Here is a 55239-nt window from a genome sequence, read left to right as displayed (position 1 = left end):
TCGAGGAGGGCCAGGAAGTCGAGGAAGGCGACCTGATCGTCGTCCTGGAAGCCATGAAGATGGAACAGCCCCTCAACGCCCACCGCTCCGGCACCATCAAGGGCCTCGCCGCCGAAGTCGGCGCCTCCATCACCTCCGGCGCCCCCATCTGCGAGATCAAGGACTGACCGGATGGAAACGGTGCACCGCGGGATGCGCGGCGAGGCGCCCGGCCGGCTGCGCGGGTGTGGGCGATGAGTGCCCCGGCGCTGTCGGTGCTGCTGTGCCTGGTGTCGGCGCTCTGCCATGCCGTGGCGGCGTTGCTCCAGGAGCGGGCCGCCGTCGGGGCTCCGCAGCCGGCCGTACGCACGGCTCTGCCCTCCGGGCTCTGCCGGGCGGCGCTCCCCCTGAACGGCGCCGGTGGACTCCTCCACGTGCTCGCCCCTCGCTGGGGCCCGCTGAACCTCGTACAGCCGCTGGGCGCTCTCACCATCGTGTTCGCCCTGCCCCTGGCCCCGCCGGGCCGGGGCCGCGGGGCCGGCCGGGCGGGGCGGGCCTCGTGGGCCGGGGCGGGGCTCGTGGCCGGCTCGCTGGCCGTGCCGACCGTGCTGGTCGACACCGGCCCCAGCGTCCCGCTGTCCGTCCGGGACCAGTCGCTGATCGCGGCCGGGGGCGCCGGCGTCGTCGCCCTGCTGGCCGGCGCCGGCCGGGGTGCGGTGGCCGGCGGGACGCGCCGCGGTGCTCGCCACGGCGGCCGGTGCGGCGTTCGGTGCGGCGTCGGTCCACGTCGAGGTGGTGATGGACGGCTGGCGAGTGTCGGCCGTGAGCACCCAGGCGGTGGGCCTGTGCCTGACGGCGGTCATGGCCGTGACGGGGCCGGCCGCGTCGCAGGCGTCGTACCGAGGTGCCGGTCCGGCGGTGCCGCTGGTGTCCATGACCCTGGTCAATCCGGTCGTCGCGTCCCTGATCGGGGTCGCCGTCATGGACGACGGCTTCCGCTACGGCGCGGCCGGCAGTCCGCCGGCTCTGGCCGGCCGGCGGACGGACCCCGCGGGCGCCGCTTCGAGGGCCGGCGCCCCCGACCCGATGCCGGCGGCGAAGGCGCCGCGCCGCGGGGCCTCCCGCGTGTCACGCGCTTCCCCCGGACGGCGCGTGTCGTGCCCGTCGCTTCATGGAAGAGAGACTCCCGATGTCACGAGAGGCCAGTCATGCCGGAAGAGCCCCTGCATCTCGCAGTGATCACCAGCAGTCCGCCGGAGAGCGGTTCCGGTCCCGTCGTCGCCCGATGGCTGACGGGACAGGCCGAACAGTTCGGTGTGTTCACCGTCGACGTGATCGACGCCGTCGAGGCCGATCTGCCGATGGTGGTCTCCCCGGCCCGCGCCGCGCAGGCGCGGGACCGGCTCGATGAGGTGGCCACCCGCATCGAGGCGGCGGACGCCTATGTGGTCGTCACCGCCGAGTACAACCACGGCTGCCCCGCCGCCCTGAAGAGCGTCATCGACTGGCACCCCACCCAGTGGCGCGGCAAGCCCGTCTCCTTCGTCTCCTACGGCGGCCGGTCCCGGGGGCTGCGGGCGGTGGAGCAGTTGCGGCAGATCTTCTCCGAACTCCACGTGGCGACCCTGCGGGACGGTGTCAGCTTCGCGGACGCGCGCAGCCACTTCGACGAGGACGGCAACCCGAGGGACGCCCCGGGCCTCGACGCGGCGGTGAAGACCATGCTCGGCCAGCTGGTGTGGTGGGCCGCCGCGCTCCAACAGGCACGCGGGCGACGCCCGTACACGCTGTGAGCGCGAAGGAGACGGTCATGGGACGTCGGGAGAGCCCGATCACGGAACGGGCGCAGGCCACGAGGACGTCCGGGGTCACGGACATCACCCTCGACGCGGGTGGCATCACCCTGTCGGGACTGCACATCGAGCCGCCCGGCCCGTCGCCGCGGGCGGTCGTGGTCGCCGTGCACGGCGGCGGCATGACGGCCGGCTACTTCGACGGGCAGGCGCATCCGAGCGTGTCGCTGCTGGGGCTGGGGGCGAGCCTCGGCTTCGCCGTGCTGAGCCTGGACCGTCCCGGTTACGGCGAGTCGGCCCGCGAGGTGCCGCACGGGCAGAGCCTCACCGAGCAGTCGGCCACCCTGCACGCGGCGCTCGACGACTACGCGCGGCGTTTCCCGACGGGGGCGGGATTCCTGCTGGTCGCGCACTCCTTCGGCGGCAAAGTGGCGTTGACGGCGGCCGCCGACGACGAGCGCAGCCGGATCATCGGCCTCGACATCTCGGGCTGCGGGCACCGCTACGCCACCGACTTCGGCCGGCCGCCCGGCATCCTGGCCCGCGAGTCCTGGAAGTGGCACTGGGGACCGCTGCGGCTCTACCCGCCCAACAGCTTCCGCTTCAGCCGGACTCTGCTGGCGCCCATGCCGCCGGTGGAGGAGCAGGAGCTGCGGCAGTGGTCGGAGTCCTTCCCGGGGGTCGCGGCACGGGTCCGGGCGCCGGTCCGGCTCACCTTCGCGGAGTACGAGAACTGGTGGCTGCACGACGCCGACGCACTGGCGGAGATGACCGCTCATCTGCGCGCCACCAGCGTCACGGTGCATCGCCAGCCGGACGCGGGCCACAACATCAGCCTCGGCTGGGCGGCCCGCTCCTACCACCTGCGCGTCCTGGCCTTCCTGGAGGAACTGCTGACGCGGCGCGGGCAGGCCGACGTATGAGACACCAGGAGACGGCCCGGCGGCCCGCCGGGCCGCTCCCCCGGTTCAAAGCCGTCGGCCGGTCCCTGTCGGTACGCAACTTCAGGCTCTACTTCACCGGCCAGCTCGTGTCGGTCATGGGCACCTGGATGATGATCGTCAGCCAGGACTGGCTGGTCCTCTCCCTGACCGACGACTCGGCCACGGCCCTCGGTCTCGTCACGGCCCTGCAGTTCGCACCCATGCTTCTCCTCTCCCTCTACGGCGGCCGGCTCGCCGACCGCCACGACAAACGCGTGCTTCTCGTCGCCGCCAACCTGGTCTCGGGGGCCCTGTCGTTGGCGCTGGCTCCCCTGGTGTTCACGGGCGCCGTGCGGGTATGGCACGTGTGCGCCCTGGCCTTCTGCCTCGGTGTCGTGGGCGCGATCGAGACGCCGGCCCGGATGTCCTTCGTGCAGGAGATGGTCGGCGCCGAGCTCCTCCCCAACGCCTCGGCGATGAGCGCCGCCTACTTCAATCTGGCGCGCGTCGTCGGTCCGGCGCTGGGCGGTCTCGCCATCACCTGGCTCGGCATCGGACCCGTGTCGGTGATCAACGCGTTCAGCTACCTGGCCACCGTGGCCGCACTGATGCTGATGCGCCCCTCGGAACTGCGGCGGGTCAGGAGCACCGCGCGCGACGGGCGTGCCGTCGACGCCCTGCGGTACGTGGGTTCGCGCCCCGACCTGCTGCTGCCGCTCCTCCTGGTCGCTCTGGTCTCCCTGTTCGGCCTGAACTTCCAGCTGACGCTGCCGCTGCTCGCCAAGACCGTCTTCCACGCCGACGCCGGGTCGTTCGGACTGTTCACCTCCGCCGTCGCCGCCGGATCGCTCCTCGGCGCCCTGGCCGGCTCGGGGCGTACCGCGCGTCCGCCGGCCCTTCTGGTGGCGGGCGCGGCCGTCGCCTTCGGTACGGCGGAGGCGCTGACCGGGCTCGCTCCCGGGCAGGGAACCGCCCTGGTGCTGCTGGCCGTCACCGGCTTCACCGCCCTGTACTTCACCCAGGCCGTCAACCACCGCCTCCAGCTCGGCTCGGATCCCGCCTACCGCGGCCGCATCCTGGCGCTCTACACCCTGCTGCTCCAGGGATCGACGCCCTTCGGCGCTCTCCTGACCGGCTGGGCCGCCGCCCGCCACGGCACGCGCGCGGCGCTCGTCGGCGGCGGTCTGATCTCCCTGGCCACCGGCCTAGCGGCCCTGGCCTTCCTCACCCTCCGCGCCTCCCGGCCGGCCGCCTCCATGTCTCCGGGTGGCCGGAAATGACCGGCCGCCGGAAGCGGAGCCCCGCCCTCCCGCGGGTGACGGCCGGGCTTCGCTCCGGTCACTCGGCCGCCGCGGGGAGCTGCGGTGCCGTCCCGGACATCCATATCGGCCGGACGGAGGTGCGGGAGAGTCGCCAGCCGTCGGCCGTGCGGCGCAGGTCCACGTCCCAGACACCGCCCACGGTGAACAGCGGGTCGAGGCCCTCACCGAGTCGGCTGAGTGTGGCCTGGTGGTGGATGTGTGTCATCAGGGAGTTCCACGAGGCCGTGGCGGTGTCGGCGTCGGCGTCGTCGCCCTCGATGAGGATGTCCGTGTTCATGTACTGGACGACGGCCCAGTCCTCCACGGCCTGCTGGGACTGGCGCACGGCGTCGGCGCCGACCGCGGTTCCGTGCGGGCTCTCCGCCTTCACGTCGTCGGTGAAGTATTCCTTGGACCAATCCCCTTCGAAACGGCGCTCATTGAGCGTGCGGAAAAACCGGCCGATGAGTACAGTGATGGCGAAATCATCAAGTTGAGTGGTCATGCCGTGCACACTGCCACTCCCGTCCGATACGCCGTCAAGTAGGTATTTGGTCAGCCAAATATCCAGGAGCGCTCGGAATCGGTAAGTCCGGCAAAGTAGTCTGTCGGTGTCGACCGACGACAAACGGAAGATGGACCGTCAGATCCGGGTGGGCGCAAGGTACTTGACCGGCACACTTACCGGCTCACCGACCGGTTTCTGGCGAGCGGACCGACAGCCGGGCCGTCCGGCCGGAAAAAGACGAACAGACAGCGAAGTGAAGGGAATTCATCATGCAGGTGCAGCACACCGACCGTATGTCGACCGCCGTGCGGGCGGCACGCGAACTCGCCGCCTCCCAGGGCAGTCCCGAATTGTTCACCATCCATCTGCTCACCGTGCTCAGCGCGCAGAACGATTCCACGTTCTCGGCCCTGCTGGTGGCGAACGACGTCGATCTGAAGGCGTTCCACGAATTCTCCGCCAACCGCAGCCGGCAGATGATTCCGCCGACGTCGCGGAAGTCCGCGGACGCCATCCGGCCGAGCCAGGAGCACGCGTCGCTGCTCGAGGACGCGGCCGCCGAGATGGCGGAGGCGGGCGACAGCCGCCTCGGCACCGAGCACCTGTTGCTGGCGGCGCTCAAGTACCGGCCCGGCAAGGGCGCCTGGGCCGTTTTCGGCCTCTCCTATCCTCCGGTCCGCAAGAGCCTGGACGCCATCAGGAAGAACACGGCGGCGTGACCTCGGGCATGTAGGGCGACGTGACCGTTGGTTTTCCGCCGGACGGAAGTCCTCTTGCCGGGGCGAAGGCCACCTCGTCAAGGTGTGTGGCGACACGTCGTCGACGAAGACGGGACCGGCCGATGCCTCATATGACTGCCTTCGCCAGGAACCACTGGTACGTCGCCGCCTACAGCCACGAGGTCGGGCGTGCGGAGCTGCTCGGGCGCACGGTTCTCGGGGAGCCGCTCGTCCTGTACCGGACGGAGGAGGACGGGACGCCCGTCGCACTGCACGACCGCTGTGTGCACCGCCGTTTCCCGCTGTCCGAGAGCCGCCTGGACGGGGACCGGATCGTATGCGGTTACCACGGCTTCACCTACGACACGACCGGCACCTGCGTGTATGTGCCGGGGCAGAAACGCGTCCCGCGCACCGCCCGCGTCGCCTCCTACCCGGTCGTCGAGCAGGACTCCCTGGTGTGGGTGTGGATCGGCGACCCGGCGCTCGCCGACCCGCAGGCCATTCCGCGGGCCCGGCACCTGGACTCCCCCGGCTGGACCACCGTCCGCGGCATGGAACCGATCGACGCCGACTACGGGCTGCTGGTCGACAATCTGCTGGACCTGTCCCATGAGACGTATCTGCACGGCGGTTACATCGGCACTCCCGAGGTCGCGGAGACACCGATCACCACCGAGGTGGACGAGGGCGCGGGCATCGTGCGGGTGAGCCGTCACATGGACGACGCCGAGTGCCCGCCGTTCTACGCCCGTTCGACCGGTATCGAGGGCCGCATCACCCGCTGGCAGGACATCGAGTACCACGCGCCCTGTCTGTATCTGCTGCACAGCCGCATCGCGCCCGTCGGTGTCCTGCCGGAGGCCGACGGAACCGACCCGAACGGCTTCCACACCGAGATCACCTACGCCATCACGCCGTCCTCGGACGGCAAGGTGTACGACTTCTGGATGGTCTCGCGGGACTGGGCGACGGACGACGACGAGGTCACCGAGTTCCTGCGGGGCAACAACCACACGGTCGTCATGCAGGACGTCGACGCGCTCAACCTCCTTCAGCGCACGCTCGGTTCGGAGCGATCGGGCTACCAGGAGCTGAGCATCAACATCGACACCGGCGGGCTCGCCGCCCGCCGGATCCTCGCCCGGCTGGTCGAGGAGGGCGCCAAGCCGGAGGAGCGGGTCAGGTGAGCAGCCCGACCGGCGAGGTCTACCGCATCGACTGGCTGCCGGGCACGGACGTCCTGCACGGCACCTGCCACTGCGGGGCCGAGCACGCCGCCCAGGACCCGGTGGAGATGTGGGAGTGGATGCTCGGCCACCCGGAGGGCCACCGGCCACCGGGCCGCGACGGAAACGCCGGAAACGCCGGAAACGGCGCAGGCAACGCAGGCAATGGAAACAACGGAAGCGCCGTATGACCACGGTCCACGAAACACACCTCGTCGTCGACGGTATGCGGTCCGTGGCCGACGGTGTACGGGCTCTCACCCTGCGCCACCCGCTGGGCGATCCCCTGCCCGCCTGGGAACCCGGCGCCCACGTCGACCTCCTCCTCGGCCCGGGGCTGGAGCGGCAGTACTCGCTGTGCGGTGACCCGGCGGACCGTTCCCTCTGGCGGGTCGCGGTGCTGCGGGAGCCGGGGGGCCGCGGTGGATCGGCCCATGTGCACGAGAAGTTGAGGGCGGGCGACACGGTGCGGGTGCGCGGCCCGCGCAACCACTTCGCGCTGCGGCCGGCCCCCCGCTACCGCTTCGTCGCGGGCGGCATCGGCATCACCCCCATCCTCCCGATGCTCGCGGCGGCCGAGGCGGCGGGCGCCGAATGGAGCCTCCTCTACGGCGGCCGTTCCCGTGCCTCGATGGCGTTCACCGAGGAACTGGCGCGGTACGGCGACCGGGTCACCCTCGCCCCGCAGGACGAGGCCGGGCTGCTCGACCTCGGCTCCGTGCTGGACGCGCTGCCCGAGGGGGCCCTGGTGTACTGCTGCGGTCCCGGTCCGCTGCTCGACGCGGTCGAGGCCCGCTGTCCGTCCGGTGCGCTGCACGTCGAGCGGTTCCAGGCGAAGGAGCAACAGGCGGGCGAGGACACCGAGTTCGAGGTCGAGCTGGCGCGCAGCAGCCGTACGCTGACCGTCACGCCGGGCGTGTCCGTGCTGGACACCGTGCGCGCCGCCGGGGTCGAGGTGCTGTACTCCTGCACCGAGGGGACCTGCGGCACCTGTGAGACCGACGTCCTCGACGGCGCCCCGGACCACCGGGACTCCGTGCTCACCGACGAGGAGCGGGAGGCCGGGGAGACGATGATGATCTGCGTGTCCCGCTGCCGGGGGAAGCGGCTCGTGCTGGACCTGTGAGCTGCGGAGCCGCGCGCAGATCCGCCTCGATCCGGGCCACCGCCGTGAGCAGGTGCGGCAGCAGGTCGCGGCGGACGGCGGCGAGGGTGGTGCGGCCGGCGTGGACGGCGATGTTCACGCCGGCCACCACCGCGCCGTCCCGGTCCCGCACCGGGGCGCCCACCGAGCGCAGTCCCTCCTCCAACTCCTGGTCCACCAGGGCGTATCCCTGGCGCCGTACCCGTCCCAGTTCCGCCCGCAGGGCCTCCGGTGTCACGAGGGTGCGGGCGGTCAGGGGGCACGGTTCCGTCCGGGCCAGCCGGGCGTCGAGCTCCTCCTCGGACAGGTGGGCGAGCATCACCCGGCCCACGGAGGTGACGTGTGCCGGAAAGCGGGTGCCGACCGTGATCGTCGCGGACATGATGCGGCGGGTCGGCACCCTGGCGACGTACACGATGTCGTCGCCGTCGAGGACGCACAGCGACGACGACTCCCCCGTCTCCGCGACGAGTTGCTCCAGGCGCGGCAGCGCGAGCTGAGGGAGTGTCAGTCCGGCGAGGTAGGCGTAGCCGAGTTCCAGGACGCGTGGGGTGAGCCGGAACAGGCGGCCGTCGCCTTGGACGTAACCGAGGTCGGCGAGGGTGAGCAGCAGCCGGCGGGCGGCGGCGCGGGTCAGGTCGCAGGCGCGGGCGACCTCGCTGAGGGTGCGCACCGGATGGTCGGCGTCGAAGGAGCGGATGACCGCGAGGCCCCGCTCGAAGGACCTCACGAAATGTGGTGCGCGGGCTTCGGCGGACATCACCAACCCCTAACTGTCAACAATTTCGTCAGCCAGAACGACCGGGCCCATTGACCGGGTCGATCGCGCGGCTCTACGTTCCCTGCACGCCAGTTGAGCACTACTGTGCGGTGTGCGCACAGCCTGTCGGAACCGTTTCACTCTGCACAGGGGGAGCCATGCGTCGTCTGCTCGCCGGTCTCGCGGCCGGAACCTTCCTGCTCGCCACGGCGGCCTGTGGCTCGTCCGACGACTCCGGTTCCCCGGGTTCCTCGGACAAGGGCACGTCGTCCGGAGGCACCACCACCGTCGAACTCGGGCTGATTCCCATCGTGGACGTCGCCCCCGTCTACCTCGGTGTCGAAAAGGGTTTCTACGCCAAGCACGGGCTGGAACTCTCGATCACGACCGCCCAGGGCGGTGCGGCGATCGTGCCGGGTGTCGTCAGCGGTCAGTTCCAGTTCGGCTTCAGCAACATGACCTCGCTGATGGTCGCCCAGTCCAACAACGTTCCCGTGAAGGCCGTTTCGAACGGCATCGCGTCGACGGGCGTGGCCGGCAAGGACTTCGGGGCCATCACGGTGAAGAAGGGCAGTGCGCTCAAGTCCGCGAAGGACCTCGAGGGCAAGAAGGTCGCCATCAACACCCTGAAGAACATCAACGAGACCGCGGTGCGCGCCTCCGTGCGCGAGGCGGGCGGCGACCCGGACAAGGTGACGTTCGTCGAGCTGCCCTTCGACCAGATGCCGGCCGCCCTCGACGGCGGGCGGATCGACGCCGCGATGGTGGTCGAACCCGCACTGGCCACCGTCAAGAGCCAGGGCGGGCAGGAGATCGTCTCGCCCTTCATCGACATCGCCCCGAACCTCACCATCGCCATGTACTTCACCTCCACTCGGTACGCGCAGCAGCACCCGGACGTGGTGAAGAAGTTCCAGCAGGCCACCGCCGAGTCCCTCGCCTACGCCGACGCGCACCCCGACGAGGTCCGTCAGATCGTCACCACGTACACCAAGATCCCGGCGGCGGTGCTGGAGCAGGTGACGCTGCCCAAGTGGCCGTCCGAGGCGAACCGCTCCTCCATCGAGGCACTGCGTCGACTCGGCTCGGACGACGGCCTGTTCAAGTCGGAGCCCGACCTGGACAAGCTGCTGCCGTGAGGGGCGAGAACGCCGTGCTCGGTGCGGCCGGGCTCGCGGCCTTCCTCGCCCTGGGCGAGGCGGCGCCGCGGCTCGGCCTGGTCAAGGAGGCCTACTTCCCGCCGACGAGCCGCATCGCCGACGCCCTCGCGGACGAGCTGTCCGACGGCGCGTTCTGGAGCGCGCTCGGCGACACACTGACCGGCTGGGCGCTGGGCCTGGCCATCGCGGTCGGCGCGGGCATCGTGGCCGGGGTGGCGCTCTCCGTCGTCCCGCATCTGCGCGAGGCGACGGCGTCCACGATCGAGTTCCTGCGCCCCATCCCCTCCGTCGCCCTGATCCCCCTGGCGGTCCTGCTGTACGGCACCGAACTGCGCTCGGTCCTGCTGCTGGTCGTCTACGCCTCCTTCTGGCAGGTGCTGATCCAGGTCCTGTACGGCGTGCAGGACGTCGACCCGGTCGCGGAGGAGACCGCCCGCTCCTACGGCCTCGGCCCCTGGGCGCGGGTGCGGCACGTGCTGTGGCCGACCGCGCTGCCGTACGTCATGACGGGGGTGCGGCTCGCGGCGGCGGTCGCGCTGATCCTGGCCGTCACCGCCGAACTCGTCATCGGTGCCCCGGGGCTGGGCTCGCGGATCGCCGTCGCGCAGACCTCGCAGGCGGTGCCCGAGATGTACGCGCTGATCGTGGTCGCGGGGCTGCTCGGCCTGCTGATCAACGTCGGCGCCCGGACGGTGGAGCGGCGGGCGCTGGCCTGGCACCAGTCGGTGCGCGGGGAGGTGGCGGTGTGAGGCGCCTGCTGCTGCGGCTGGGACACACGGTGGCGCTGCCGGCCGTACTGGTCGCCGTGTGGTGGCTGGCGTCCGACGACAGCACCGACGTGTACTGGCCTCCCCTGCGGACCATCCTGGAGACGTTCCCCGACGTGTGGACGGGCGACCGGCTGCGCGCGGACGTGCTGCCGAGCGTGCTGCGGCTCACCGGCGGCTATGCGCTGGCCGCCGTCGCCGGGATCGCGCTGGGCACGCTCATCGGCTCCTACCGGCGGGTGCGGGCGGTGTGCGAGCCGGTCCTGGAGTTCCTGCGGGCGGTGCCACCACCCGTGCTGGTGCCGGTGATCATGCTGTTCGCGGGCATCGGCGACACCATGAAGATCGTCGTCATCGCGGCGGGCTGCGTCTGGCCGGTGCTGCTCAACACGGTCGAGGGCGTACGGGCGGTGGACCCGGTGATGGCGGAGACGGCCCGCTCCTACGGCGTCGCGGGCGTCGCCCGGCTCCGGTACCTGGTGCTGCCCTCGGCGAGTCCGCAGATCTTCGCGGGCCTGCGCCAGGCGCTGTCCGTCGGGATCATCCTGATGGTCATCAGCGAGATGTTCGCCGCCAGCAACGGACTGGGCTTCACCATCGTCCAGTTCCAGCGCGGCTTCGCCATCCCCGACATGTGGACCGGGATCCTCGTGCTCGGCCTGCTGGGCTTCTTCCTGTCGGTCCTCTTCCAGCTTCTCGAGCGGCGGGTGCTCGGCTGGTACCACGGTCTGCGCGCCTCCACCCGGCGGTCCCGGTGACGGCCTCGAGAACGGCGAAAGGGCGGGACATGCTCGACGTACGCGGCCTGAACAAGGTCTACGAGGGGTCCGGGCGGCGGGTGGAGGCGGTACGCGACCTCACCTTCACCGTCGACGCCGGTGAACTGGTCTGTCTCGTCGGCCCGTCGGGCTGCGGCAAGACGACCCTGCTGAAGTGCATGGGCGGACTGCTGGCGCCGACGGCCGGTGAAGTCCTGCTGGAGGGACGGAAGGTGACCGGGCCGCCGCCCGGCATGGCGTTCGTGTTCCAGGAGTACGGGCGCAGCCTCTTCCCCTGGATGCGGGTCGGCGAGAACGTCGAACTTCCTCTGAAGCAGAAGGGGTCGAGCAGGGTGCGGCGGCGGGAGCTGGTTGCCGACGCGCTGGAGTCGGTCGGCCTCGCGGACGCCACGGGGGCGTACCCGTGGCAGCTCTCCGGCGGTATGCAGCAGCGGGTGGCCATCGCGCGCGCCCTCGCCTACGAGCCCAGGGTGCTGCTCATGGACGAGCCGTTCGCGGCGGTGGACGCGCAGACCCGCGCCGACCTGGAGGACCTGGTGCGGGGGCTGTGGCAGGAGCGCGGGATCACGATCCTGTTCGTCACGCACGACATCGACGAGGCCGTGTACCTCGGCGAGCGGGTGATCGTCCTGTCCGCGTCCCCGACGGTCGTACGGGAGCAGCTGACGGTCGATCTGCCGTCCGGGCGCGACCAGTTGCACACCCGGGTCGCCCCGCGCTTCGCCGAACTGCGCACCCACGTGTACGAGCAGATCCAGGCGGCCAAGCGCGGCGTCCCGGCGCGGGACGCGCCGGTGCAGCGGGACGCTCTCGTGCAGGCGGACGCTCCGGTGCATCCGGATGCTCTGGTGAAGGCGGACGCTCCAGGGGAGCCGGACGCGAGGGCGGACCCGCCGTCGTCCCGCTGACCCGGGCGCCGTCGGCGACCTGAACGCCGACGGTGCCCGGTCAGTCCTCGGGAGCGGGGACCACGCTGAGGTGTCCCGCGGTGCGGCGCGGACGCCGTACCCGGCGGGGCGCCGGTGCGGGCGCCTCGCGCAGCACCATCGTCAGCCGCGTGTACCCCATCTCACGCAGGGTCCGCGGGGTCTCGCAGACGATACGGCACTCGATGGCGGCCCGGCGCGGGTCGGGGTGGAGCAGGGTGCGGACGGCCCCGTCGTGCTCGACGGCGTCCTCACCCATGGCGCGGACCCAGTGCGGCAGGCCCTGCCGGTACGCAGCCTCCATGAGGGGGTCCTGGGCGATCTCGCGGCGGATCGTCTGCAGGACGGGGTCGTGACCGTGCCGTTCGAGGGTCTCGGCGAACCGGGCGAGCATCGGCAGGCACCAGCCGGCCTCGTGGTCGCCGAGGACCGAGGCCGCGTCCGGGTGGAACAGGACGAACCGCAGGAAGTTGTCGTCCGGCAGCGCCGTCGGATGCGGGCCGACGTCCCGGAAAAGTGACGCGAAAGCGGCGTTGGTGAGGACGACGTCCCAGCGGTGGTCGAGCACGACCGAAGGGAACGGCACGGCCTCCAGGTACGTGGCGTAGTCCCGTAGATAGGACCGGGCCTCGGGACTCTCGGGGACGGGCCGCGGTGCCGGCCGCTGCCCACCTGCCTGATATGCCATCGGGAGGTCACCCCTCTTGCCTCTGCGGCCTTCACACGGCGTGCCGATCCTCATGCCCGGCGCGCGGTGTGTCAACTATCGTGGCATTCGACGCTCGTTGACGGCTGAAATTGGCCACAGTTGTGGCGAGACCTGGATGTGAGTTCGAAAGACCGGTTACTCTCCGGGCAGTTCACGGCGATCGCGTGTGCCCGTGAGAGGCTCGTGAGAGACGTAGGAGACCTGTCGGTGACGGATGGCTTCGAGGTTCCGGGCGCCACGGCGACGGTGCTGCTGTCGGCCGTCGTCGCCCGTGTCACCGCTCTCGCCGACCGGCTCGGCGTGCCGCCTGCGGAGGTCTTCGGCACCGGACGGCTGTCCGTCGCCTCCGGTGTCCCCGAGTCCGTGGTCAAGGCCCTCCTGAGCGGCCGTCCGGCGGGCGAGCCCGATGTGCAGGCCCGGTTCCTGCAACGCCTGGATCTGCTGCGCCGCACCCGGCTCAAGCCCAACGGCCGCAAGTACACCCAGCAGGAGATCGCCGACGGCGCCGGCATGTCGCGCCAGCAGGCGGGCGCCCTCATCAACGGCGACCGCCGCCCCACCATGGAGCACTGCGACGCCCTCCAGCGCTTCTTCCGCGTGCACGCCGGTTTCCTCACTGCCGAGGACCCCGAGGCACTGGCGGGCGCCCTCCAGCACATCGAGCAGGAGCTGCTCCAGAAGCTCGCCGCCCGGGAGGCCGCCGCGGCGGCCGCGGATCCGCTGGAGCGCCTGCTCCAGGACCACGGAGTGCGCGGGATCGCCTGGCGGGCCGCCCAGCTTCCCACCGATCAGCACCGCGACAAGGTCGCCGAGTGGCTGGACATGCTCCTGGAGAGCGTGAAGCGGCCCGAGTCGTGAGCCGGGGGAGAACCAGGAGAACCGTGGGCATCGCCAAGGACATGCGCCGTCTGTGCGGCGAACTGGTCGGGGAACTGACCCTGCCCGCCCCCGCCGCCCCGGCCGACCTGTACGCGGCCCTGTGCGACGGCATGAGCCGCCGCCGCGGCCGCCCGGTCACCTTCCGTACTGCCGCGTTCCCGCCCGGCACCGCCAGCGGTCTGTGGCTCGACATGGCCGACCAGGACCTTGTCGTGATCGAGGAACGCACCGCGCCCGACCACCAGTTGGTGATCCTCGGCCACGAGCTGTGGCACATGAAGGCGGGGCACTGCGGCCACCATGTGGAGGGCGCCGCCGTCGCGGCCCGGCTGCTCCACGACGAAGCGGACCTCCGGGCGACGGTCCGCAAGGTCGCCGCGCGCACCCGGTTCGACCAGGCCGACGAGCGGGACGCGGAGAGCTTCGGCCTGCTCCTGGCCAGCAAGTGCCGCACCTGGCTGGCCGGTTCGTCGCGCGGACGCGGACAGCGCGATCACCTGGCGGGCCGGATCGAGGCGGCACTGGGATACCTGGGCCCGCAGGACCGGGCCGGCGGCTGAGCGGGCCGCGCCGATCGCTGCGAAGACCTTCAGGTCGCGCTGCGCTCGCCGGCCTTCTTCAGATCGCCTTCCCCGGCGGCGGGTGACACGCCCGCGCCGGGCCGGCCGTCGCGCAGGAGGCCACGCCAGCGGTCGCGGCTCCAGTCGGCGGGGGCCGTCGTGCGGGTGAACTCCTCGACCAGGGCACGGAATCGGGCCGGGTCGGTGTGGAACGGGAAGTGCCCCGCGCCCTCGAAGATCTCCAGCCGGCTGCCGGGCATCGCCTCGTGCGCCGCGTACGCGTGCCGGACCGGCACCACGCTGTCCCGGTCGCCCCACAGCAGCATGGTCGGCATGCCCTCGGTCAGATAGCAGCGGTCGAGCATGGTGACGACCTGGCCGCGCCAGTCGACGACCGCGCGCAGGGTGCGGACGAAGGCGTTGCGCGAGGTCTCGTCCGGCAGGGCGTCGACAAGGGTGAGCAACTCGGGGGCGTCCTGCCCCAGATCGGTGTCCAGGAGCTTCATCAGCCGGACCGCGAGGCCGACTTGGAGGCGCATGCCGGGCAACCGCAAGGCGGAGAGCGCCAGATGCGCGCCGGGCAGCGACACCAGCCGCAGCCCGGGATTGACCTCACGGCCGACACCGCCCGCGCTGACGAGGATGAGGCGCTCGGTGCGCTCGGGGAACTGGTAGGCGAACTGCATGGCCACTCCCCCGCCCAGGGAGTGACCGACCAGGGTCGCCGACTCGACGCCGAGCGTGCTGAGCAGGTCCCGCAACCCGTTGGCGTAGGCGGCCACCGAGTAGTCGGCGCGCGGCTTGTCGGAGGCGCCGTGGCCGAGGAGGTCGGGGGCGATCACGGTGTGCGTGCGGGCGAGGTCGGGGATCAGCTCGGCCCAGGTGGCGGAGGAGTCCCCGATGCCGTGGACGAGGACCAGCGCGGGTCCCTCCCCGGCCATCCGGAAGGCGCGCCGGTAGCCGTGCAGGACATGGTGGCGCACCTGGAGTTCGCCGTCGCCGACCCGGCGCAGCCGTGCGGCCCGCGCGGGGCGGTGCTGCGGGGCGTCGACCACCCGTTCGCCTCCCGTCATCTTGGCCTCCGGCGGTCGGCCGAAAGCCCTTCCTTCCAGCGTAGGGACGCTTTGCCCCAGGGGGTTTCGGCGAGGTTTCGCCTCCGCTAAGCGGGCGAACCGCTGCCGGGGAAGGCCGGATTGTCAGTGGTGGACGGCAAGCTGGGAGGTGCGCCGCCGTACGGGGGCGTACGCGCCGCGGGGCGCGTGGGAGACGACGCCGACACGGGGAGAGCCGACCGATGCCCACTGCCGTACTGACCGACCGCGAGCGCACCGCCGTGCAGGCCTACCTGCGGCTGCTGCACACCGTCCGGGCGGCGTTCGGGGACGACGCCGACGGCCCGCCGTACGGCCGTCGGCCGCCCGTGGTTCCGCCCGCCGTCCTCGCCGAGGCGGAACGGGCCCTGGCGGACGCGGGACTCGCGGGCAACGAGGAGGAGTTCTTCCGCCTGCTGCACAGCTGGTTCCCGGACCGGTGACGGCCGGGCCGGGGCGGTGACGGGTCGGGCCGGGGCGGTGACGAGTCGGACCGGGGCGGTGACGAGTCGGACCGGGGCGGTGACGAGTCGGACCGTTGACGGCGGGGAGGGACCGATGACGGGGGGGCCGGCATCCGGAACGGCGGGCGACTGGGACGGTCGCGACCGGAGGGGAACAGTCCGGCACGGCGAAGACCGGCGCGGCGGCAAGGGCGGCAGCGACCGGGCTGTGACGACCGGCGCGGTGCCGACCACGCGGTGGGGAGCGGCGGGGTTCAGCCGTGCGGGACCGTGATCGCCGTCGCCACCAGTCCCCGCGCCACGGTCCAGCTGCCCTCGAAGTGCCCGAGGCGGCAGCCGTCGACCACCGGTCCCGGGACGAGGAGGCGGGCCCGCAGGGTGCCCCGGGTGGCGCCCGCGGGCCCGGCGTCGATCTCGATGTCGGCCTCGCTGAAGTCCAGCCACTTCCGGGTGAGGGGGAACCACGCCTTGTAGACGGACTCCTTGGCGCTGAACAGCAGCCGGTCCCAGTGCACCTCGGGCCGGTCCGCGGCCAGCCGGCGCAGCCGTTCCTGTTCCGCGGGCAGCGCGATGGCGGACAGGACGCCGTCCGGGAGCGGCTGGTGCGGTTCGGCGTCGATGCCGAGCGAGGCCAGGTCGGCGGCCCGGACCAGGGCGGCCGCGGCGTAGCCGTCGCAGTGGGTCATGCTGCCGGCCAGCCCGGCCGGCCACGTCGGGGCGCCGCGTTCGCCGGGCAGCACGGCCTGCGGGGGCACGCCGAGCTTCTCCATGGCGCGTCGGGCGCAGGAGCGCACGAGGGTGAACTCGCGGCGTCGTTTGGCGACGGCCCGCGCCACCAGCGCCTCCTCCTCCGGGTACAGCGGACCGTCGCCGAACTCGCGGACGCCGTCCTCGCCGTGCGCCTCGACGGCGACCACCGTCTCCGGCAGCAGCTCCTCGATCACGCGCTCTCGCCCTCCCAGGGCAGGATGCGGCGCAGCCGGCCCGGCGGCTGCGGGCGCTTGCGCCACTCGCGGGGATAGCCCACCGACACCTCCTCGAAACGGACGCCCTCGTGCCAGGTGGTCCGGGGGATGTGCAGATGGCCGTAGACCATGGCGGCGACGCGGAAGCGGCGGTGCCAGTCGGCGGTCAGCCGGGTGCCGCACCACATGGCGAACTCGGGGTACCACAGGACGTCGGTGGGGTGCCGGTCCAGCGGATAGTGGTTGACGAGGACGGTGGGCAGGTCCTCCGGGAGGGCGGCGAGCCGGCGCTCGGTCTCGGCGACGCGGGCCCGGCACCAGTCCTCGCGGGTCGGGTAGGGGTCGGGGTGCAGCAGGTACTCGTCGCTGCACACGACGCCCGTCCCGTGCGCGTACTCCAGGCCCTCCTGCTTGGTGGCACAGCCGGCCGGGAGGAACGAGTAGTCGTACAGAAGGAACAGCGGGGCGATCGCGACGGGGCCGCCGGGGCCCTCCCAGACCGGGTAGGGGTCCTCGGGGGTGATCACGTCCAGCTCGCGGCACATCTCGACGAGGTGCTCGTAGCGGGCGACGCCGCGCAGGGTGACGGTGTCCTTGGGGTGGGTCCACAGTTCGTGGTTGCCGGGGGTCCAGACGACCTTGCGGAAACGGCTTGCGAGGGTTTTCAGGGTCCAGTGGATGTCGGCCACGGTCTCCGAGACGTCACCGGCGACCAGCAGCCAGTCCTCGTCGGTCTCCGGGGCCATGTTCTCGACCAGGGCCCGGTTCTCTGGATGGCCGATGTGCAGATCACTGATGGCCAGCAGCTGCCCGGCACCACCGGCCGTCGACGTCACCCTGTGCTCCCGTTCCCCGACTCTCACCCGTCACCGCGCACGCGGGATCGACACCGCGGCCCTCCCATCCTTACCGCGCTCGCGCCCCATACGAACATGATCGGAAAATCCGTAACACACGCGTTGCACGCGGCACCTTCGGGACCCCGTATGATCGCCCCAACACCACCGCCCCGACCTCCCGTCGCGCAGGGCGGTTTGGTGTCCCTCCACTCCCCCTGCCCGGGCCGGGCCTGCTTCGCCCTGCCCGCGAACCGTGAAAGGTGGCCTGCATGGTCTCTCGCGTACGCGTCTGGCTCAACCGCACGTACGCGGAGAACGTGTTCTTCATGGATCAGCTGCGGCGAAATCCGAGCGACCGGGCCGTGGACATCCATGCCACGCACGGTGACGCCGATTCCCCCGTCCTGGCCGCCGCCGACACCGCCGAACTCGAGCCGGAGGGCCTGTCCCCCGCCGGGTACGTCGAGTACGCCCTCGACCAGTGCCGCCGCCGCGGCATCGACGTGTTCGTGCCCCGGCTGCACCAGGCGGCGATCGTGGCGCACCGCGCCGACTTCGCCGCGGCCGGTACGGCGCTGCTGGCACCGCCGCCCGAGGCCGTCGCCGTCTTCCACGACAAGGTGATCGCCTACGAGGCCGTGCAGGCGATCGGCGTGCCGGTGCCGCCGTGGCGGCGGGTGCGGACGGCGGACGAACTCGTCGCGGCCGTCGACGAGTTGGAGGCCGACGGCCACAGGGCGTGCTTCAAGCCGGCGTCCGGCGCGGGCGGGGTGGGCTTCCGGATGATCACCCGCGCGCCCTTCTCGCTGTCGCAGCTCAGCGGCTTCCCGACGCCGTACGTCCAGCTGGACATGGTCGTCGAGGCGCTGGAGCAGGCCGGGGAACAGGTGGACTGGCTGGTGATGCCGCGGCTGGAGCAGCCGGAGGTGTCGGTGGACTGCCTGACCGGCCCCGACAACCGGATCCGGCTGTCCATCGGCCGGACCAAGAACGGCCGCCGCCGGGGTTTCACCCTCCAGGAGCAGTGGCTGGAGCCGGCCCGGCGGATCGCCGAGGGCTTCGGGCTGCACTACCTGTCCAACATCCAGTTCCGGATGTTCGGTGACGTGCCGGTCCTGATGGACGTCAACACGCGTCCGGCCGGCGGGCTGCACCAGCTGTCCCTGTGCGGGGTCAACGCCCCTTGGGCCGCGGTGCAGTTGGCGCTGGGCGAGGACCCCGGTGAGATCGTTCCGCCGTTCCTGGGGCAGGACTACGCGATCGTGTCGGGGCCGCGGCAACTGCGCGCGGTGTCGCTTCCGCAGCAGCGGGTGGAGGAGACGGAGCCCTTGCCGGCGGCCGTGCCCGCGCCGGTCGACTCCGTCGAGGTGAGCCAGGCGGCACAGGCGCTGCCGCTGTAAGCCTCCGCAGGCCTCTGGGCCTCACCGGTATGGACCGGTTCGGCGGATCGCCTTGACAGCCGGATTGGTCCATACCGACTTGGGTTGCGCGCCCCAGCGCCTCTCTGCACTCCCGAACACCCCCATTCCTTCGGGGAAATCGCGTGCGCACCCCTTCCTCAGACGTTCCCCACGTCGCCTCCTCGCCCTGCTCGGCGCCGCCGCCCTCGCCCTCTCCGGGGCGGTGGCACTGCCCGGCACCGCTCAGGCGGCCGACATCCTCGGCAACCCCGGCTTCGAATCCGGCGGCCTCTCCCCATGGACCTGCTCCGGCGACCTCGGCTCGGTCGTCTCCTCACCCGTGCACAGCGGCACCAAGGCCCTTTCCGGCGCCGTCAGTTCGAGTGACAACGCCCGGTGCGCCCCGGACCGTCGCGGTACAGCCCGGCACCGCGTACACCCTGAGCGGCTGGGTGATCCGCGACTGGGCCAACAGCCGGTACATCGCCCGGCTCGCCTACTGGTCCGTCAACCGCGACCGTCCGTGCCCGGGTGGCGGAGTGACCAGCGACTGCTCCGTAATCAGCCAGACGACCTGGCAGTTCACCTCCATCACGGCCGACTTCACCGGCTGAACCGGCCGCCGCGAGAGATCCGAAGTCCCCCGGACGAGAAGTCCGGGGGACTTTTTCTCTCCCGGGGTGTATCAGGGGCCGGGGTGCGCGCTCTTAACGGTGTAACACCGAAGGCCCACGGAGGATCCACGGGGGACGACGGGGGTCATGAGGACCTCCGTGGGAGCAGCACAGCACCAGAGCACCACCGCACAGGAACCGACGGGGGACCACGGGGGAAGTCGGGGATCGACGGGGGATCCCCGGGGAACGGGGGATCGGGCCGGCCGGCCGCTGTCACGGGGAGCGACCGGCCGGCCCGAGCACGTCAGAGGCGCCCCGACCCCCGGTGCAGCTCCAGCTCGCCGCCCAGCTCCACGGCGAGCACCGTCGCGTACGGGTCGAGGTCGGAACCGGCGGGCGGCTCGATCCACAGCACTGGCAGGGTTCAGCCTCCGGTGGCGGTACGGCTCAGACGGAGTGTCAGGATCTGGAAGGGCCGCAGCTGTACGGGGACGCCGCCCTCGCCGTCGGTGACGGCCGTCTCCAGCGGTCGTTCCAGCAGGTCCGTGACATGGGCGCCCGTGAGGGGGAAGCCGGTGCGCAGGGTCCCGGTGGCCCGGCCGCCGCGCGACTCGTAGAGCCGGACGACGACATCGCCGGACGCGTCGTCGGCGAGCTTCACCGCCTCGACGGTGATGCCCTCGCCGTCGACGGAGACGACCGGGGCGGGCGCGCCCGCCGCGTCGGCCCTGCGCAGCGGCAGGTTGAGGGCGTAGCCCTCGGCGACCGCGTCGCCGATCGTGGCGCCGGGGAGCAGGGAGTACGTGAACCTGTGCCTGCCCTGGTCGGCCTCGGGGTCCGGGATGCGCGGGGCGCGTACCAGGCTGAGGGCGACCGTGGTCGTCGTACCGCCGTCCTCGCGGACCGTGCGGGAGACGTCGTGGCCGTATGTCGAGTCGTTGAGGACCGCGACGCCGTAGCCGGGTTCGCCGATGTGCACCCAGCGGTGGCCGCAGACCTCGAAGCGGGCCGCCTCCCAGCTGGTGTTGGTGTGGGTGGGCCGCTGGACATGGCCGAACTGGATCTCCGCGGAGGAGTGCGCCGCCCGGACGTCCACCGGGAAGCCCGCCTTGAGGATCTTCTCGGCCTCGTGCCAGTCGATCTCGGTCTCGAAGTCGATGCGGGGGCTGTCGGCGCGAAGGGTGATCGTCTGTGTGATCGTCGAACCCTTGCCGAAGGAGCGCGTGACACGGATCGAGCCGACCAGAACGTCCCGCTCGACGACCGTCATGGACTCGACGTCCAGGAGTTCCGTGTAACGGTTCTTGTAGTGCTTGTCGATGTCCCAGGCGTCCCAGTAGTTGGGCAGGTCCGTGTGGAGGCGGAGCAGGTTGCCCCGGCCGGCGAGGACTTCGCGCTGGAAGCGCCGGTCGAGGACCGAGGCCAGGGTGCCGTCCTCGGCCAGCTCCACGCGGACCAGACCGTTGTCCAGGACGCGGTCCTCCACGATCACGATGCCGCCCGGCCGGTCGTTGGAGAGGGGGGCGCTTCCGTTCGCCGGTACCTTCACGAATCCGGTCCCGCCCTCCCGGTCACGCACCACCTCGCGCCGCTCGAACGGGCTGGTGTTGAAGTACCGGGTCTCCCCGGAACCGCCGCCCAGTGCCGCGACCGCCTCTGCCGTCAGCGCCTCCAGCTCCTCGGCGACACGGGCGTACTCGGCCTCCGCCTCGCGGTGCACCCAGGCGATCGAGGAGCCCGGCAGGATGTCGTGGAACTGGTGCAGCAGCACCGTCTTCCACAGCCGGTCGAGCTTCTCGTACGGGTACCCGTACCCCGGCGCGTGCAGTGCGGCCGTCGTGGCCCACAACTCGGCCTCGCGGAGCTTGTGTTCACTGCGCCGGTTGCCCTGCTTGGTGCGGGCCTGGGAGGTGTACGTGGCACGGTGGAGCTCCAGGTACAGCTCGCCGTTCCAGACCGGGGCGTCCTGGTACTCCTCGCGGGCCTTGGCGAAGAACGCGTCGGGGTGCTCGACGACGACCTTCGGCGAACCCTCCAGGTCGGCGAGCCTGCGGGCCCGTTCCATGATCTCGCGGGTGGGGCCGCCGCCGCCGTCGCCCCAGCCGAAGGGGGCCAGCGAGCGGGTGCCGGCGCCCTTCTCGGAGTAGTTGCGGACGGCGCGGTCCATCTCCTCGCCGCTGAAGCGGGCGTTGTAGGTGTCGACCGGCGGGAAGTGGGTGAAGATGCGGGTGCCGTCGATGCCCTCCCACCAGAAGGTGTGGTGGGGGAACTTGTTGGTCTGGTTCCAGGAGATCTTCTGGGTGAGGAACCAGTCGTTGCCGGCGAGCTTGGCGAGCTGCGGGTAGGCGGCGTTGTAGCCGAAGGAGTCCGGCAGCCAGACGCCCTTGGTCTCGATGCCGAAGTGCTCGATGAAGAACCGCTTGCCGTGGACCAGTTGGCGGGCGATGGCCTCGCCGCCGGGCAGATTGCCGTCGGACTCGACCCACATGCCGCCGACCGGGGCCCACTGCCCCTTCCGCACCGACTCCTGGATGCGCGCCCACACCTGGGGGTAGTGGTCGCGCACCCACTCGTACTGCTGGGCCTGCGAGCAGGCGAAGATGAAGTCGTCGTACTCGTCGGCGAGCGCGGTGACGTTGGAGAAGGTGCGGGACGTCTTGCGCTTGGTCTCGCGGATCGGCCACAGCCAGGCGGAGTCGATGTGCGCGTGACCGACGCCGGAGACGGTGTGGGCGCTGGCGTGGGCGGGACGGGCCAGGACGGGCGCGAGCACCTCGCGGACTGCGGCGGCGCTGCCGGAGACGTCGTCCAGGTCCAGGGCGTCCATGGCGCGGTCCAGGGTGTGCATGATCTCGTGGCGGCGCGGCTCGTGCTCGCCGAGGTGGACCATGAGTTCGCGCAGGACCTGGAGGTCGAGGTCGAGGTGGAAGACCTGCTCGTCGAGGACGGCGAGGTCGGCGCTGCGGAATGTATACAGTGGACGGTCGCCTGCCGTCAGTACATCGCCGAGCGGCGTCGGCGCCGCGAAGTCGTTCGCGAGGATGTCCGGGTTGGAGGCCGCCTCGACCAGGTAGTCGATCGCCTCGCCGCCGGTCGCCGGGTTGCCGATCGGCACGTACTGGTTGAGCGGGTTGACCGCCTTCAGCGGGGTGCCGTCGGTCAGGTGGACCAGTGCCTCGGCCTGGTTGCCGGGCCAGTCGCCGACGAAGCCCAGGTCGATGACCGCCTCGACCCGCCTGCCGGCCCACTCGGCGGGCACCCGGCCGCGCATCCGGAACCAGGTGGTCCCCCAGGGCGGACCCCAGGGCGTGCCCATCGCGAAGGGCTCGTACGGCGCCGCCGCGGCCTCCGCGAAGGGGACCGGCTCGCCCGGCGCCTGCCAGGCCTCGACCTCGAAGGGCACGGTGGCCGCATAGACGGCGGGCTTGATGCGCTGGGTGTGGACGCGCTCTACGCGCTCCTCGATCCGGCGGCGTTCGTCGTGCATGGAAAGTCTCCAGGGAACCGGGAAGGGCGGACTGCTGGAACGGAACGTACGGGAAAAGGAGGGAAAGCGCTTACCCGCGCTTGCCGAAGGGCTTTCCGGAGGTGCTCACCCGAGATACGCCAGGCCTGGATGGACCGCGGTGTAGCCCTCGACCAGCCGACGGGCCACGTTCACGGAATCGACGAGCGGGTGCAGCGCGAAGGCCTTCACCGCGCTCGCGCGCGAGCCGGACTCGGCGGCGGCGAGCACCTCCCGCTCGACCCCCTTCACCGCGCAGACCAGGCCGGTCGCGTGCTCGGGCAGCGGGGCCACGGCCACGGGATGGGCTCCGTTGGCGTCGACGAGGCAGGGCACCTCGATGACCGCGTCCGTGTCGAGCACCGAGAGGGCGCCCTGGTTGCGGACGTTGAGGATCAGGGTGGTGCGTTCGTCGCGGGCGATGGCCCGCATCAGGGCGAGGGCCACCTTCTCGTAGCCGCCGGAGAGGTCGTCGGCGTCGCGTTCGCCGGCGCCCGCGGTCTCGCGGTTCTCGGCCATGTAGGTCGCCTCGCGCTCGGCGCGGGTGCGGTCCCAGGCGGTCAGCGCCGCCGCGTCGGGCCGGCGCATCTCCTCGTAGAACCGTGCCTGCTGGTCGCGCAGGAAGGCGCCGCGGGTCTTCTCGGCCTGCTGGTAGGCGCGCACGGTCTCGCGGTTGAAGTAGTAGTAGTGCAGGTACTCGTTCGGGATCGCGCCGAGCGACCGGAGCCAGTCGACGCCGAACAGCTTGCCCTCCTCGAAGGAGCCGAGCAGGTCGGAGTCGGCCAGCAGACGCGGGAGCTCGTCGCGGCCGGCGACCCGCAGCCCGCGTACCCAGCCGAGGTGGTTGAGGCCGACGTAGTCGATGAACGCCTCGCGCGGGTCCGCGCCGAGGACGCGCGCGATACGGCGGCCGAGGCCGACCGGCGAGTCGCAGATGCCGATGACACGGTCGCCGAGGTGGCGGGACATGGCCTCGGTGACCAGACCGGCCGGGTTGGTGAAGTTGATGACCCAGGCGTCGGGGGCGAGGCGGGCCACCCGCCGGGCGATGTCGGCGGCGACGGGCACCGTGCGCAGACCGTAGGCGATGCCGCCCGCGCCGACCGTCTCCTGACCGAGGACGCCCTCCGCCAGGGCCACCCGTTCGTCGTTCGCCCGGCCCTCCAGGCCGCCGACGCGGATCGCGGAGAAGACGAAGTCGGCGCCGCGCAGCGCCTCGTCGAGATCGGTCGTCGCGGTCACGGTGGGGGCGTCGGCCACCGTCGACGCCTGTTCAGCCAGTACACGGGCCACCGCATGCAGTCGACTGTCGTCCAGATCGTGCAGCACGACCTCGGTGACCCGCCCTTCGGCGTGGTCCGTCAGCAGCGCCCCGTACACGAGCGGCACCCGGAATCCGCCGCCGCCCAGAATCGTCAGTCTCACGCTTGCACCTTTCCTGCCAGGACCACCTCGACGCCCGCCTCCTCCAGGGAGGAACGGGTCGCCGGGTCCACCGGAGCGTTGGTCACCACCACGTCCAGGTCCTCCGGACCACAGACCTTCGCCATGCCCGTACCGGGGAACTTCGCCGTGTCCGCCAGCAGGACGACCTTTCCGCTCGCCTTGATCATGGCGCGCTTGACCGGCACCTCGACGACCGTCGTGTCCATCACCTCGCCGCCCGGCCGCACCCCGCTGGTGCCGAGGAAGAGCCAGTCGGCGTGCAGCTGGCGCAGATTGTCCTCGGTGAGGAAGCCGACCAGGGAGCGGTACTCGCGCCGGACCATGCCGCCGAGCAGCACCAGGTCGATGCCCTCGTCGTCGGCGAGTTCCTCGTAGACCACCAGGTTGCTGGTGATCACGGTGAGCCGGCGGCCGTGCAGCTGACGGGCGAGCCGGTAGGCGGTGGTGCCGATGTCCAGCAGGACCGACTGGCCATCCGTGATCATGGCCGCGGCGCGCGCCGCTATCGCGTCCTTCTCGGCCACCCGGACCTCGGCGACCTCGGCGAAGGGCTGGTCTCCCTCGTCGACGACGGCGCCGCCGTGGACACGCGTGAGCAGGCCCTCCTCCTCGAGTTTGAGCAGGTCGCGCCGGACCGTGGCGGGGCTCACGCCCAGTTGCTCGGAGAGATCGGTCACGGCTGCGGGACCGCCGGAGCGCAGGGCCCGCAGGATGAGTTGGTGTCGTCGTTCTGCCAGCACGGCGTGAACACTACTCGTCATCTTCAATCAAATCCATGCTCAGTTCTGCTCGGGTATTGACCAATCTCGCCGAGGGGCGCACGATTCCGGTCACCGAAATGAAGAGTTCTGACGAAGCACCCGATCCATGTCACGAACCCCTGATCGACCCGATGAACCCACCCGATCCGTGTGACGAAGCCACGGGTCGACGCGGTGAGCCACCCATCGAGGCGACGCCCCCGCCCGAACGAGAGGACGTTCCCGTGGACGACGACCGGCCCGACGTGCTGCTGACGGGGCTGCTGTTCTACGACCTCGTCCTCACCGGCCTGGGCAGGCCGCCCGCACCGGGCGAGGAGATCTGGACGGCCGGGATGGGCTGCGGCCCCGGCGGCATCGCGAACCTGGCGGTGGCCGCGTCGCGGTTCGGCCTGCGCACCTCGCTGGCCACGGTGTTCGGCGACGACTTCTACGGCGCGTACTGCCAGGAGGTCATCGCCCGCCAGGAGGGTGTCGACCTCTCGCTCTCCCGCGTCGCCGACGGCTGGCACACCCCGGTCACCGTCGCCCTCGCCCACGGGCAGGACCGGGCCCTGGTCACCCACGGCCAGGAGCCGCCGTACTCGCAGGACGTGCTGATGGGCGACCCGCCCGAGGCGCGCACGGCCCTGGTGCACCTGGAGGCCGAACCGCGCGCCTGGATCGGCAAGGCGGCGGCCGACGGCACGCAGATCTACGCCGACGTCGGCTGGGACCCCACCCGGCAGTGGTCCCGCGACCTGCTCGACCAACTGGCCCTGTGCCACGCGTTCCTCCCCAACGAGACCGAGGCGATGGCGTACACCCGCACCGACAGCGCCGTCGCCGCGCTCGGCACCCTCGCCGAGCTGGTACCGGTCGCCGTGGTGACGCGTGGCGGCGACGGGGCCCTCGCGGTGGACCAGACGACCGGCGAGTTCGCGCAGGTCCCGGCGCTTGACATCGATGTCCTCGACGCCACGGGAGCCGGTGACGTGTTCGGCGCGAGCTTCGTCGCGGCCTCGCTGGGCGGCTGGCCGCTGGAGGAACGGCTGCGGTTCGCCGTCCTCGCCGCCGGGCTGTCGGTGCGCCACCACGGCGGGGCGCTGGCCGCCCCCGGCTGGTACGGCATCGACCGCTGGTGGCGCTCGCTCACCGACCCCGACCTGAAACGGGCGTACGGCTTCCTCGCCGACCGGCTGCCGGACGACCCCGGCCCGCCGGTCCGCCACGCCCCGGTCACCCCACCCGCACGGACCGGCTGACCTCCCCACACCCGACCTCCCCCAGACACACGACACGCCCCCCACATGCCCCTCGTATGCGAACTCCCGAACAGATCCGAAAGGCGGTGGGAGCTGTGCGGCTCTCACGAAGAGGCCTGCTGCGCGCGGGCCTGGCCCCTGTGGCCGCCACGGCGCTGGGCGGCCTGGCGTCCGGCTGCGCCGTTCCGACCGGCTCGACCGGCCGGAACATGGTCCTGTGGTACTGGAGCGGCGGCCTGAGCGACACCGTCGTCAAGAACGCCAGGGCCCGGTACGGCAGCACGGTGAACCTCCAGGCGATCCAGATCGGCGGTTACTACCGTTCCAAGCTGATCACCACCATGGCCGGCCGCGCCCACATCCCCGACATCGCGGGACTCAAGGGCGAGGACATGGCCTCGTACCTGCCCAACGCCGACCAGTTCGTCGACCTGCGGACGCTGGGGGCGGACGCCTACAAGAGCCGGTACCTGTCCTGGAAGTGGGACCAGGGCATCGCCGACGACGGCTCGATGATCGGCTTCCCGATCGACTGCGGGCCGGTCGCGCACCTCTACCAGTACGACGTGTTCCGCACGGCGGGCCTTCCGTACGAGCCGGACGAGGTGTCCCAGGAGCTGAACACCTGGGAGAAGTTCTTCGCCGCCGGGGAACAGCTCCGCAAGCGCATTCCGGGTGCTTCTCTGCTCACCGACGTCAACGCGGTCTTCGACAACGTGGTGAACCAGGGCAGCGAGCGGTACGTCGACAGGGACCGCCACTTCATCGGTGACCAGCAACATGTGCGGCGTGCCTGGGACCTCGCCGTGGAGGCCAAGCGGCGCGGACTCGTCTCGGACCTGGTCACCGGCACCCCTGACCAGCTCTCCGCTGTCGACGACGGCAAGCTGCCCAGCCAACTGGGCGCCTCCTGGGCCACCTTCGACCTCAAGAACGGTGTGCCGAGGACCAAGGGCAGGTGGCGCGTCGCCGACATGCCGGTGCGGCCCGCCAACAACGGCGGCTCGTTCCTGTCGATCACCAAGGCGTGCCGGGAGCCCGAGCAGGCCTTCCGGCTGATCACCTGGATGCTCGACGCGAAGAACCAGGCCCAGGGTTACGTCGACGCGGGCCTCTTCCCCTCCACCCCCGCCTCCTACGGACTGAAGCAACTGCGCGACCCCGACCCGTTCTTCGGCGGGCAGGTCACCACGGACGTGTTCGGGCCCGCGGCACAGAAGATCGCGATCGCCTACAACAGCCCCTTCGACATCGCCCTCGGGCAGCCCGTCAAGGACGAGATCAAGAACGTCGGCGTCCTCGGCAAGGACCCGGACAAGGCCTGGAGTGACGCCATGAGCAAGTGCCGTCGCATCGCCGAGCACCTGGGGGTGAGCTACTGATGGCCACCGTCCCCGCACTGGAGAAGCCCCCGGTGGTCATGACGGAGATCCCCGCCGTCCAGCCGCGTAAGGGCTTGCGCAAGTACTGGCACCTCTACGCCGCGATCTCCCCCTTCTACCTGCTGTTCCTCGCCTTCGGCCTGATCCCCGTGGGTTTCTCGCTCTACCTGTCCTTCCACCGGTGGGACGGGCTGGGGTCCATGGAATGGGCGGGTCTGTCGCAGTACCGGTATCTGGTGAGCGACAGCGACTTCTGGCAGTCCATCGGGACCACCGTCGTCATCTGGGCCCTGGCCACCTTCCCCATGATCTTCCTGGCGATGGTCACCGCCGTGATGCTCAACTCGGCGGTCCGTATCAAGAACGCTTACCGCGTCGCCTTCTTCCTGCCCAACGTGACCTCCGTGGTCGCCGTCGCGATCGTCTTCGGCTCGGTGTTCTCCACCAACTTCGGTCTCGTCAACGCCCTGTTGCAGGCGGTGGGGCTGGACCAGGTGGCCTGGCTGAACACCCCGTGGGGCATCAAGGTCGCCATCGCCACGCTGATGACCTGGCAGTGGACCGGCTACAACGCGATCATCTTCCTCGCCGGCCTCCAGACCGTCCCCGGCGAACTGTACGAGGCGGCGCGCATCGACGGCGCCGGGCCGGTGCAGACCTTCTTCCGCGTCACCCTGCCACTGCTGCGGCCCACCCTGCTGTTCGTGCTCGTCGTCTCGACGGTCACCGGTCTGCAGAGCTTCTCCGAACCGCAGGTGCTCCTCCAGAACACCGCGAACGAGTCCACGTTCTCGGGCGGCCCCGGCCACTCGGGCCGGACCATGGTCCTCTACTTCTTCCAGCAGACCTTCGACAACAACGACTTCGGCTACGGCGCGGCCGTGGCCTGGGGCATCTTCCTCGTCGTCGTACTTTTCTCGATCATCAACTGGCGCCTGCTCCAGCGCCGGGACGAAGCATAGGAAGGGCCGGCACCATGGCATCCATCCACGGCCTCAAGCCGTCCCGCGCGGGCATCCGGGGGTCACGGCGCCGCGCCCTCGCCCTGCACGCCTCACTGATCACCGGCGTACTGCTGTCGGCCTTCCCGTTCTACTGGGCCGTCATCATGTCGACGCACACCTCGAGCGAGATCTTCTCGTACCCGCCCCAACTGCTGCCGGGCACCCATCTCCTGGAGAACGTCCGCAGCCTCTTCGACGCGATCGACTTCTTCGGGTCCATGGCGAACTCGCTGCTCGTCGCGACGACGGTGACGTTCCTGGTCCTGCTCTTCGACTCGCTGGCGGCCTTCGTCTTCGCCAAGTTCGAGTTTCCCGGGAAACGGTTGCTGTTCGCGTTGCTGATGCTCATCTTCATGGTGCCGATGCAGCTCCAGGCCATCCCGCAGTTCGTGATCATGGCCCGGCTCGGCTGGATCGGGTCGATGACGGCGCTGATCGTACCGGCCGCGGCAAACGCTTTCGGCATCTTCTGGATGCGCCAGTACATGAAGAGCGCCATCCACGACGAACTCCTCGACGCCTCCCGCATCGACGGCGCGAACTTCCTGCGTCAGTACTGGCACGTGGCCCTCCCGGTGGTCCGGCCGGGCCTCGCCTTCCTCGCCATCTTCACGTTCATGGGCCAGTGGAACGACTACGCCTGGCCGCTGATCGCCCTCACCGACCCCGGCAACGTGACCCTCCAGGTCGCCCTGTCCCAGCTCAACGGCACCCACGGCACCACCGACTACGGAATGGTCATGACCGGCGCGCTGCTCGCCCTGGTCCCGCTGCTGATCGTGTTCGCGATCGGCGCCCGCCAGATCATCGGGGACCTCGGAAAGGGAGCGATCAAGTGAGGGATCCCCTGCTGGCGCTCCGCCCCTGGGAGGCACCGGAGGTGACCTCCTGGGGGCGGCTGCCCATGAACGCCGTCGACCGGCGCGACGGAGCGCACTCCCTGGACGGCGACTGGCGTTTTCAGCTGCTGTCCGCGCCGGACGCGCCGGTCGGCGGTGCGTGGTCGACGGCCACCGTGCCGGGCGTGTGGACCATGCAGGACACCACCGACCTTCCGCAGTATCTGAACATCCGTATGCCGTATACAGAATTCCCGCCACTGTCGCCCGCCGACAATCCGACGGGTGTCTACGAACAGGACCTGGACATCCCGGCCGACTGGGCCGGGCGCCGGATCGTGCTCCAGGTCGGCGCAGCCGAGAGCGTGCTGCTGGTGCACGTGGACGGGCGGCCCGTCGGCGTCTCCAAGGACTCCCACCTGGCCGCCGAGTTCGACCTCACCGCTCTCGTACGCCCCGGCGCGCGGGCCGTCGTACGGCTTACCGTCGTCAAATGGTCGGACGCCTCGCACATCGAGGACCAGGACCACTGGTGGCACGGCGGGATCACCCGCTCGGTGCTGCTGTACGCGACCGACCCGCTGCACCTGGCCGACGTGACCGTACGGGCGCGCCGGGACGGGGAGCTGCGGGTCGACTGTCTGGTGCGGGACGCCGGCGGGGCGCTGCCCGGAGGCTGGTACGTCAGCGGCGAACTGGACGGGCTGCCGCTGGCACAGGACACCGAGTTCGACCGGCTGAACGCGCAGGACGAGCGGGTCTCCGCCTTCCTCGGCGAGGCACGCCTGCGCACACGCGTGCCCGAGGTGCGCACCTGGAACGCCGAGACGCCCGAGCTGTACGGCCTGACCGTGCGCCTGCACCGCGCCGACGGCACCGTCGCCGACACCTCCCGGCACCGCGTCGGTTTCCGCGACGTCGAGATCGTCGGCCGGGACCTGCTGATCAACGGCGAGCGCGTCTTCATCCGCGGCGTCAACCGGCACGACTTCCATCCGCTGACCGGGCGCACGGTGTCGTACGACGACATGCGCGCGGACCTGGTCCTGCTGAAGCGTTTCGGCTTCAACGCGATCCGCACCGCGCACTACCCGAACGACCCGGCGCTGTACGACCTCGCCGATGAAATCGGTTTCTACGTGGTCGACGAGGCGGACATCGAGTCCCACGACCACGCCCATGAGATCGCCGACGACCCGCGCTATCTGAACGCCTTCGTCGACCGGGTGTCGCGCATGGTGCTGCGGGACAGGAACCACCCCTCGGTGATCATCTGGTCGCTGGGCAACGAGTCCGACTACGGCGCCAACCACGACGCGGCGGCGGGCTGGGTGCGCCGGCACGATCCGGCCCGGCCGGTGCAGTACGAAGGGGCCGCCAAGCGCGGCTGGGCGGACCCGGACGTGGCCTCCGACATCGCCTGCCCCATGTACGCGCCGCTGGAGGACTGCGTGGCGCACGCGCTCTCCGGGCACCAGACCAAGCCGCTCGTCCAGTGCGAGTACTCGCACGCGATGGGCAACAGCAACGGCACGCTGGCCGACCACTGGGCCGCCATCGAGGCCACCCCGGGACTTCAGGGCGGCTTCATCTGGGAGTTCTGGGACCACGGCATCCTCCAGAGTGTGACGGACGGAAGACCGGCCGGGCGTGGGGGCGCCGGGCTCTACGACAGCGGCGTCGCCGCACCCGGGTACCGCTGGGCCTACGGCGGTGACTTCGGCGAGAGGGACCACGACGGCGCGTTCATCGCGGACGGCGTGGTCTTCCCGGACCGCACACCCAAGCCCGTGATGTACGAGCACCGGGAGCTGGCCGCTCCGGTGCGCCTGGAGTGTTTCCGGCACGAGGGCCTGGTGCTCTCCAACCACCAGCACTTCCGCGGCCTGGACTGGCTCGCCGCCGAGTGGGAACTGTCCCTCGCGGACGGCGCCACTCCCCCGTCCTCGGGCCGGGGGAGCCCCCGTCTCGCCACGCTCACCGCGCCGGCCGTGCTGCCCGAGCTGCGGCCGGGCGGGACGGCGGTGGTGCCACTGCCGTTCGAGCTGCCGCCCGACGGCGGCGAGGCATGGCTGACGCTGCGCGTGACGACGGCCGAGGACCTGCCGTGGGCACCGCGCGGCACCGAGGTGTGCACGCCGCAACTGCGGCTGCGGGCTGCGGAAGCTGTTACGGAAGCTGTTGCGGAAGCTGTTGCGGAACCTGTTGTTGATCCGCTTGTGCAACCGCTTGCCGGTCCGCTTCCGGAATCGGTTGTGGAATCGGTTGCCGCGCGAGGTGTGGAACCGGTTGCTGACCTGCTTCCGAAAACCGGTGTGGAATCGGTTGCTGCACCGCTTGCCGAGCCGATTGCGCAACCGGTTGCGAAACAGACGGTGGCCGCCCGGGTGGAGATCGACGCGGACGGGCTGCTGGTGCACCCGCTGCTGACCGCCGCCCCCACGCTGTCGCTGTGGCGGGCGCCCACCGACAACGACGAGCTGGGCGGCATGGCGCTGCGCTGGCGGGCCTGGGGCCTGGACGCGCTCGTGCGCAAACCGGTCTCGGTGCGCCACGACGGTGTGTCGGTGACCGTCGTCGCGGAGTACGCCGGCACCACCGAGGTCGTCCGCCACCGCCAGGTGTTCACGCCGGTCGAGGGCGGCCTGCGGATCGACGAGGAGGCCGAACTGCCCGACGCGTTCGACGACGTGGCGCGGGTCGGCTCGGTCTTCGAGACGGTCGCGGGCTTCGACCTGCTGGAGTGGTTCGGGCAAGGCCCCTGGGAGTCGTACCCCGACCGCAGCGCGGGAGCGCCGGTGGGCCATCACTCCCTTCCCGTCGACGCTCTGTTCACGCCCTATCTGCGGCCCCAGGAGAGCGGCGGCCGGCACGGTGTGCGGCGGTTCACGCTGTCCGCGCCCGACGCCACCGGCCTCGCCGTCGCACTGGACGAGCCGCGCCAGGTCTCCGTCACGCGCCACCGCGCCGAGGATCTGACGGCCGCCGCCCACCACGACGAGCTGGTACCGCGCACCGGCTGTGTGGTCCACCTCGACGCGGCGCACCGCGGGCTCGGTACGGCCTCCTGCGGTCCCGACACCTTCCCCTCCTATCTCGTCGCGCCGGGCCGGCACCGCTGGAGCTGGACCCTGCGCGTCCTCTGAACTCCCCTTATCCCTTCGCGGACTTCCTCTACGGAGCACACGTGTGTACGTCGCATGCCCATGAACAGTGCGAGGCCGCGCAGGCCGGCGCCGGACGACGCGGTTTTCTCAGGGCGACCGCGCTGCTGGGCGCCGCCGCCACCGCCTCGGTCGCCCTGCCGGCCACCACCGCCGAGGCGACGCCGTCCGCATGGCGTCCCGACCCCGACAGCCGCCGCTTCACTCTCGCGGTGATGCCCGACACCCAGTACCTCTTCGACGGGCCGAGCATCGACAAGGCTCCCGTGGAGGCGTCCCTGCGCTACCTCCTGGAGCACGGCAGGAACGAGAACATCGTCTTCCTGTCCCACCTGGGCGACCTCACGCAGAACGGCACGAAAGCCGAAGTAACCGCCATCAGCGAGGCGTTCACGCTGCTGGACCGGCGCGGGGTCGGCTACAGCGTGCTGGCCGGAAACCACGACGTGAAGTCGTCGACGACCGACCAGCGCGGAGCGAGCCCGTACCTGGACGCCTTCGGCCCCGGACGCTTCGCGGGCCGCCCGGCCTTCGGCGGAGCCTCCCCGGACGGCTACAACACCTTCCACCTGTTCCGGGCGGCCGGCCGGGAGTGGATGGTGCTGGCGCTGGACTGGCGGCTGTCGGCGCAGGGGTATGCGTGGGCCGCCGACGTGCTGGCCCGGTACCCGGGAACGCCGGTCGTCCTGACCACGCACGAGCTGGTCGTGGAGGACGACGCGCTGTCGGCGTACGGGCAGCAGTTGTGGGACCGGTTGATCAAGGACCACGACCAGATCTTCCTCACCCTCAACGGCCACTACTGGCCCGCCGGACGGGCGACCCGGAGGAACGCGGCGGGAAACGACGTCCATCTGCATCTGACGAACTACCAGAACCGTTACTTCGGCGGCGCGGCGATGATCCGTCTCTACCGTTTCGACCTGGACCGGAACGTCATCGATGTGGAAACGGTTTCCCCGTGGATCCTCGGCCGGGCCGCGAAGGGCCTCAACGAGCTGGAGCGGCAGGAGATCGAGCTGAGCGGTGACGCCGACCGGTTCACCGTCGGCATCGACTTCGCGGAGCGGTTCTCCGGCTTCGCCCCCGTACCGGCGCGGCCCGCGCGTCCGGTGTCGAGGATGCTGGTCCCGGGCACGGTGGCGTACTGGCGCTTCGAGTCGCCCGCGGGCGGCACCGTCCGTGACCTGTCCGGACGCGGCAACGACCTCACCCTCGTGACGGTCGGCGGCGGATCGCTGGGCTGGTCGGCCGATCACCATCCCGACCAGCCCGGTCACGGCAGCCTGGAGTTCGAGGGCTACAAGTCGCCGCTGAAGGGGGCGTACCTGCGGACGACGGACGGGGCGCCGATCAACTCGGCAACGTTCGAAAGCGGTTACACCATCGAGGCCTTCTACCGGCTGCCCGCCGGCTGGGACCCCTCGCACCACGCCTGGTCGGGCCTGGTGAGCCGTACCGGCACCGGCGGCGCCGCAGGGAAGACCGGCGACGACCCCGACGAGCCGCTGGCCACGCTCTCCCTCTCCAACGACCGTGAGCCGCAGTGGGCGATGCGTCCCTTCAACCAGGAGGGCATCGTCACCAACTGGGGCCAGGAGACGCCGCTGGAGACCTGGTGGCACCTCGCCGTCGTCAACGACGGCCGGCACACCACGCTCTACGTCGAGGGCTGCCCGGTCGTCCGCAACCCGAGGGCGAGGTCGGTCGGCATCACCTCCGTGGGGCTGCCGTGGCTGCTCGGCGGCTACGCGTACGGCGGGCGGATCGACCAGATCCTGCACGGCCGGCTCGGCGACGTACGGATCGTCGAACGGGCGCTGCCCGTCACCTCCTTCATGAACCGCTGAGGCCGAGCCCGCCCCCGCTCCTCCGCCCCCACCCCCCACCCCCGAGCCCCGAGCCCCGAGCCCCGAGCCCCGAGAGAGAGTCATGGCCGAGCAGCAGTTGCCTTCCTGGGCGGATCCGTCCGTCTCCCCCGCCGATCTCGACGCACAGGGCGCCTCCCGGCGCCGACTCCTGCGGGCTGCGGGCCTGTTCGGTGCCGCGTTCGCGCTCGGGTCGGCGGCGGCCGGCCCGGCGGCCGCCGCCGGACGGGACCAGGCGGGCCGGAGCGACGCCGCCGGCCTCGGCGGCCTCGGCGGTGAGGATCCGCGCCTGGGCTATCTGGTCGGCGACCATCACATCCACAGCGTCTACAGTCATGACGCCAAGTACACGTTCTCGCAGCTGGCGGCGGCGGGCGCGGCCTACGGCCTGGACTGGATGGTGTTCACCGAGCACTCCAACTTCGGGCACGCGAAGTACGGCGCCCCGCTGGAGCACGACGAGATCGTCAAGGCCCGTGCCGAGAACCCGCGCCAGCTGATCTTCCAGGGCCTGGAGTGGTACATCCCGGCCGCCGAGCACGCCACGGTGTTCGCGGCGCCCGGCCCGCACGAGGTCGACCTGCTGACCCGTTTCGAGAACGCTTACGACGGCAAGCTCCTCGGCTATACCCAGGGCGCCGCTGGGGCCGCGGACACCGCACGCAACGAGGCCCACGCCGTCCAGGCCATCCAGTGGCTGGCCGAGCAACGCCGTACCGGCTACGTCGACGACGTCCTGGTCCTCGCCAACCACCCGATGCGCCTGGGCATCGACTCCCCGCGCGAGATGCGCGGCTGGCGGGACGCGGCCCCCGAGATCATGATCGGCATGGAGGGCGCCCCGGGCGCCCAGGGCGCGGCCGTCCCCGGGTGGCGCGGTCCGACGTCGGTCCGCGGCGAGTACGAGAACAAGCCGACGGCACAGTCCTGGGCCGGGTATCCGGCGGACGCCTATCTGACGTACGGCGGTTTCGACTGGGCGACGGCGACCGTCGGCGGGCTGTGGGACGCACTGCTCTCCGAGGGCCGGGTCTTCTCGGTCACCACCAACTCCGACGCCCACCGCATCGTCTCCGACAGCTGGAGGAACGGCGACTGGGCACCGGGGCAGAGCTTCGACACCACCGGCCGGCTGCCCGACCCGGTGAACACCGACACCCCGCAGCCGGGCAGCGACTTCTGGCCCGGCCAGTTCAGCCGCACCCATGTGGGCGTCGCCCGGCACGGCTACCGCTCGGTGATGGCCGGGCTGCGGGCTGGCCGGGTCTGGCTGGACCACGGGCATCTGCTGGACGGGCTGGAGGTGCGGCTGAAGCGCGAGCACGACCACGGGCGGGGCGTCACGCTCGGCGGCCGGCTGCGGGTCCGCAAGGGCGAGAAGCTCACCCTGAACGTCACCGTCACCAGCGCCGCCCGCCCCAACTCCCAGGGGATCCTGCCGGAGTTGGCGCACGTCGACGTCATCCGGGGCGCGGTGCGCGGCCCGGCCGCCGACCGGGACGGCTGGCGAGCACCCGACACCAGGGTCGCCTGGTCGAAGGACGTCTCCGGCCGCAAGGGGACGTACACCCTGCGTATCCCGCTCACCGCGGGCGAGGAGTCCTTCTACGTGCGGCTGCGGGGCAGCGACGGAAACCGGCACGGAACCGGTTACCTCGGTGTCGCGGTCGACCCGCACGGGCCGATCCCGCACCCGCCGGGCGACGGGGACCCGTGGGCCGACACCTGGTTCTACTCCAACCCGGTCTTCGTCGACGTGGTGGGCCGCTGACCGGGTGCCGACGGCGACGGTGGGCGGCTGAGCCCGTGCCCGTCGCCACCCGGGGTGGCTGAGCGGGATTCGGCCGGGACGGTGGGTGTCCGGCCGGAACCCGGCCGGAGGTACCGTGGCCGCGTGACCACCGAAGAGTCGCTGCGGCCGCAGTCCCTGATGCTCACCTTCCTGGGCGAGCAGGTGCTCGGACGCGACGTGTGCGTGTACTCGGGCAGCGTGATCGACGTCTTCGCCCGCGCCGGCGTGGGCGAGCAGGCGACCCGCTCGACGCTGACCCGCATGGTCCACCGGGGCCTGCTCCGCCGCCAGCGCGAGGGCCGCCGTATGTACTTCGGCCTCACCGAGCACTCCGCGGAGGTGCTGCTCGACGGCGAACGGCGGATGTGGCAGACCGGCGCCGTGAACCGGCACTGGGACGGCACCTGGACCCTGCTCGGTTTCTCCCTGCCCGAGTCCTGGCAGCGCCAGCGTCACGACCTGCGCGCGAAACTCGCCTGGAGCGGTTTCGGCCCGTTGTTCGGCGGGCTGTGGATCGCCCCCGGCGAGGTCGACGTGTCCGCCCTGGTCGCCGAACTCGGGCTCGCCTCCCATGTGAAGGTGTTCCGCGCGAACGCCGACGCCGGCACGGACATCGGCGCGATGATCGAGGAGACCTGGGAACTCCCCGAACTAGCCGACCGCTACACGGCGTTCCTACGGCGCTGGCAGCCCGGGGAGACGGCGGCGCCGGACCCCGACGACGCCCTGGCCCGGCGGCTGCTGCTGCAGACCGAGTGGCTGCGGATCATCCGCAGCGACCCGCGTCTGCCCGTCAGGCATCTGCCGGACGACTGGCCTGCCGAGCAGGCGGAGAAGACGTTCCGGAGCGTCCACGAACGGCTGACCCCGCTCGCGGACGCCTCGGCGCGGCGCCTCCTCGACCTGGTGCCCGTGCGCCCCGATCCGGCGTAGAACCGGTCGCGCGCGGGGCGGAACGGTCGGGGCGGGACGGTCGGGGCGGGACGGTCGGGGCGGGACGGTGGGGCGGCGCGATGCGATCGGGCGGCGACGGGGGGTCAGGCGTAGAACCGCGACAGGCTCTGCAGCACCGCGGCCGGCTTCGCGCCGCCCTCGATCTCGATCGCGCCGTCGACGGTGATCTGCGCCCCGCCCGGCACGTCCTCCACCTCGGCGAGCCGGGCGGTGAGGCGAATGCGGGAGCCGACCTTCACCGGCGAGGGGAAACGGACCTTGTTCAGGCCGTAGTTGACCTTCGTGGTGACGCCCTGGACGTCCAGCAGCTCGGTGAACAGCGGGATGAAGAGGGACAGGGTGAGGTAGCCGTGGGCGATGGGGGTGCCGAAGGGGCCGTCCTTGGCACGCTCCGGGTCCACGTGGATCCACTGGTGGTCGCCGGTGGCGTCGGCGAACGTGTCGATGCGCTCCTGGGTGACCTCGATCCATTCGCTGGTGCCCAGGTCGCTGCCGGCCAGCTTCTTCAGCTCGTCGAGGCCGTTGACGGTGAGGCTCATGTAGCTGTCCTTTGGCTGGGAGTTGTTGCCGAGTAGCTCGCAAGAGCTGGGAGTTGTCGCCGAAGCGCTAGGAGTTGTCGCCGAAGCGTTTGCGCACCCCGGACTTGAGGAGCTTCCCGGAGGCGGTGCGCGGGAGTTCGTCCGCGATGACGACCGACTTCGGGATCTTGTACTTGGCGAGCCGGCCGGCCAGCGAGGCCAGAACCTCGTCGGGGTCCGGGGAGGCACCTTCGCGCGGCACGACCACCGCCCGCGGCACCTCGCCCCACGTGTCGTCGGGCACGCCGATGACCGCGCACTCGACGATGTCGGGGTGGGTGAGGAGCAGGTCCTCGATCTCGGCGGGGTAGACGTTCTCACCGCCGGAGATGATCATGTCCTTCATGCGGTCGACGATGTGGACGTAACCGTCTTCGTCGACGCGTGCCGCGTCTCCGCTGCGGAACCAGCCGTCGGCGAAGGAGGCGGCCGTCTCGTCGGGCAGCCCCCAGTAGCCGGGCATGACGTGCGGGCCGCGCACCATCACCTCGCCGGTCTCGCCGGTCTGTACGGGCGTCAGGTCGGGACGGACCACCCGTACGTCGCTGAAGAAGTGGGGGACACCGGCCGAACCGGCCTTGGTGATCGCGTGTTCGGCGTCGAGGAAGAGGGTGCCGGGGGCGGCCTCGGTCATGCCGTAGCCCTGGAGGAAGGTCAGACCGCGCTCCTGGTAGGCGGCGATCAGCGGGGTCGGGACCGGGGAGCCGCCGCAGGTCAGGATGCGCAGGGAGGACAGGTCGGCGTCCGGCCAGCGCGGGTGCCGGGCGATCTGGTCGAACATCGTCGGAACCCCGAACATGAAGGTGATGCGGTGGCGTTCGACCAGGTCGAAGGTGGTGTCCGGGTCGAAGGACTCGACCAGGACGCAGGTGCCGCCCTTGAGCAGGACCGGCAGGGTGAGCATGTTCAGTCCGGCCGTGTGGAACAACGGCGCGGAGACCAGGGCCCGTTCGTCGGCGATGAGGTCGGTGTCGACCAGGACGTTGAGCGCGTTCCAGGTCAGGTTGCCGTGGGTGAGCATCGCGCCCTTGGGGCGGCCGGTGGTGCCCGAGGTGTACATGATGATGCATGTGTCGTCGGCGCCGACCGGCTCGTCGATCGGATCCTCCGCGGCCGACGCCAGCGCCTCCTCGTACTCGGCGCCGACCTCGAGGTAGGTCCGGACGTCGGTGCTGCCTGGCAGCCCCGCCACCAGGCCCGCGTACGCCGGACCGTAGACGAGGGCCTTCGCGCCGGAGTCGGCGAGCTGGTAGGCGATCTCGGGTCCGGCCAGGCGGATGTTGAGCGGCACGAAGACCGCGCCGAGGGTGCCTGCCGCGAACAGGGTCTCCAGGTAGGAGGGGTGATTCGGGCCGAGGTAGGCGACCCGGTCGCCGCGGCGGACGCCCCGGGCGCGCAGGGCGTGGGCCAGGCGTGTGGTGCGTGTATGCAATGTGCGGTAGTCGGTCGACCGCTCACCGTGCACCGTCGACAGATCACTGCGGGCCATGGACCGCTCACCGGCGATCGTCGACGGGACATCGTCGGCGGTCGACCGCTCACCGCGGACCGTCGACGGGTCGCCGTGGACCAGGGCCGTGCGGTGCGGGGTCTTACGGGCCCGGCGTGCGGGCCAGGATCCCAGTCCCTCGTTGCGCATCTCCACGCCCCTTCACGGTGTGGTCAGCCCGAGCAGACGGGCGGCGTTCTCCTTGAGGATCTTCGGCTTCACCTCGTCCTTGATCGTCAGCTTGTCGAAGTCGGCGAGCCAGCGGTCGGGGGTCAGGACGGGGAAGTCGGAGCCGAAGAGGACCTTGTCCTTCAGCAGGGTGTTGGCGTACTGCACCAGTTGCGGCGGAAAGTACTTCGGCGACCAGCCGGACAGGTCGATGTGCACGCCCGGCTTGTGCGTGGCGACGGCGAGGGCCTCGTCCTGCCAGGGGAACGACGGATGCGCCAGGATGATCTTGAGGTGCGGGAAGTCGGCGGCGACGTCGTCGACGTGCAGCGGGTTGGAGTACTTGAGCCGGATACCGCCCCCGCCGGGCACGCCGGCGCCGATGCCGGTCTGGCCGGTGTGGAACAGGGCGATGGCGCCGGTCTCCTCGATCACCTCGTACAGCGCGTACGCCACGGCCCGGTCGTTGGGGAAGAAGCCCTGGATGCTGGGGTGGAACTTGAAGCCCTTCACGCCGTACTCCTCGACCAGGCGGCGGGCCTGCCGCACGCCGGCCTTCCCGCGGAAGGGGTCGATGGAGGCGAAGGGGATGAGGACGTCGGCGTTGGCGGCGGCCGCCTCGGCGACCTCCTCGTTGGGGACGGGGGCGGTGCCGGTCGCGGACTCGGCGTCCACCGTGAAGATCACGGCGGCCATCCTGCGCTCGCGGTAGTAGCGGGCCGTCTCCTGAAGGGTCGGCTTGCGCTTGCCCTCGACCTTGAAGTAGGCGGAGGAGGCGTCGTGCAGGTCGTCGTCGAGGGAGGAGTGGCCCTGGGAGGACACCTCCGCATGGGTGTGGACGTCGATCGCGACGAGGTCCTCGACGTTCATGGCGGGAGCCATCACGCCTCCGGGAACTGGGGCGCCGGGATGCCGACGGTCTGGAGTTCCGCGCCGACCGAGGTGGCGAAGGCGGCGGCCAGTCCGTCCGGGGTCCAGCCGCCGTCGGCGTAGGCCGTGCGAATCTCCTGTGGATGCGACCAGAGTGCCACCTTGTCGCCGCCGATGCCGATGGCCTGTCCGGTGATCGAGCGGGCGGCGTCGGAGGCGAGGAAGGGGACGAGGGCCGCGCAGTCCTCGGGGGTGCCGAAGCCCTCGCCCTTGCGCAGGAAGGCGGGCAGCGGCTCACCGTCCTTCATGGCCTCGACGTAGGGTGCGAAGGCGGGGATGGTCTCGGTCATCGCGGTGGCGGCGACCGGGACGATCGCGTTGACGGTGATGTCCGCGCGGCCGAGTTCCATGGACCAGGTGCGGGCCATGGCGGCGATGCCGGCCTTGGCGGCGGCGTAGTTGGTCTGTCCGAAGTTGCCGCGCTGGCCGGCCGGGGAGCCCACCAGGACGAGCGTGCCGCCCTCGCCCTGCTCGCGCATCCGTACGGCGGCGGCGCGGGCGCAGGTGAAGGTGCCCTTGAGGTGGGTGGTGACGACCGCGTCGAAGTCGTCGTCGGTCATCTTCCAGAGCACCCTGTCGCGCAGGATGCCCGCGTTGGTGACCAGGACGTCGAGCCGCCCGTACTCCTCGACGGCACGGTTGACCAGCCGGTCGGCGGCCTCGGTGGTGCCGACGGCGACCACCTCGGCGACGGCGGTGCCGCCCGCCTCGGTGATGGACTTCACGGCCTGCTCGGCGACCGCCTCGTCGATGTCGTTGACGACCACGCGGGCGCCGTGGGCGGCGAGGGCGTGCGCGTAGGCGAGGCCGAGGCCCCGGCCGCTGCCGGTGACGACGGCGACCTTGCCGGTGAGATCGATGCTGGGCACGACGGTGTCCCTTCACATGAGTCGGCTGCACCTCGACACGGGGGGTGCGGCCGCATTCGGGGTTGCGGCTTCGGATCGAAGCTAAGAGCAATAATTGTTGTCGTCAATAGTTGTTGTCGACCTACAGGTGCGCCATGCTGGAACGCGCCATGACGAGACCGCCCTCCGGGGCCGACACCAGGGAGCCCGCCATCGCCCGCCAGGACGACACCGTGAACGCCACCCCGATCGACGCGGACGAACCGTGGATGCGCGGACTGCACGCCGACACCGGTTACCTGCTCTACCGCCTGGGACTGCGCTCGGGGCAGCTGTTCAACACGTCCCTCCAGGAGTCGGGACTTCGCCTGCGCCACTACGCGGTGCTGCGCTTCCTGGCCACGGCCGAGGGCGCGCTCCAGCGCGAACTGAGCACCCGCCTCGGCTACGACCCGAGCGCGATCGTCGGCCTGGTCGACGACCTGGAGAAGCTGGGCTTCGCCGAACGCCGCCCGGCCCCGGACGACCGCCGCAGCCGGATCGTCGTCCTCACCGAGGACGGCCGCGCCTTCCTGCGCGGCACCGACGCGGCCGGCCTGCGGGTGACCAACGAACTCCTCGCCCCGCTCGACCAGGCGGAACGCGCCACGCTCCACGCCCTGCTGCTGCGCATCGCGGAGGACGGACTCAACTGATGTTGTGCAAATGATTGACGACTGCTGAGCGACTGCCTAACTTCACGGGACGCCGGACTCTCCACCGGCACCTGCACCACCTCCGCCCTCTCCCCAGGGAGCTCCCCCGTGCAGCCATCCCGTACGTCCGCCCGCCGCCCGTCCCCGCAACTGCGCCGCGTCGCCCTGTCCGGGCTGCTCGGCACGACCGTCGAGTTCTACGACTTCCTCGTCTACGGCACCGTCGCCGCGCTGGTCTTCGGCGATCTGTTCTTCCCCGGGGCCGACCCCGCCGTGGGGACCATCGCGGCCTTCGGCACCTTCGCCGCGGGCTATGTGGCGCGCCCCCTCGGCGGCCTCGTCTTCGGCCACTTCGGCGACCGCGTCGGCCGCAAGTCGATGATGCTGCTGACCATGACGCTGATGGGCTCCGGCAGCTTCCTCATCGGCCTGCTGCCGACCTACGACGCGATCGGCGTGTGGGCACCCGTCCTGCTGGTCACCCTGCGCGTCGTGCAGGGCCTCGCGATCGGCGGCGAGTGGGGCGGCGCGACCCTGATGATCGTCGAGCACGCCGAGCACGCCGAGGGGTCCGGGGGCGCGCGGCGCGGCCTGTGGTCCAGCTTCTCCCAGCTCGGTGCCCCGCTCGGCTCCGTGCTGTCGGCCGGTGTGGTCACGCTCGTCTCCATGCTGCCGGACGACCAGTTCCGCGAGTGGGGCTGGCGGGTGCCGTTCCTGCTGAGCGTGGTGCTGCTGGCCGTCGGGATGTTCGTCCGGCTGCGGGTCGCCGAGAGCCCGCTCTTCCGCAAGGCCGAGCCGCTCGACCGGCCGCCGGTCCTGGAGGTGCTGCGCCGGCCGAAGCCGGTGCTGCTCGCGGCCTGCGTCGGCATCGGGGCGTTCACCGCGCAGTCACTGCTGACGGGATTCATGATTTCGTATGCGGTCGGCCGTGAACACGGTGCATACAGTCGACCGCAGGTGCTCGCCGCCGTCACCATCGCCTCCTGCGTGGCCCTGCTGGTACTGCCCGCCGCCTCCGTGCTGTCCGACCGGATCGGCCGCCGGCCCGTGGTGCTCGCGGGTGCCGTCGCCTCGGCGGCGCTGGCCTTCCCGGTGCTCGCGCTGGTCGACTCCGGCTCCCCCGGCCTGCTGATCCTCGCCCTCGTCCTCGGGCACGGCATCGCCCAGTCCACGATGTACGGGCCGCTCGGCGCGCTGCTCACCGAGATGTTCGGCACCCGGGTCCGCTACACCGGCGCCTCCCTCGGCTACCAGGCGGCGACGCTGATCGGCGCCGGCTTCTCGCCGCTGATCGCGAGCAGCCTGCTCGCCTCGAACGGCGGCGGAAGCACACCCGTCTCGCTGCTGCTGTGCGGCGGTGCCGCGATCACCGCGCTCACCGTGTGGCGTCTGCGCGAGACGCACGGGGACGCGCTCGACCCCGCGCCCGCCCCGTCCGCCGCCCCGGCCAGGGAGGGAACACCGCAGTGAGCGCGCGGCCGCGGTGAACCCGTGGGCCGCCCCGCCCGTGAAGCTGTCGTGACGACGACGTCGCCGCGCCCGTGAAGCCGAGGAACTTCGTGTCATGACCGCCCGCTCCGCGCCCGACCGGCTGCTGTCCGTGCTCGCCGCGTTCGACCACGCCCACCCCGCGCTGACCCTGACCGACATCAGCCGGCGGGCCGGGCTGACCCTGACCACGGCGCACCGGCTGGTGACCGCCCTGACCGGGTGGGGTGCGCTGGAGCGGGACGCGTCCGGGGCGTACCACGTCGGGCTGCGGCTGTGGGAGATCGGGGCGCTGGCCCCGCGGGGGCGGGGCCGGGGCCCCGCCCCGCGGGCGGTTTGGGGGGGTGAGATAGAAACCACCCCAGGATAACGGGCGGTGGGGGGGCGGGGGGGGGGCGGGGGGGGGCGGCGGGGGGGGTCACCCTGGGGGGGGGGGGGGGGGGGGTGGGGGGGGGGGGCCCCCGGGGGCGCGGCCCCCGCCCCCCGCCCCCGCTGCCGTATCTGGAGGATCTCTACGAAGCCACCCATGAGAACGTGCAGTTGGCGGTCCGGGACGGCTCCGAGGTCGTCTATACGGAGTGGCTGTCCGGGCACTCGGCGGTCGGTGTCCGCATCCGGGTGGGCGCCCGCTGGCCGCTGCACGTCACCGGGGTCGGCCTCGCCCTGCTGGCGCACTGCCCGCCCGACGTGCAAGAGGCGTACTGCGAGGCCCCGTTGGAGGCCTGCACCGACCACACCCTCACCGATCCCGCGCGGTTGCGCCGGGTGCTGGCCGAAGTTCGGCGCACCGGCGTCGCGGTGAGCAGCCGTCAGGTGACGGACGACGCCCTGTCGGTGGCCGCCCCGGTGCGGGGACCGGACGGCGCGGTGGTCGCGGCCGTGTCGGTCGTCGTGCCCTACGCCGACGCGCGGGTCCCCGTCCTGGTGCCGGCGGTCCGCCTCGCGGCGCGGGGCATCTCACGGGCGCTCGGCTGGCAGCCGGGCTGACCTCCCCGCCACAGGGGCCAGCCGCCTGGGGCATGGCCCTGACATACGCCGGCCGCGGCGCGGGCGCGGGCGCGGCGAGGACCTGGTGCTGGTCGACGTACGCCGGGAAACCGAGCGCGCGGGCGGCTGGGTCGAAGGGAGCGTCCACCTTCCCGTGCACGAGATCCACCACCGGCCGGACGTGGTGCCCGACGGCACGGTGTGGGTGCACTGCGCGGGCGGGATGCGGGCCGCCGTCGCCGCGGCCGTGCTCGACGCGGCGGGCCGCGAGGTGGTGGCCGTCGACGACGCCTTCGCCGCGGCGGCCGAGTCCGGCCTCGGCCTCGTCCGGCCCGCCGCCGCCATGTGAGCGGAGTGGTCCTGGCCGGTCCCGTCGTGCCGGCCCCCGGCGCTCCCCCGTCCCCCGCACCGGTAGCCGGCTCGCCGACCGTCGGGTTCCCGGCTCGCCGACCGCCGGCCGAGGCCGCGGGGCGTCTCGGGGACGCCGGGCCGTTGCCCCATAGCACCCCCACCAGCCACGCATCCTCACCAGAATCTCAGCCCCCGTCCCTCGATTCAAAGGATCCCCCCAGTCACGAATCGCACACTGCACGCGCAAAGGTGGACATCTCAGGAGGGCGTGCCATGGGCGTCTCGCACATATCGAACCGGTCAGAACAGGAGACGGAGGGGTGGTCCCGGCGCGGGGTGCTGGCGGTGCTCGGGGTGGTGCCGGCCGGCGCGCTGACGGGTTGCGGCTCGGGCTCGGCGAACGCCTCGGAGCAGCCGGCGACGACGGCGAGCGTACGGCCCTCGGCCTCCGGGAAACCCTTCGCACCGGCGGTCTCCGTCGTCCCCGTCGACGGTACGAAGAAGGCCGCCTTCACCAGCCCGGTCGTGGTCTCGGTGACGGACGGCACGCTGGCGTCCGTGACGGTGACCGGCAATGACGGTTCCGCCCTGGAGGGCTCCTTCGACGAGGCCAGGACGACATGGACGTCCGCCCGGAACCCGTTCTCGGGCACGAAGTACACGGTCGCCGCGCAGGCGGCCGGTGCGGAGGCGCTGACCTCGACGTTCACCACCAAGGCGCCCGGCGGGACGTTCGTCGGCTCCTTCACCCCCGAGGCCGGTTCCACCTCGGGTGTCGGCATGCCGGTCTCGGTCCGCTTCACGCACGCCGTGACGGACAGGGCGGCCGTCGAGCGGGCGATCACGGTGACCGCCGAGCCGGCCGTGGAGATCGTCGGCCACTGGTTCGGTGACACCCGGCTGGACTTCCGCCCGGCGACGTACTGGGCGGCCGGTACGACGATCACGCTCGGTCTGCGGCTGAAGGACGTCGAGGGATCGGACGGTGTCTACGGCATACAGTCGAAGGACGTCACCTTCCACATCGGCCGCGAGCAGATCAGCACGGTCGACCTGGACACCAAGCGGATGACGGTGCGGCGGGACGGCGCCACCCTCGCCACCTACCCCGTCACCGGCGGCGACGCCGACCACACCACCTGGTCGGGGATCATGGTGATCAGCGAGCGGTGGGAGCAGACCCGGATGGAGTCCTCCACGGTCGGCCTCGGCGACGAGTACGACATCGCGGACGTCCCCCACGCCCAGCGGCTGACCACTTCCGGCACCTTCATCCACGGCAACTACTGGGCGTCGGCCTCGGTGTTCGGCGGGCAGAACACCAGCCACGGGTGCATCGGGCTGCACGACGCCAAGGGTGCGGGCGACGACTCGGTGGCGGGATACCGGTTCTACGAGAGTTCGATGCTCGGCGACGTGGTGGTCGTGAAGAACTCGGGCGAGCGGACCGTCACCACCTCCAACGGCCTCAACGGCTGGAACCTGTCGTGGCAGGAGTGGAAGGCGGGCAGCGCACTGTAGGACCGGGCCGTTCACAGGATGAACTCACCTGGGGGGCAAGGACTTTACCCGCTTTGACTCTTGACGGCCGGGGTGCCGAGGAGCACATTGGCGGCACTTTGAGAGCGCTCTCACAACACGGGGCGCTGTCGAAGGCACCCGCGCACCGACCACTCCGTACCCGAGAGGCACTCCCCACCATGAGCGAAACCTCCGGCACCCCACCCCGCAGACGGCGCTCCCTGCGGCGGGCGCTCGTCGCCCTCGTCGGCACCCTCGGCCTCGCGGCGGCCGCCGCCACCCTCACCTCCCCGTCCGCGAACGCCTCCGCGCCCACTCCCCCGGCGGGCTGGTCACAGGTCTTCCTCGACGACTTCACCGGCGCCGCCGGCACCGGCGCCAACACCGCGAACTGGCAGTACGCCACCGGTACCTCGTATCCGGGTGGCCCCGCGAACTGGGGCACCGGCGAGGTCGAGACGATGACGAACAGCACGAGCAACGTCTCGCTCGACGGCAACGGCAACCTGCGCATCACCCCGCTGCGGGACTCCGCAGGCCGCTGGACCTCCGGCCGTATCGAGACCAACCGCACCGACTTCCAGCCCCCGTCCGGCGGCAGGATGCGGGTCGAGGCCCGGCTGCAGATGCCCAATGTGACCGGCACCGCCGCCGAGGGCTACTGGCCGGCGTTCTGGATGCTGGGCGCGCCCTACCGCGGCAACTACCAGAACTGGCCCTCGGTCGGCGAGCTGGACATCATGGAGAACGTCCAGGGGCTGAACAGGGTCTGGTCGACGATGCACTGCGGCACCAACCCCGGCGGCCCGTGCAACGAGACCACCGGCATCGGCAACTCGACCGCCTGCCCCAACACGACGTGTCAGTCCGGCTTCCACACCTACACCATGGAGTGGGACCGCTCGGTGACCCCCGAGACGCTCCGCTTCTTCGTCGACGGCGTCAACTACCACACCGTGACGGCCGCTCAGGTCGACGCCACGACCTGGAACAACGCGACGAACCACGGCTTCTTCATCATCCTCAACGTGGCGATGGGCGGCGCCTTCACGGACGCGTTCGGCGGCGGCCTCGACGGTGACACCCGCTCGGGCGTGCCCATGGTCGTGGACTACGTGCAGGTCCTCCAGGCGGCGGGCGGCGGTGGGGGCGGCACCACGCCTCCGCCGACCGGCAACCGCGACGCCTACGCCGCCGTCCAGGCCGAGTCCCACGACGGCCAGTCCGGTGCGGTCACCGAGACCACCACCGACACCGGCGGCGGCCAGAACATCGGCTCCCTCGCCAACGGCGACTGGGCGCTGTACCGCGGCGTCGACTTCGGTTCCACGGCGGCCAGGCAGTTCAGCGCCCGGGTGGCGAGCGGCGTGGCCGGCGGGGCCAGCGGCCTCGTCGAGGTGCGCCTGGACAGCCGTACCGCCGCACCGGTCGGGAGTTTCGCGCTGGCCAACACGGGCGGCTGGCAGTCGTGGCGCACGGTCCCGGCGAACATCACCCCGGTGACCGGAACCCACGACGTCTATCTGACCTTCACCAGCGGCCAGCCCGCCGACTTCGTGAACGTCAACTGGTTCACCTTCGGTCACTGACCGCGGACAGGCACCTGCCCGGCGGCGTTTCAGCGCAGTTCCGCGCGGAACGCCGCCGGTGTCATGTCCGTGTGCTGGTGGAAGAACTTGGAGAAGTTCGCCGGGTCGGGGAAGCCCACCGCCGCGCCGACCCGGCCGATCGGCAGTTCGGTGTGGGCCAGGAGCCGCTTCGCCTCCAGGACGACCCGCTTGTCGATGAACCCCTTGGGGGTCTCGCCGGTCGCGGCACGCACCGCGCGCACCAGGGTGCGGCGCGAGTAGCCGAGCGCGTCGGCGTACGCGCTGACGCTGTGGTTGGTGGCGAAGTCCCGTTCCACGGCCTCCCGGAAGAGGGTGAAGGTGGTGTCGGCCTGGCGGCGGGCCGCCTCCGCCGAGCTGACGGCGAGATGGGCGAGGCGCAGCAGAAACGCCGTCAGGGAGTGCCGCAGCACCGAGGTGTGCAGGCTCAGCGGCAGGGTCGCGGTGGCGGTGTCGTCGTACTCCTGTTGCAGGTACGCCAGGGCCGCGCGCAGGCCGGCCGACTGGGCCTCGTCGGGGTGCAGCAGCGGCGGCAGGTCGTAGCGGTACAGGCCGGTGGCCTCGACCGTGGCGCGGGGCAGGAAACCGGGCTGCATGGCCAGCACGGTTCCGCGGTACTCGCTGGTCTTCGAGAAGCGGTGGACCTGGCCCGGTCGGATCCACAGGACGTCACCGGCCGTCGCCTCGTACTCGGCGAAGTCGACCATGTGACGGACGGGACCGCCGGTGAACAGCAGGACGATGTGGAAGTCGATGCGGTGCACGCGCTCCAGCGGCGCGTCGGCGTGCCAGGTGCGGCCGGTTCCCATGGGGCCGACCTGCATGCCGACGCCGCCGACGCTGAGGCCGACCGGGAAGGGGAACGTTCTGATCCCGTCGCCGTCTTCGACGGTTGTGTCCGCCATGTCCGCCTCGTGCCGCCTCGTTCGCGCCCAGTCTCGCCGGGGGGTGTCCCAGTTTCACCACAGCCTGACACACACGGACCTTCCCTCGAAAAAGTCAGACTTTTACTTTTGAACACGTCAGACCAGCCACTTCGCTCGCACCGAGGATTTCTTGAAGATGAGCACGCAGACTCCGGACAGCTTCGAATGGACCGAACTCGACCGGCGTGCCGTCGACACCGCACGCCTGTTGGCGGCGGATGCCGTGCAGAAGGTGGGCAACGGCCACCCCGGCACCGCGATGAGCCTCGCGCCCGCCGCGTACACGATCTTTCAGAAGGTGATGCGACACGACCCGGCGGACCCCGAGTGGACCGGGCGTGACCGCTTCGTCCTCTCGCCCGGCCACACCTCGCTGACCCTGTACACCCAGCTGTTCCTGGCCGGCTACGAGCTGGAGCTGGACGACCTCAAGGCGTTCCGCACCCACGGCTCGAAGACGCCGGGGCACCCCGAGTACGGGCACACCGCCGGCGTGGAGACCACCACCGGGCCGCTCGGCCAGGGCGCGGCCAACGCCGTCGGCATGGCGATGGCCGCCCGCTACGAGCGCGGCCTGTTCGATCCCGAGGCGGCCGAGGGCACCTCGCCGTTCGACCACACCGTCTGGGCCATCGTCTCCGACGGCGACCTCCAGGAAGGCGTCTCCGCCGAGGCCTCCTCGCTGGCCGGCCACCAGAAGCTCGGCAACCTGGTCTTCCTCTACGACGACAACCACATCTCCATCGAGGGCGACACCGCGACCGCCTTCTCCGAGGACGTGCTGAAGCGGTACGAGGCCTACGGCTGGCACGTGCAGCGCATCGAACCGCAGGAGAACGGCGACGTCGACGTGCAAGCCCTGTACGCGGCCCTCACCGCCGCGCGGGCCGAGACGGCACGCCCCTCGATCGTCGCGATGCGCACGATCATCGCCTGGCCCGCCCCGAACGCGCGAAACACCGAGGCCTCCCACGGCTCCGCGCTCGGCGACGACGAGGTGGCCGCCACCAAGCGCCTCCTCGGCTTCGACCCGGAGCAGTCCTTCGAGGTCCCCGACGACGTCCTCGCGCACACCCGCGCCGCCCTCGACCGGGGCGCCGAGGCGCACGCCGCCTGGGACAAGCAGCTCGACTCCTGGCGCGGCACCCAGCCGGAGCGGGCGCAACTGTTCGACCGGGTCCTGGCGGGTCAGCTCCCCGAGGGCTGGGAGGACCACCTCCCGGTCTTCGAGGAGGGCAAGGCGGTCGCCACCCGCGCGGCCTCCGGCAAGGTGCTCCAGTCGCTCGGCCCGGTCGTCCCGGAGCTGTGGGGCGGCTCGGCCGACCTGGCCGGCTCCAACAACACCACCATCGACAAGACCTCGTCCTTCCTGCCGCGGGGCAACCCGCTGCCCGAGGCCGACCCGTACGGGCGCACGGTCCACTTCGGCATCCGCGAGTTCTCGATGGCCGCCGAGATGAACGGCGTCGCCCTGCACGGCAACACGCGCGTCTACGGCGGCACCTTCCTGGTGTTCTCCGACTACATGCGCAACGCCGTCCGCATGTCGGCGCTGATGCAGCTGCCGGTGACGTACGTCTGGACGCACGACTCCGTCGGACTCGGCGAGGACGGCCCCACCCACCAGCCGGTCGAGCACCTGGCCTCGCTGCGCGCCATCCCCGGCCTGAACGTCGTACGTCCCGCCGACGCCAACGAGACGGCGGTCGCCTGGGCGGAGATCCTCCGCCGGCACGGCACCCGCCCGGCACCGCACGGTCTGGCCCTCACCCGTCAGGGCGTGCCCACGTACGCGCCGAACCCGGACGCGGCCAAGGGCGGTTACGTCCTGAAGGAGTCCTCGAAGGACACTCCGGACGTCGTCCTGATCGCCACCGGCTCCGAGGTGCACCTCGCGGTCGCCGCGCGGGAAGCGCTGGAGGCGGAGGGGATCGGCACCCGGGTGGTGTCGATGCCGTCGGTGGAGTGGTTCGAGGAGCAGTCCCGCGCGTACCGCGAGAGCGTCCTGCCGCCCGCGGTGAAGGCCCGGGTCGCCGTCGAGGCGGGCATCGGCCTCACCTGGTACCGCTTCGTGGGGGACGCCGGACGCATCGTCTCCCTGGAGCACTTCGGCGCCTCCGCCGACGCCGGGACGCTGTTCGCCGAGTTCGGCTTCACCCCCGAGAACGTCGCCGCCGCGGCCCGGGAATCCCTGGCCGCCGCCCGCGGTTGATCCGATCGCCAGAAAGAAGATGATCACAGTGACCGAAGCAACCGCCGCCGCGGGAGCCCTGAAGCGCCTTTCCGACGAAGGCGTCTCGATCTGGCTGGACGACCTGTCCCGCAAGCGGATCACGTCCGGCGACCTCGCCGGACTCGTCGCCACGAAGCACGTCGTCGGCGTCACCACCAACCCGTCGATCTTCCAGGCCGCCATCGGCTCCGGCGAGGGCTACCAGGAGCAGCTCGCCGACCTCGCCGTCCGGGGCGTCACGGCCGACGAGGCCGTACGGATGATGACGACCGCCGATGTGCGTGCGGCCGCCGATGTCCTGCATTCCGTCTACACATCCACGGGTGGCCGTGACGGCCGCGTCTCCATCGAGGTCGACCCCCGTCTGGCCCACGAGACGGCGGCCACGATCGCCGAGGCCAAGCAGCTCGCCTGGCTCGTCGACCGCCCCAACGTCATGATCAAGATCCCGGCGACGATGGCCGGTCTCCCGGCGATCACCGAGGTCATCGGCCTCGGCATCAGCGTCAACGTCACGCTGATCTTCTCGCTGGAGCGCTACCGCGAGGTCATGGACGCCTACCTGGCCGGCCTGGAGAAGGCCGCCGCGCGAGGTATCGACCTGTCGACGATCCATTCCGTCGCCTCCTTCTTCGTCTCCCGCGTCGACGCCGAGATCGACAAGCGCCTCACCCTCCTCGGCACCGACGAGGCCCTCGCGCTCAAGGGCCGGGCCGCGCTCGCCAACGCCCGTCTGGCCTACCAGGCGTACGAGGAGAGGTTCGGCTCCGCCGACGATTCGACCCGCGGCGGCGACCGCTGGACCGTCCTCGCCGGGGCGAAGGCCAACAAGCAGCGTCCGCTGTGGGCATCCACCGGTGTGAAGGATCCTGCATACAAGGACACGCTGTACGTCGACGAACTCGTGGCGCCCGGCACCGTCAACACCATGCCGGAGGCCACTCTGGACGCCACCGCCGACCACGGCGTCATCACCGGCGACACGGTCACCGGCGGCTACGCGCAGGCCCACGCGGACCTCGCCGCCGTGGAGGCGCTCGGCATCTCCTACGAGGAGGTCGTCACCCGGTTGGAGGACGAGGGCGTCGCCAAGTTCGCGGTGGCGTGGCAGGACCTTCTGGACGCGGTCACGAAGTCGCTCGACACCAAGGGACTCGACACCGAGGGAGCTGACGCGGAATGAGCACTGCCGGCATCGACACCGCCTGGGACAACCCTTTGCGGGATCCCCGCGACCGGCGCCTGCCCCGAATCGCCGGCCCGTCCGGGCTCGTCATCTTCGGCGTGACCGGCGACCTGTCCCGCAAGAAGCTGATGCCCGCCGTCTACGACCTCGCCAACCGCGGCCTGCTCCCGCCGGGCTTCTCGCTCGTCGGCTTCGCCCGCCGCGACTGGGAGGACCAGGACTTCGCGCAGGTCGTCCATGACGCGGTGCGCGAGCACGCGCGGACGCCGTTCCGCGAGGAGGTCTGGCAGCAGCTCGCCGAGGGCATGCGGTTCATCCCCGGCGACTTCGACGACGACACGGCGTTCAAGCAGCTGCGCGACGCCGTCGAGGAGCTGGACCACTCCCGCGGCACCGGCGGCAACTTCGCCTTCTACCTCTCGGTACCGCCGAAGTTCTTCCCCAAGGTCGTCGAGCAGCTGAAGAAGCACGGCCTGGCGAACGCCCCCGACGGGTCGTGGCGGCGGGCGGTCATCGAGAAGCCGTTCGGGCACGACCTGTCGAGCGCGCAGGACCTCAACGCGATCGTGCACGACGTGTTCGAGCCGGACCAGGTGTTCCGCATCGACCACTACCTGGGCAAGGAGACCGTCCAGAACATCCTGGCGCTGCGCTTCGCCAACCAGATGTTCGAGCCGATCTGGAACCGGTCGTACGTCGACCACATCCAGATCACGATGGCCGAGGACATCGGCATCGGCGGCCGGGCCGGGTACTACGACGGCATCGGCTCGGCGCGTGACGTCATCCAGAACCACCTGCTCCAGCTGATGGCGCTGACCGCGATGGAGGAGCCCGCCTCCTTCGACGCGGCCTCGCTGCTCGCCGAGAAGCTGAAGGTCTTCAAGGCCGTGAAGCTGCCGGAGGACCTCGGCCGGCACACCGTGCGGGCGCAGTACGCGGGCGCCTGGCAGGGCGGCGAGAAGGTGCGCGGCTATCTGGAGGAGGACGGCATCGACCCGTCCTCCACGACGGACACCTACGCCGCCGTCCGGCTGAACGTCGACAACCGCCGCTGGGCGGGCGTGCCGTTCTACCTGCGCACCGGCAAGCGGCTGGGCCGCCGGGTCACCGAGATCGCGGTCGTGTTCCAGCGGGCGCCGCACTCCCCCTTCGACTCCACCGCCACCGAGGAACTCGGCGCCAACGCGATCGTCATCCGGGTCCAGCCCGACGAGGGCGTCACGGTCCGCTTCGGCTCCAAGGTGCCGGGCACGTCGATGGAGATCCGGGACGTGACGATGGACTTCGCGTACGGCGAGTCCTTCACGGAGTCCAGCCCGGAGGCGTACGAGCGCCTCATCCTGGACGTGCTGCTCGGCGACGCCAACCTGTTCCCGCGCCACCAGGAAGTGGAAGAGTCCTGGAGGATCCTCGACCCGATCGAGGAGTACTGGGCACGGCACGGCAGGCCCGCGCAGTACGCCTCGGGCAGCTGGGGACCCGAGGAAGCCGACGAGATGCTCGCACAAGACGGACGGAGCTGGCGCAGGCCATGAAGATCGACCTGACCGACACCACGGCAAGCAAGATCAACAAGGCGCTGGTGCAGGGTCGCCGCGCCATCGGCACACCGGCCGTGGGCATGGTCCTGACGATGGTGATCGTCACGGACGAGGAGAACGCCTACGACTCGATCAAGGCGGCCGAGGAGGCCTCGCACGAGCACCCCTCGCGCACCCTGGTCGTCATCAAGCGGCACGCCCGCACCCCCCGCGAACGCACGCAGTCGCGCCTCGACGCCGAGGTCCGGGTGGGTTCCGAGGCCGGCACCGGCGAGACGGTCATCCTGCGGACGTACGGCGAGGTGTCCGAGCACGCCGACTCCGTCGTGCTGCCGCTGCTGCTGCCGGACGCGCCGGTCGTCGTGTGGTGGCCGGTGGACGCGCCGCAGCGCCCGGTCAAGGACCCGCTGGGCGCGCTCGCCCAGCGCCGGATCACCGACATGTACGCCGTCGAGCGGCCCCTCCAGGCCCTGGAGGCGCGCGTGAAGTCGTACGCGCCCGGCGACACCGACCTGGCGTGGACCCGGTTGACGCCGTGGCGGTCCATGCTCGCGGCGGCGCTGGACCAGGCGCGGACGCCGATCGTGTCGGCGGCCGTGGAGAGCGAGGCGGACAACCCCAGTGCGGAACTGCTCGCGCGCTGGCTGGAGGCCCGGCTGAACGTGTCGGTCGAGCGGGTGGAGACCGCCGGGCCGGTCGTCACGGCCGTCCGGCTCGGCACCGAGAACGGCGAGGTCGTCATCGACCGCCCCGAGGGCCCGCTGGCCACGCTGTCGCTGCCCGGCCAGCCCTCGCGCACCCTCGCGCTGAAGGTCCGCCCGACCTCCGAACTGATCGCCGAGGAGCTGCGGCGCCTCGACGCCGACGAGATGTACGCCGTCGCCCTGCGGGGCGAGGGCACCAAGGAGACCCCCTCCCATGTCTGACACCCCCCTGCTCACGCGGCGGCCCGAGTGGGCCGCGCTGGAGGACCACCGCGCCCACTGGCAGGCGCATCTGCGCGAGCTGTTCGCGGCGGACCCCGGGCGCGCCGAGCGGTACGTCGTGCGCGTCGGAGACCTGCGCATCGACTACTCCAAGCACCTGATCACCGACGAGACCCTCGCTCTGCTGCACGAACTCGCCGCCGCCACCGGCGTGTTCGAGCTGCGTGACGCGATGTTCCGCGGTGAGCGGATCAACGTCACCGAGGACCGGGCCGTGCTGCACACCGCGCT

The 55239-nt window shown here is 71.3% G+C and carries 47 protein-coding genes and 5 pseudogenes; 38 read left to right on the top strand and 14 right to left on the bottom strand.

Going from position 1 to position 55239, the window contains the following annotated elements:
• The 4 genes from ACFWJX_RS38735 to ACFWJX_RS38720 all read left to right on the top strand — a co-directional run.
• Nucleotides 1-167 (top strand): acetyl-CoA carboxylase biotin carboxyl carrier protein subunit (locus ACFWJX_RS38735; protein WP_383251508.1); only part of this gene is annotated, 167 nt, incomplete at its 5' end.
• A 1020-nt stretch (nt 168-1187) separates the two neighbouring features.
• Complete coding sequence (locus ACFWJX_RS38730) at nt 1188-1772, top strand: NADPH-dependent FMN reductase (RefSeq protein ID WP_094102737.1); 585 nt, start codon at nt 1188-1190, stop codon at nt 1770-1772.
• A gap of 17 nt (nt 1773-1789) precedes the next feature.
• Nucleotides 1790-2695, top strand: coding sequence for an alpha/beta hydrolase (locus ACFWJX_RS38725; RefSeq protein ID WP_383251498.1), 906 nt, complete (start codon nt 1790-1792; stop codon nt 2693-2695).
• The gene (locus tag ACFWJX_RS38720) at nt 2692-3975 is read left to right on the top strand and encodes an MFS transporter (protein WP_383251496.1); all 1284 of its coding nucleotides are present in this window, start codon (nt 2692-2694) and stop codon (nt 3973-3975) included. The genes ACFWJX_RS38725 and ACFWJX_RS38720 overlap by 4 nt, the downstream gene beginning before the upstream one ends.
• A 58-nt stretch (nt 3976-4033) precedes the next feature.
• Here ACFWJX_RS38720 and ACFWJX_RS38715 read toward each other — a convergent pair whose 3' ends face one another.
• Entirely contained in the window at nt 4034-4501 is a 468-nt protein-coding gene (locus ACFWJX_RS38715) for a nuclear transport factor 2 family protein (RefSeq protein ID WP_383251494.1), read from the bottom strand.
• Nucleotides 4502-4773: 272 nt separating this feature from the next.
• Between ACFWJX_RS38715 and ACFWJX_RS38710 the strand changes: the two genes are divergently transcribed.
• The 4 genes from ACFWJX_RS38710 to ACFWJX_RS38695 all read left to right on the top strand — a co-directional run bounded on the left by ACFWJX_RS38710 (nt 4774) and on the right by ACFWJX_RS38695 (nt 7578).
• Nucleotides 4774-5223 (top strand): Clp protease N-terminal domain-containing protein, encoded by a 450-nt coding sequence (locus ACFWJX_RS38710; protein ID WP_383251492.1) that lies wholly within the window; start codon nt 4774-4776, stop codon nt 5221-5223.
• A 122-nt stretch (nt 5224-5345) separates the two neighbouring features.
• Nucleotides 5346-6413: a Rieske 2Fe-2S domain-containing protein gene (locus ACFWJX_RS38705; RefSeq protein ID WP_383251490.1), complete on the top strand. Its 1068-nt coding sequence runs from the start codon at nt 5346-5348 to the stop codon at nt 6411-6413.
• A complete protein-coding gene (locus ACFWJX_RS38700; RefSeq protein ID WP_383251488.1) occupies nt 6410-6643 on the top strand; it encodes a hypothetical protein in 234 nt (77 codons plus the stop codon). The genes ACFWJX_RS38705 and ACFWJX_RS38700 overlap by 4 nt, the downstream gene beginning before the upstream one ends.
• Entirely contained in the window at nt 6640-7578 is a 939-nt protein-coding gene (locus ACFWJX_RS38695) for a PDR/VanB family oxidoreductase (protein ID WP_383251486.1), read from the top strand. The genes ACFWJX_RS38700 and ACFWJX_RS38695 overlap by 4 nt, the downstream gene beginning before the upstream one ends.
• On the opposite strand, the gene ACFWJX_RS38690 is transcribed toward ACFWJX_RS38695, so the two are convergent.
• Nucleotides 7493-8356, bottom strand: coding sequence for an IclR family transcriptional regulator C-terminal domain-containing protein (locus ACFWJX_RS38690; protein WP_383251483.1), 864 nt, complete (start codon nt 8354-8356; stop codon nt 7493-7495). The two genes, ACFWJX_RS38695 and ACFWJX_RS38690, sit on opposite strands and share 86 nt — an antisense overlap.
• Before the next feature lie 158 nt (nt 8357-8514).
• On the opposite strand from ACFWJX_RS38690, the gene ACFWJX_RS38685 reads away from it, so the two are divergent.
• Genes ACFWJX_RS38685 through ACFWJX_RS38670 form a run of 4 tightly spaced genes read left to right on the top strand, consistent with a single transcriptional unit; the run spans nt 8515 to nt 11970 of the window.
• The gene (locus tag ACFWJX_RS38685; RefSeq protein ID WP_383251481.1) at nt 8515-9495 is read left to right on the top strand and encodes an ABC transporter substrate-binding protein; all 981 of its coding nucleotides are present in this window, start codon (nt 8515-8517) and stop codon (nt 9493-9495) included.
• Nucleotides 9492-10265 carry an ABC transporter permease gene (locus ACFWJX_RS38680; RefSeq protein ID WP_383251479.1) on the top strand — a complete coding sequence of 258 codons (774 nt, stop codon included), beginning with the start codon at nt 9492-9494 and terminating at the stop codon, nt 10263-10265. The genes ACFWJX_RS38685 and ACFWJX_RS38680 overlap by 4 nt, the downstream gene beginning before the upstream one ends.
• Nucleotides 10262-11041 (top strand): ABC transporter permease, encoded by a 780-nt coding sequence (locus tag ACFWJX_RS38675; protein WP_383251477.1) that lies wholly within the window; start codon nt 10262-10264, stop codon nt 11039-11041. The genes ACFWJX_RS38680 and ACFWJX_RS38675 overlap by 4 nt, the downstream gene beginning before the upstream one ends.
• Before the next feature lie 29 nt (nt 11042-11070).
• A complete protein-coding gene (locus ACFWJX_RS38670; RefSeq protein ID WP_383251475.1) occupies nt 11071-11970 on the top strand; it encodes an ABC transporter ATP-binding protein in 900 nt (299 codons plus the stop codon).
• 40 nt (nt 11971-12010) lie between these two features.
• On the opposite strand, the gene ACFWJX_RS38665 is transcribed toward ACFWJX_RS38670, so the two are convergent.
• Complete coding sequence (locus ACFWJX_RS38665; protein WP_383251473.1) at nt 12011-12676, bottom strand: hypothetical protein; 666 nt, start codon at nt 12674-12676, stop codon at nt 12011-12013.
• Between the two features lie 228 nt (nt 12677-12904).
• On the opposite strand from ACFWJX_RS38665, the gene ACFWJX_RS38660 reads away from it, so the two are divergent.
• Complete coding sequence (locus tag ACFWJX_RS38660) at nt 12905-13555, top strand: helix-turn-helix domain-containing protein (protein ID WP_383251471.1); 651 nt, start codon at nt 12905-12907, stop codon at nt 13553-13555.
• Between the two features lie 41 nt (nt 13556-13596).
• A complete protein-coding gene (locus tag ACFWJX_RS38655; protein ID WP_383251506.1) occupies nt 13597-14136 on the top strand; it encodes a toxin-antitoxin system, toxin component in 540 nt (179 codons plus the stop codon).
• 29 nt (nt 14137-14165) lie between these two features.
• On the opposite strand, the gene ACFWJX_RS38650 is transcribed toward ACFWJX_RS38655, so the two are convergent.
• The gene (locus ACFWJX_RS38650; protein ID WP_383251470.1) at nt 14166-15209 is read right to left on the bottom strand and encodes an alpha/beta fold hydrolase; all 1044 of its coding nucleotides are present in this window, start codon (nt 15207-15209) and stop codon (nt 14166-14168) included.
• A 221-nt stretch (nt 15210-15430) separates the two neighbouring features.
• Here ACFWJX_RS38650 and ACFWJX_RS38645 point away from each other — a divergent pair, with 221 nt between their 5' ends.
• On the top strand, nt 15431-15670 hold the full coding sequence (locus tag ACFWJX_RS38645; RefSeq protein WP_383251468.1) for a hypothetical protein: 240 nt from the start codon (nt 15431-15433) through the stop codon (nt 15668-15670).
• Nucleotides 15671-15945: 275 nt separating this feature from the next.
• On the opposite strand, the gene ACFWJX_RS38640 is transcribed toward ACFWJX_RS38645, so the two are convergent.
• Nucleotides 15946-16635: a 4'-phosphopantetheinyl transferase gene (locus ACFWJX_RS38640; RefSeq protein ID WP_383251467.1), complete on the bottom strand. Its 690-nt coding sequence runs from the start codon at nt 16633-16635 to the stop codon at nt 15946-15948.
• On the bottom strand, nt 16632-17492 hold the full coding sequence (locus ACFWJX_RS38635; protein ID WP_383251465.1) for a metallophosphoesterase family protein: 861 nt from the start codon (nt 17490-17492) through the stop codon (nt 16632-16634). Before ACFWJX_RS38635 ends, ACFWJX_RS38640 begins: the two co-directional genes overlap by 4 nt.
• A gap of 272 nt (nt 17493-17764) precedes the next feature.
• Between ACFWJX_RS38635 and ACFWJX_RS38630 the strand changes: the two genes are divergently transcribed.
• The 3 genes and pseudogenes from ACFWJX_RS38630 (at nt 17765) to ACFWJX_RS38620 (ending at nt 19509) form a co-directional block, all read left to right on the top strand.
• Complete coding sequence (locus ACFWJX_RS38630) at nt 17765-18895, top strand: ATP-grasp domain-containing protein (protein WP_383251463.1); 1131 nt, start codon at nt 17765-17767, stop codon at nt 18893-18895.
• A 124-nt stretch (nt 18896-19019) separates the two neighbouring features.
• Nucleotides 19020-19350 (top strand): annotated as a pseudogene (locus ACFWJX_RS38625) (carbohydrate binding domain-containing protein); the annotation flags it as partial.
• Nucleotides 19348-19509 carry a hypothetical protein gene (locus tag ACFWJX_RS38620; RefSeq protein WP_383251510.1) on the top strand — a complete coding sequence of 54 codons (162 nt, stop codon included), beginning with the start codon at nt 19348-19350 and terminating at the stop codon, nt 19507-19509. The pseudogene ACFWJX_RS38625 and the gene ACFWJX_RS38620, both read left to right, overlap by 3 nt.
• Nucleotides 19510-19936: 427 nt before the next feature.
• Here the strand turns inward: ACFWJX_RS38620 and ACFWJX_RS38615 are convergent, their stop codons facing one another.
• The 3 genes from ACFWJX_RS38615 to ACFWJX_RS38605 all read right to left on the bottom strand — a co-directional run bounded on the left by ACFWJX_RS38615 (nt 19937) and on the right by ACFWJX_RS38605 (nt 25203).
• Nucleotides 19937-22999 carry an alpha-mannosidase gene (locus tag ACFWJX_RS38615; protein ID WP_383251462.1) on the bottom strand — a complete coding sequence of 1021 codons (3063 nt, stop codon included), beginning with the start codon at nt 22997-22999 and terminating at the stop codon, nt 19937-19939.
• Between the two features lie 105 nt (nt 23000-23104).
• Nucleotides 23105-24442, bottom strand: a complete 1338-nt coding sequence (locus tag ACFWJX_RS38610; RefSeq protein WP_383251460.1) for a 6-phospho-beta-glucosidase — start codon at nt 24440-24442, stop codon at nt 23105-23107.
• Nucleotides 24439-25203 (bottom strand): DeoR/GlpR family DNA-binding transcription regulator, encoded by a 765-nt coding sequence (locus ACFWJX_RS38605; RefSeq protein WP_383251458.1) that lies wholly within the window; start codon nt 25201-25203, stop codon nt 24439-24441. The genes ACFWJX_RS38610 and ACFWJX_RS38605 overlap by 4 nt, the downstream gene beginning before the upstream one ends.
• A gap of 245 nt (nt 25204-25448) precedes the next feature.
• Here ACFWJX_RS38605 and ACFWJX_RS38600 point away from each other — a divergent pair, with 245 nt between their 5' ends.
• From ACFWJX_RS38600 to ACFWJX_RS38565, 8 genes are all read left to right on the top strand, one after another.
• Nucleotides 25449-26468, top strand: a complete 1020-nt coding sequence (locus ACFWJX_RS38600; RefSeq protein ID WP_383251457.1) for a carbohydrate kinase family protein — start codon at nt 25449-25451, stop codon at nt 26466-26468.
• Between the two features lie 95 nt (nt 26469-26563).
• Nucleotides 26564-27850, top strand: coding sequence for an ABC transporter substrate-binding protein (locus ACFWJX_RS38595; protein WP_383251504.1), 1287 nt, complete (start codon nt 26564-26566; stop codon nt 27848-27850).
• Entirely contained in the window at nt 27850-28812 is a 963-nt protein-coding gene (locus tag ACFWJX_RS38590) for a carbohydrate ABC transporter permease (protein ID WP_383251455.1), read from the top strand. The genes ACFWJX_RS38595 and ACFWJX_RS38590 overlap by 1 nt, the downstream gene beginning before the upstream one ends.
• A gap of 14 nt (nt 28813-28826) precedes the next feature.
• A complete protein-coding gene (locus tag ACFWJX_RS38585) occupies nt 28827-29693 on the top strand; it encodes a carbohydrate ABC transporter permease (RefSeq protein ID WP_383251453.1) in 867 nt (288 codons plus the stop codon).
• Nucleotides 29690-32839 (top strand): glycoside hydrolase family 2 TIM barrel-domain containing protein, encoded by a 3150-nt coding sequence (locus tag ACFWJX_RS38580; RefSeq protein WP_383251451.1) that lies wholly within the window; start codon nt 29690-29692, stop codon nt 32837-32839. The genes ACFWJX_RS38585 and ACFWJX_RS38580 overlap by 4 nt, the downstream gene beginning before the upstream one ends.
• A gap of 41 nt (nt 32840-32880) precedes the next feature.
• Nucleotides 32881-34707, top strand: a complete 1827-nt coding sequence (locus ACFWJX_RS38575; protein ID WP_383251449.1) for a LamG-like jellyroll fold domain-containing protein — start codon at nt 32881-32883, stop codon at nt 34705-34707.
• A gap of 82 nt (nt 34708-34789) precedes the next feature.
• Nucleotides 34790-36496, top strand: coding sequence for a PHP domain-containing protein (locus tag ACFWJX_RS38570; protein WP_383251447.1), 1707 nt, complete (start codon nt 34790-34792; stop codon nt 36494-36496).
• A 123-nt stretch (nt 36497-36619) separates the two neighbouring features.
• The gene (locus ACFWJX_RS38565) at nt 36620-37450 is read left to right on the top strand and encodes a PaaX family transcriptional regulator C-terminal domain-containing protein (RefSeq protein ID WP_383251445.1); all 831 of its coding nucleotides are present in this window, start codon (nt 36620-36622) and stop codon (nt 37448-37450) included.
• Between the two features lie 104 nt (nt 37451-37554).
• On the opposite strand, the gene ACFWJX_RS38560 is transcribed toward ACFWJX_RS38565, so the two are convergent.
• The 4 genes from ACFWJX_RS38560 to ACFWJX_RS38545 all read right to left on the bottom strand — a co-directional run bounded on the left by ACFWJX_RS38560 (nt 37555) and on the right by ACFWJX_RS38545 (nt 41505).
• Entirely contained in the window at nt 37555-38010 is a 456-nt protein-coding gene (locus ACFWJX_RS38560) for a MaoC family dehydratase (RefSeq protein ID WP_383251443.1), read from the bottom strand.
• 67 nt (nt 38011-38077) lie between these two features.
• Nucleotides 38078-39688 carry a long-chain fatty acid--CoA ligase gene (locus ACFWJX_RS38555; RefSeq protein WP_383251441.1) on the bottom strand — a complete coding sequence of 537 codons (1611 nt, stop codon included), beginning with the start codon at nt 39686-39688 and terminating at the stop codon, nt 38078-38080.
• A 12-nt stretch (nt 39689-39700) separates the two neighbouring features.
• Entirely contained in the window at nt 39701-40576 is an 876-nt protein-coding gene (locus tag ACFWJX_RS38550) for an amidohydrolase family protein (RefSeq protein ID WP_383251502.1), read from the bottom strand.
• Between the two features lie 11 nt (nt 40577-40587).
• Nucleotides 40588-41505 carry an SDR family NAD(P)-dependent oxidoreductase gene (locus tag ACFWJX_RS38545; protein WP_383251439.1) on the bottom strand — a complete coding sequence of 306 codons (918 nt, stop codon included), beginning with the start codon at nt 41503-41505 and terminating at the stop codon, nt 40588-40590.
• A gap of 248 nt (nt 41506-41753) precedes the next feature.
• On the opposite strand from ACFWJX_RS38545, the gene ACFWJX_RS38540 reads away from it, so the two are divergent.
• The 7 genes and pseudogenes from ACFWJX_RS38540 (at nt 41754) to ACFWJX_RS38510 (ending at nt 48115) form a co-directional block, all read left to right on the top strand.
• On the top strand, nt 41754-42179 hold the full coding sequence (locus tag ACFWJX_RS38540) for a MarR family winged helix-turn-helix transcriptional regulator (protein WP_383251500.1): 426 nt from the start codon (nt 41754-41756) through the stop codon (nt 42177-42179).
• Nucleotides 42180-42287: 108 nt separating this feature from the next.
• Nucleotides 42288-43649, top strand: coding sequence for an MFS transporter (locus ACFWJX_RS38535; protein WP_383251437.1), 1362 nt, complete (start codon nt 42288-42290; stop codon nt 43647-43649).
• A gap of 94 nt (nt 43650-43743) precedes the next feature.
• Nucleotides 43744-44039, top strand: a pseudogene (locus tag ACFWJX_RS38530) (helix-turn-helix domain-containing protein); the annotation flags it as partial.
• A gap of 120 nt (nt 44040-44159) precedes the next feature.
• Nucleotides 44160-44654: pseudogene (locus ACFWJX_RS38525) on the top strand (IclR family transcriptional regulator); the annotation flags it as partial.
• A 79-nt stretch (nt 44655-44733) separates the two neighbouring features.
• Nucleotides 44734-45003 (top strand): annotated as a pseudogene (locus ACFWJX_RS38520) (rhodanese-like domain-containing protein); the annotation flags it as partial.
• A gap of 275 nt (nt 45004-45278) precedes the next feature.
• On the top strand, nt 45279-46526 hold the full coding sequence (locus ACFWJX_RS38515) for an Ig-like domain-containing protein (RefSeq protein ID WP_383251435.1): 1248 nt from the start codon (nt 45279-45281) through the stop codon (nt 46524-46526).
• 179 nt (nt 46527-46705) lie between these two features.
• Entirely contained in the window at nt 46706-48115 is a 1410-nt protein-coding gene (locus ACFWJX_RS38510) for a glycoside hydrolase family 16 protein (protein ID WP_383251433.1), read from the top strand.
• 29 nt (nt 48116-48144) lie between these two features.
• Here the strand turns inward: ACFWJX_RS38510 and ACFWJX_RS38505 are convergent, their stop codons facing one another.
• Nucleotides 48145-49038 carry a helix-turn-helix domain-containing protein gene (locus ACFWJX_RS38505; protein ID WP_383251431.1) on the bottom strand — a complete coding sequence of 298 codons (894 nt, stop codon included), beginning with the start codon at nt 49036-49038 and terminating at the stop codon, nt 48145-48147.
• 157 nt (nt 49039-49195) lie between these two features.
• Between ACFWJX_RS38505 and tkt the strand changes: the two genes are divergently transcribed.
• The 5 genes and pseudogenes from tkt to ACFWJX_RS38480 all read left to right on the top strand — a co-directional run.
• On the top strand, nt 49196-51271 hold the full coding sequence (tkt, locus tag ACFWJX_RS38500; protein WP_383251429.1) for a transketolase: 2076 nt from the start codon (nt 49196-49198) through the stop codon (nt 51269-51271).
• Between the two features lie 19 nt (nt 51272-51290).
• Nucleotides 51291-52475 (top strand): transaldolase, encoded by a 1185-nt coding sequence (gene tal, locus ACFWJX_RS38495; protein WP_383251426.1) that lies wholly within the window; start codon nt 51291-51293, stop codon nt 52473-52475.
• On the top strand, nt 52472-54016 hold the full coding sequence (zwf, locus tag ACFWJX_RS38490) for a glucose-6-phosphate dehydrogenase (protein ID WP_383251424.1): 1545 nt from the start codon (nt 52472-52474) through the stop codon (nt 54014-54016). Before tal ends, zwf begins: the two co-directional genes overlap by 4 nt.
• Nucleotides 54013-54948, top strand: a complete 936-nt coding sequence (gene opcA / locus ACFWJX_RS38485) for a glucose-6-phosphate dehydrogenase assembly protein OpcA (RefSeq protein WP_383251422.1) — start codon at nt 54013-54015, stop codon at nt 54946-54948. The genes zwf and opcA overlap by 4 nt, the downstream gene beginning before the upstream one ends.
• Nucleotides 54941-55239: pseudogene (locus ACFWJX_RS38480) on the top strand (glucose-6-phosphate isomerase); the annotation flags it as partial. The gene opcA and the pseudogene ACFWJX_RS38480, both read left to right, overlap by 8 nt.

Origin of the sequence: Streptomyces sp. NPDC058335 (assembly GCF_042723915.1) — a bacterium.
Taxonomy (GTDB): Bacteria; Actinomycetota; Actinomycetes; order Streptomycetales; family Streptomycetaceae; genus Streptomyces.
This window is presented reverse-complemented; position numbering and strand designations above follow the sequence as displayed.

Bases quoted from the DNA above. Each gene is read 5' to 3' on its own strand.
- zwf (WP_383251424.1), top strand. From the start codon at position 52,472: ATGAGCACTGCCGGCATCGACACCGCCTGGGACAACCCTTTGCGGGAT.
- ACFWJX_RS38510 (WP_383251433.1), top strand. From the start codon at position 46,706: ATGAGCGAAACCTCCGGCACCCCACCCCGCAGACGGCGCTCCCTGCGG.
- ACFWJX_RS38720 (WP_383251496.1), top strand. From the start codon at position 2,692: ATGAGACACCAGGAGACGGCCCGGCGGCCCGCCGGGCCGCTCCCCCGG.
- ACFWJX_RS38650 (WP_383251470.1), bottom strand. From the start codon at position 15,209: ATGACGGGAGGCGAACGGGTGGTCGACGCCCCGCAGCACCGCCCCGCG.
- ACFWJX_RS38615 (WP_383251462.1), bottom strand. From the start codon at position 22,999: ATGCACGACGAACGCCGCCGGATCGAGGAGCGCGTAGAGCGCGTCCAC.
- ACFWJX_RS38690 (WP_383251483.1), bottom strand. From the start codon at position 8,356: ATGTCCGCCGAAGCCCGCGCACCACATTTCGTGAGGTCCTTCGAGCGG.
- ACFWJX_RS38670 (WP_383251475.1), top strand. From the start codon at position 11,071: ATGCTCGACGTACGCGGCCTGAACAAGGTCTACGAGGGGTCCGGGCGG.
- ACFWJX_RS38705 (WP_383251490.1), top strand. From the start codon at position 5,346: ATGCCTCATATGACTGCCTTCGCCAGGAACCACTGGTACGTCGCCGCC.
- ACFWJX_RS38555 (WP_383251441.1), bottom strand. From the start codon at position 39,688: ATGCGCAACGAGGGACTGGGATCCTGGCCCGCACGCCGGGCCCGTAAG.
- ACFWJX_RS38665 (WP_383251473.1), bottom strand. From the start codon at position 12,676: ATGGCATATCAGGCAGGTGGGCAGCGGCCGGCACCGCGGCCCGTCCCC.
- ACFWJX_RS38550 (WP_383251502.1), bottom strand. From the start codon at position 40,576: ATGAACGTCGAGGACCTCGTCGCGATCGACGTCCACACCCATGCGGAG.
- ACFWJX_RS38655 (WP_383251506.1), top strand. From the start codon at position 13,597: ATGCGCCGTCTGTGCGGCGAACTGGTCGGGGAACTGACCCTGCCCGCC.
- ACFWJX_RS38715 (WP_383251494.1), bottom strand. From the start codon at position 4,501: ATGACCACTCAACTTGATGATTTCGCCATCACTGTACTCATCGGCCGG.
- ACFWJX_RS38590 (WP_383251455.1), top strand. From the start codon at position 27,850: ATGGCCACCGTCCCCGCACTGGAGAAGCCCCCGGTGGTCATGACGGAG.
- ACFWJX_RS38685 (WP_383251481.1), top strand. From the start codon at position 8,515: ATGCGTCGTCTGCTCGCCGGTCTCGCGGCCGGAACCTTCCTGCTCGCC.
- ACFWJX_RS38730 (WP_094102737.1), top strand. From the start codon at position 1,188: ATGCCGGAAGAGCCCCTGCATCTCGCAGTGATCACCAGCAGTCCGCCG.
- ACFWJX_RS38570 (WP_383251447.1), top strand. From the start codon at position 34,790: ATGGCCGAGCAGCAGTTGCCTTCCTGGGCGGATCCGTCCGTCTCCCCC.
- ACFWJX_RS38695 (WP_383251486.1), top strand. From the start codon at position 6,640: ATGACCACGGTCCACGAAACACACCTCGTCGTCGACGGTATGCGGTCC.
- ACFWJX_RS38505 (WP_383251431.1), bottom strand. From the start codon at position 49,038: ATGGCGGACACAACCGTCGAAGACGGCGACGGGATCAGAACGTTCCCC.
- tkt (WP_383251429.1), top strand. From the start codon at position 49,196: ATGAGCACGCAGACTCCGGACAGCTTCGAATGGACCGAACTCGACCGG.
- ACFWJX_RS38585 (WP_383251453.1), top strand. From the start codon at position 28,827: ATGGCATCCATCCACGGCCTCAAGCCGTCCCGCGCGGGCATCCGGGGG.
- tal (WP_383251426.1), top strand. From the start codon at position 51,291: ATGATCACAGTGACCGAAGCAACCGCCGCCGCGGGAGCCCTGAAGCGC.
- ACFWJX_RS38710 (WP_383251492.1), top strand. From the start codon at position 4,774: ATGCAGGTGCAGCACACCGACCGTATGTCGACCGCCGTGCGGGCGGCA.
- ACFWJX_RS38645 (WP_383251468.1), top strand. From the start codon at position 15,431: ATGCCCACTGCCGTACTGACCGACCGCGAGCGCACCGCCGTGCAGGCC.
- ACFWJX_RS38560 (WP_383251443.1), bottom strand. From the start codon at position 38,010: ATGAGCCTCACCGTCAACGGCCTCGACGAGCTGAAGAAGCTGGCCGGC.
- ACFWJX_RS38630 (WP_383251463.1), top strand. From the start codon at position 17,765: ATGGTCTCTCGCGTACGCGTCTGGCTCAACCGCACGTACGCGGAGAAC.
- ACFWJX_RS38540 (WP_383251500.1), top strand. From the start codon at position 41,754: ATGCGCGGACTGCACGCCGACACCGGTTACCTGCTCTACCGCCTGGGA.
- ACFWJX_RS38725 (WP_383251498.1), top strand. From the start codon at position 1,790: ATGGGACGTCGGGAGAGCCCGATCACGGAACGGGCGCAGGCCACGAGG.
- ACFWJX_RS38515 (WP_383251435.1), top strand. From the start codon at position 45,279: ATGGGCGTCTCGCACATATCGAACCGGTCAGAACAGGAGACGGAGGGG.
- opcA (WP_383251422.1), top strand. From the start codon at position 54,013: ATGAAGATCGACCTGACCGACACCACGGCAAGCAAGATCAACAAGGCG.